Genomic DNA, 48511 nt, shown 5'->3' on the forward strand with positions numbered 1-48511 from the left:
TGCCGCTCCGTCGTGGTGGCGCCGCCCCGCAAGGTTCGGCCGTAGAATGCGGAAGATAGGTAGCGTCGGCCGGCTTGGCCAGTGCGTGGGTCGCCATTTGCGTCAGGACAGCAGGATCACGGCAAAGATCACGATGATCAGCACGAGCGACGCCGCCAGGATATAGCGCACGCGCCCGGTGGTGGAGGCGGCGCGCGCCTCGTTGGTGTCCAGATGGATGCGATCGTTGCTGTCTGCCATGATCCTGTAACCCCGAATGACCGTTTTGGGTCCGTACCGAACGTCCGAACCCGCCACGTTGTTGCGTCTCGGATCAGGCCGGCACCGTGCTCTGGTCGAAGAACAGCGCCTGGCTGATCGCGGCCTTCACGGTGGAGCGCTGGAACGGCTTGGTGATGAGGAAGGTCGGCTCCGGCCGCTCGCCGGTCAGCAACCGCTCCGGGAAGGCGGTGATGAAGATCACCGGCACGTTGAACTCGGCCAGGATGTCCTTGACCGCGTCGATGCCGGAACTGTCGTCGGCCAGCTGGATGTCGGCCAGCACCAGCCCGGGACGATCCTCCATCGCCAGCGCCACCGCCTCGTCGCGGGTCACCGCGACGCCGGTCACCTCGTGCCCCAGGTCGCGCACGATCGATTCGATGTCCATCGCGATGATCGGCTCGTCCTCGATGATCAGGACGCGCGCGCGGGTCTGCTTCTCGATCTCGGCCAGCGCCTCGGCCACCAGCGCATCGACCTCGGCGGCGTCCACCTCGATCAGATAGGCCGCGTCCTCGGGCGTGAAGCCCTCCATCGCGGTCAGCAGCAGCGCCTGGCGCGACAACGGCGTCATCCGCGACAGCCGCGCGCGCGCCACCGCCTCCTGGTCCTCGGCCGGCTCGTCCTGCGGCGCTTCGTCGTAATTGGTCGAATTCCAGATCGCCTGGAAGGTGCGGTACAGCCCCAGCCGCGGGTCGACGTCGCGCGGAAATTCCTCCGGCGCGGCCACGATCGCCTCCAGCGTGGCCCGGACGTAGCGGTCGCCCTGCGCCTGGCTGCCCGTCAGCGCACGGCCGTAGCGGCGCAGGAACGGAAGATGCGGCGCGAGTTGTTGTCCGAGCGACATGTGTAGAAAGCCCTCCCTGCGATCCCCGGCGCAGCCGCGCGGGATCGCCAAACCATCATGAACGTGGACCAATGCGCGGCCGTGGCAAGGTGCCTCCCCCCGGTCGGCGATTTTCGTCGCACGATGCGGGAACCAACGAAGTTGTATTTGGTTTCATCGGCGAAGCGCGCCATGGCGTGCAAGGCAGCACTGGAGGTCCCCCCATCGTGTTCCGCCCGGCCCGATCGGTCACCCCGATCGGTCATCGGCCGGGCCATCTCGGGCAGGATCGTCTCGGGGGGAAAGCGTTGACGTCGGACAAGAAAGCGCCGGACAAGCCGAAAAAGGCCGCCGTCGCACAGTCGAAGAACCGGGATATGGGATCGGCGCTGCGCTCCGTGTATCAGAAGACCGTGGAGGAAGCGGTTCCCGACGACCTGCTCTCGCTGCTCGGCAAGCTCGACTGACGACAGGTGGCCGCTACCCCGGTCCCTGACGCCCCCGCCTCCCCCGCGGTGCGTCCGGGGATGTTCGCGCGCTGGCCGACCGGCGCGAAGCTTTTCCTGATCCTCAGCATCGCGCTGCTGCCGCTGGCGCTGATCGCGATCTTCGCCACGCTGCGCGTCACCCAGATCGCCGACACCGAATTGCGCTCCCACCTGCGCGTCGCGGCGGCGGAATCCACCCGTGCGATCGCGATCGAGCTGGTCGGCGACATGACCGCGCTGCGCGTCGCCGTCGATGCGCTCAACGTCGACAAGGGCGACGCGCCCAGCTGCGCGCGCGCGCAGGGCGTGTTCGCGCAGCAATCCGCCGCGGGCACCAGCTTCGTCATCGTCGATCGCCGCGGCAAGCCGATCTGCGGCGAACCCTTTCCCGGTGCCGCCGCCTTCGCGCGCCAGTCGGAGAGCGGCGCAATCAGCGCCCGCATCGTCGACGATCGCGGGCTGATGCTGCGCATCTCGGACCGCAGCAACCGCGTCGCCGCGGCGGCCTGGTTCCCCGCCGCCTTCCTGGGCACGATCAGTCGCCCGAGCGGGTTCGCGCCCGATTACGGCAGCGCGCTGACGCTGGGGGACGAGCGGCTGACGCTCGACACGCTGGATCGCGAGAGCGCGCTGGAGCGGCGCGAGAGCGTGCGCAACGACCTGGGCATCGGCGGGCTGATGCTGGAGATGCAGGTGCGCAGCGCGCCGATCGGCTCGCCGCTGCTGATCGCGCTCGCGCTACCGCTGCTGATGTGGGCGGCGGCGTCCGCGATCAGCTGGTTCGTGGTCGACCGGCTGCTGATCGCGCCGCTGCGCGCGCTGCGGGGCAGCATCGCGGCCTATTCGCCCGGCGATCAGCCCGATCCGGCGATGCTGCGTGCGCTGCCCGCGCAGGAGATTCGCGAGCTGGGCGACACGTTTCGCGCGCTCAGCCGCACCGTTGCGATCCACGAGGCGGGGCTGGCCGAGGGGCTGGTGCGCCAGACGAAGCTGACGCGCGAGGTGCATCACCGCGTCAAGAACAACCTGCAGGTGATCGCCAGCCTCATCAACTTCCATGCCCGCGGCGCGAAGAGCGCGGAGGCGACACAGGCCTATGCCTCGATCCAGCGCCGCGTCGACGCGCTCGCGGTCGTCCATCGCTATCATTATGCGGAGATGGAGGAGAATCGCGGGGTCGCATTGCGCGCGGTGCTCGGCGAACTCGCCTCCAGCATCCGCGCCACCGCGCCGGAGGGCGCGCGCGTCGCGATCGTCCTCGACATCGATCCCTATCACGTGACGCAGGACGTCGCGGTCGCGGTCGCCTTCCTGGTGACCGAGCTGATCGAACTGGCGATGACCTGCGCGCCGGAGGTGCAGGTGCGCATGTCGCTCAAGCCGGGCGGCGACGACACCCGTGCCGTGCTGCGGCTGTCGTCGCGCGCGCTGGTCGACGACGACCCGCTGCGCGACCGGCTTCAGCACCGCTACGGCCGCGTGATCGAGGGGCTGAGCCGCCAGCTGCGCGCCACGTTGCAGCACGATCCGCTGACCGGCGCCTATGAAATCGCGATCGCGGTGACCGGCGTCGAATAATTTCGCACCCCTCTCAAAAATATCGGCAATCGCCGGAACCCACCGACCATCGCCTCGTTATCAAGCCCGGATAGCGAACTTATGCCCCCCCGCTCTCGCTATCCAACAACACAGGCCCGGAAGCATCACCCTCCCCCCCCCGGTGACGCTTCCGGGCCTATACTTTTTGCGCCGCCGCGCTTCTTCTTCCTTGCTGTCGGCCATTCCATTGACGGAACGATTTGGCCGCACCGGCATTGTGATCCCGTCCTTTTCAGGGAGTGAACACGATGCGTAAGGTTGTGACGATCGCGGTGCTGGCGGGTGCCGTACTGGTGTCGGCGTGCAACACCGTGGCGGGCGCGGGCAAGGACGTGTCCTCCGCCGGCCGCGCGGTGACCAACACTGCGGAAGACGTGAAGAAGTAAGGTTTACCTTCCGGATGGAAGATGAGAGCGGCTCGCGACATGCGGGCCGCCCTTTTCATTGGCGCGGCGACGCGATCCCTTCGCAACGCTCGCCGCAACGACGACGGTTACTCGACCGCCGCCTCGGCTTCCTTCGCACGGCGGCGTTCGGTAAACCAGATGCCGATGATCGCCATCTCGTACAGGATCGTCAGCGGGATCGCGAGCAACAGCTGCGATCCGACATCCGGCGGGGTCAGCACCGCGGCGATCGCGAAGGCGCCGACGATCGCATAGCGCCGCGCCCCGATCAGCTGCTTGCGCGTCACGATCCCCGCACGCTCCAGCAGCATCAGCAGCACCGGCAGCAGGAACGCCGCGCCGAAGCCGAACAGGAATTGCATCACGAAGCTGAGATAATTGCCGATCGCGGGCAGCGCCTGCTGCTGCACGCCGCCGACCATCCCGGAATAGCCGAGCAGGAAATGCAGCGCCATCGGGATGGCGACATAATAGGCCATCGCCGCACCGGTCAGGAACAGCACCGGCGTCGCCAGCAGGAACGGCAGCAGCGCGCGCTTTTCCTTGCGGTACAGGCCCGGGGCGACGAACTGCCACAGCTGGTTGGCGATGACCGGAAAGGCCAGCATCATCGCGGAGAAGAACGCGACCTTGATCTGGACGAAGAAGGCCTCGAACAGCTGGGTGTAGATGACCGTCTTCTGCCCCGCCGCCAGCAGCGGCTGGACCAGAAAAGCGAAGATGGTTTCCGCGAAATACCAGCAGATGCCGAACGCCAGCGCGACCGCGGCGATGCAATACAGCAGCCGCCGGCGCAGCTCCAGCAGGTGATCGAGCAGCGGCGCGCGGCTGTCGTCCAGCTCGTCGACGACATCGTTCATGCCGGCGCCCTCACGATGCGGCCTTGTCGGACGGGAGCGGCGCCGTGGGATGCTCGGCAGGTGCCACCACCGGCTTCTCCACCATCACCGGGCGATCCGCCTCGGGCGCGGGTTCCGGCACATGCGGCTGGTCGAGCGCGGCGCCCGGGGCGTCATGCGCCGCATCGGGGGCGACCAGCGCCGGGGTATCGGGGGCGGACGGGACGAAGGGATGCTCGCGCATGATGCGCTCGTTCTCCGCCTTCCACTTCTTCTCCATTTCCTCCAGCTCGGCCTCGCGCACCATTTCGTCGAAGCCGGCGCGGAACTGCCGCCCGACCGCGCGCGCGCGTCCCACCCAATAGCCGACGACGCGCATCGCCTTGGGCAGGTCCTTGGGGCCGATCACCACCAGCGCGACGAACGCGACCAGCAGCAGCTCGGACGGAGCGATATCGAACATTCAGCGCGCGCCGGTGTGGATGGGCGGGATCAGCGACGATCCTCGCGCACGCGATCGGCATCGCGATCGCGGTCGAACGCCGGCTCGGCCGAGGATTGCGCCTCGATCCGCGGACGCGGGCGCGCGGACGTGTCTTCGTCCTCCTCCGCCATGCCCTTCTTGAAGTTCTTCACGCCCTTGGCGACGTCACCCATCAGGCTGGAGAAGCGACCGCCGCCCAGCAACAGGATCGCGACCACCGCGAGGATGAGGATATGCGGAAGGCTGAAGCTGCCCATGACACGAAAACTCCTGGTGTACGTCGTATCTAGGGTTCCGGCCCACGCGTGGCAACGGCCCCCTCGCGGCCCGCGGCGGCCTTACCGACGGAGCGCGGCGGATGGCAGCGCTTCGTGACGGGCGGATGACGCCGGTCGGTGTCATCGACGCCCACATTCCTTCCGTCACCCCGGACGTGATCCGGGGTGACGACATCTCACGCGGCATCCTCCTCATCCTCGACGGCCAGCGCCAGCTGCTCGAACGCGAGGTCGACCGGATCCAGCAGCCCCGCGGCGCGCAGATCCTCGATCCCCGGCAGGTCGCGGCGGCTGCCCAGACCGAAATGCGTCAGGAACTCCGGCGTGGTGGCGAAGGTCAGTGGGCGACCCGGCACCTCACGCCGTCCCGCCGGGCGCACCCAGCCCGCCTCCATCAGCACATCGAGCGTTCCCTTGGCGGTCTGCACGCCGCGGATCGCCTCGATCTCGGCGCGCGTCACGGGTTCGTGATAGGCGATGATCGCCAGCGTCTCGATCCCCGCGCGGCTCAGCCGGCGCACCTCCTCGCGGTCGCGGCGCAGCACATGCGCCAGGTCGGGCGCGGTCTGGAAATGCCAGCGCCCGCCGCGCTCGACCAGCTCCACCCCGCGCCCGGCATAATCCGCCGCCAGTTGCGCCAGCGCTGCGCGCACGTCGCCCTCGACATAGCTGCGGATCGCTTCCGCGGTCATCGGCTCGGTCGCGGCGAACAGCACCGCCTCCACCGCACGCACCGTCTCCCGGCTCATGCTGCCGGCACCCGCAAATACAAAGGTGCGAATGGCGCCTCCTGCCGGATCTCCACCCGCCCCTGCCGCGCCAGCTCCAGCGCCGCGAGAAAGGACGACGCCAGCGCCGACCGCCGCAGCGCCGCGCTCGCCATCTCGGGCAGGAACGCCTCGATCGCGCGCCAGTCGATCGCGCTGCCGACCAGCGCGGAGACGCGCGCGATCGCGGCGTCCAGCGTCATCACCTCGCGATCCTGCACCACATGCATCACCGGGCGCGACCGCGCGCTGACGCGGCCATAAGCGGCGATCAGGTCGAAGATGCCCGCGGTGTACGTCGCGGTCCGGACAGTGCGCAGCCCAGGCGCGGCGCCGTGGCGGAACACGTCGCGCCCGTCGCGATCGCGCGCCATCAACCGCGCGCCCGCCTCGCGCATCGCGTCCAGCCGCTCCAGCCGCAGCTGTAGCCGCACCGCCATTTCCTCCGGGTCCGGCTCCACCTCCGGATCGCGCGGCAGCAGCAGCGCCGATTTCAGATACGCCAGCCATGCCGCCATCACGAGATAGTCCGCCGCCAGGTCGAGCTGGATCACCCGCGCACGATCGACGTAGCGCAGATATTGCTCCACCAGCGCCAGGATCGAGATGTCGCGCAAGTCCACCTTCTGCGCGCGCGCCAGCGACAGCAGCAGGTCGAGCGGCCCCTCCCACCCGTCCAGGTCGAGCGTCAGCTGCTCGGGCGGATCGGTGACGGGGACGGCCATGACGCCATGCTGCCACAGCGGCGGCGCGAGGGACAGGTGATGTTCGCGCGAAGACGCGAAGACGCAAAGAGGTCACGCGCGCGACGGCGCGACCGGAAGACAATGAACCGTCAGTGATGGGCGAGCCCTGGCCTGTCCCACCACCTCTCTGCGCCTCCGCGTCTCTGCGCGAAAACCATTCTCGACATCGACAGGCGCCGCGGTGGATGGGTTCGCGCAGAGACGCGGAGGCGCAGAGAGGGCGTGTCCGAGGCAGTGCCGCGGCCGTCATGCCCCGCTCATCGTCTTCCGCTATCGCCGTCCTGCGCGCGGCATCGTCGCGCCTTCACGCGAGCCTCACACCAGCGCCAGCAACCGATCCCGCTTGTCGAGCAGTTCCGCCATGTCCCCCGCCGGCGGCGTCAGCGTCGCCATCGCGCGGTCCAGCCGTGCGCGCGACACGCCGGCGATGTCGTCCAGCCGCGCGACGATCTCCTCCATCTCCGGCATCCGCGCCCAGCAGTCGAGCACCACGTCGCATCCCGCCGCGATCGCGCCCGCCGCCTTGTCGCCCGCGCTGCCCGACAGCGCCTTCATGTCGATATCGTCGGTCATCAGCAGCCCGTCGAAGCCGATCGCGCCGCGGATCACCTGCTCGATCACCACCGGCGACAGCGTCGCGGGGCGCTCGCGGTCCCATGCCTCGAACACGATATGGCTGGTCATCCCCATCGGCGCATGCGCCAGCGTGCGGAACGGCGCGAGATCGTCCTCCAATTCCTCCGCCGAGGCGGTGACCGTCGGCAGATGGTGGTGCGAGTCCACCACCGCGCGGCCATGCCCGGGGATGTGCTTGACGACGCCGACCACGCCGCCCGCGGCCAGCCCCTCCAGCGTCGCGCGCCCCATCGCGGCGACGCGCATCGGCTCCCTGCCGAACGCGCGGATGCTGATCGCATCGGTCGTGTCGTCGCGCGCCACGTCCAGGATCGGGTGACAGTCGACCGTGATCCCCACCTCGGCCAGCATCAGCCCCAGCGCGTGGCCGTTGGCGCGCGCCGCCTCGATCCCCGACATCGGTGCCAGTTCGTACAATCGGTCGAAGTCCGGCCCGGCGGGGAACGCCGGCCATTCCGGCGGCCCCAGCCGCGCCACGCGCGCCCCCTCCTGATCGACCAGAATGGCGACGTCGTCGCGCCCCTCCAGCTCGCGCAGCGAGTCGGTCAGCGCGCGCACCTGCGCCCGCGTCTGCACGTTGCGGCCGAACAGGATGTACCCCGCGGGCTTCGCCGCGCGAAAGAAGGCGCGCTCGTCGGGGGTGAGGGCGGGGCCGGACAGGCCGAAGATGACGGGTTTCATGCCGCCGCTTCTAGGCGCGATCCACCGCGCATGGGAATGCCCCGCGCGGCATGGACCATAGCCCGCGGGAACCCCGCCCGCCCCCATCGGTTGGATACGGGAACGTAACGAGGCTTTCGCATGATTCCTTCCGCGCCGCGCCGTGCCGCTCTCTCCGTCATCGCGGGGTTGATCGCCGCGCCGGTCGCCGCGCAGGACGTCGCCGGCCCCGCCGATCCGCAACCCGCGCCGCGCGCCACGAAGGCGGTGCCGACCGCGCGGGGCGGGCTGGACGTGGTCGGCCGCGACAAGGACGACCGCCCGCGCCGCTTCCGCGTCGCGCTGGGCGTTCAGGGCGGTCCCGGCTTTCCCGGCAACGACGCCTTCCGGCTCGGCCCGCTCATCAGCGTGGCGAAGGCGCGCGGCGACGATCCCTTTCCCTATGGCGGCGTCGGCGATGGCCCCAGCCTGACCTTGCTGCGCAGCGGCCGGTTCGAGGCGGGGCCGATGCTGCGGCTGGAGGGCATTCGCCGCGCCGACGATCTGGGCGGCGGGCTGCCGCGGGTGGCGCGCTCGTTCGAACCGGGCGTGTTCGCGCAATTCTGGCCGAGCGACGCGATCCGGCTGCGCGGCGACGTGCGCAAGGGCGTCAGCGGGCACGAAGGCTGGGTCAGCACGCTCGCCGCCGATTATGTCGCGCGCGATGGCGATGCATGGCTCGTGTCGATCGGGCCGCGCGTCATGCTGTCGGATGCGCGCTACCAGCGCGCGTGGTTCGGGGTGACGCCGGACACCGCCGCGCGCACCGGGCTGGCGGTGTTCTCGCCGGGCAGCGGGGTGCATTCCGCCGGCCTCACCAGCCGCGTCATCTATCAGTTCACGCCGCGCTGGGGCGTGCTGGTCAACGGCAGCTACGCCAGGCTGGTCGGCGATGCGGGCGATTCACCCGTGACTCGCGTCCGCGGATCGCGCGACCAGCTCGCCGCCGGGCTGGGGTTGAGCTACACCTTCCGCGTCGGCGGGGGGCGGTAGGCAGGTCCATCGGTCGTCATCCCAGCGAAGGCTGGGATCTTCCGCCTGGTTGGACATCGCCTGTTACGGGGAGGCCCCAGCCTTCGCTGGGGCGACGTTCCATGAAAATGCGGTCCAGGCACCTCAACTCGTAACGAAACAGCTCTCGCCCGCCACCTTCAGCCGCCCGCAGATGTCCGACGCCGCGCCCGCGCTGCCCGCATTGACGCGCAGGCGATACACCGTGCGCCCGTTGACCGTCGCCGGCTGCACCACCTTGCCCAGCGTCGCGACATAGCCGAAGCGCTTGGCGATCGCGCTCCACGCCGCGGTCGCCGCCGCCTCGCTCGGGAAGGCGCCGAGCTGCACCAGCGCGCCGCCGGATGCCGCACCCGGCACCGCCGCCACCGGTGCGGTCACCGGCTTCTGCGCACGCAGCGGCGCGGCCGCGACCGGCACCTTGGCACTCGCGGTCGGCGCGCCCTTCGCGGTCGCGGCGGGGCTGGGGACGCTACGTGGCTGGCGCGTGATCGGCGCCTCGGGCACCGCGCGCAGGTCGATCGCGCCGCTGGTGTTGCTGCCCGCGCTCGCGGCGATCGCCGAATCGCCCTCGCCCTCGACCTTCAACCCGCCGGGATCGTCGGGACGCACCTTATAGTCGCCCTCCTGCGCCGCGATCAGCGTCCCCTCGCCGTTCGCACCGCGCGGGGCCTGCATCCGGTACAGCCCGAAGATGATCGCCCCCAGCACCACCAGCCCGACCAGCACCATCGCGACGACGCGCCCGACCGAGGGGCCATCCTCCTCGTCCGGCTCGATCGTGTCGAGCCACGGCAGCCGATCCTCGTCGCGCGCCGCGCCCGTCGGGTCCGAGGGTGTCATCTCAATGCATCTCCGTGACCGCCTCCACGCCCATGATGGAGAGTCCGTTCCGGATAATCCGCCCGATCGCCGCCGCCAAGGACAGTCGTGCCGCCGTGATCGCCGGATCGTCCGAAATCAGGAAACGCCGGTCGGGCCGGTCGTTGCCCACGTTCCACGCCGCATGGAAGGCGGCGGCGAGGTCGTAGAGATAGAAAGCGATGCGATGCGGCTCGCGTGCCGCCGCCGCCGTTTCCACCACGCGCGGGAATTGCGCCGCCAGCTTCACCAGCGCCAGCTCCTCCGCGTCCAGCCGCGACAGGTCCGCGCCCTCCGCCGTCACGCCCGCCTCGCCCGCGCGCCGGTGGAGCGAATGGACCCGCGCGTGCGCATATTGCACGTAGAACACCGGGTTCTCCTTCGACGCCTCCACCACCTTGGCGAAGTCGAAGTCCATCTGCGCGTCCGCACGCCGCGTCAGCATCGTGAAGCGCACCACGTCCTTGCCGACCTCGCGCACGACATCGGCCAGCGTCACGAAATTGCCCGAGCGCTTCGACATCTTCACCGGCTCGCCACCGCGCAGCAGGCGGACCATCTGCACCAGCTTGACGTCGAACCGCGTCTTGCCCTCGGTCAGCGCGGCGACCGCGGCCTGGATGCGCTTCACCGTCCCGGCATGATCCGCGCCCCAGATGTCGATCAGCTGGTCGGCGCTCTCCGCCTTCTGGAAGTGATACGCCATGTCGGCGCCGAAATAGGTCCAGCTGCCGTTCGACTTGCGGATCGGGCGATCCTGATCGTCGCCGAACTGCGTCGAGCGGAACAGCGGCAGCTCGACCGGCTCCCAATCCTCGGGCGTCTCGCCCTTGGGCGCTTCCAGCACGCCGTCGTAGATCAGGTCGCGCGCGCGCAGCACCGCCTCCGCCGCCTCCGGCTTGCCGGCGGCCTGCAATTCCGCCTCGGACGAGAACAGGTCGTGATGGATCCCCAGCAGCGCGAGGTCCGCCTTGATCAGCGCCAGCATCGCCGCCACCGCGCGGGTGCGGAACAGCGCCAGCCACTCGCCCTCGGGTGCCGCGGCGTAACGATCGCCGAATTCCTGCGCCAGCGCCTGCCCGACCGGGATCAGGTAATCGCCCGGATACAGCCCCTCGGGGATCGCGCCGACATCCTCGCCCAACGCCTCGCGATAGCGCAGGTGCGCCGAGCGCGCGAGCACGTCGACCTGTCCGCCGGCGTCGTTGACATAATATTCGCGCGTCACGTCATGCCCGGCGAACTCCAGCAGGCTGCACAAGGCATCGCCCACCACCGCGCCGCGGCAATGCCCCATGTGCATCGGCCCGGTCGGGTTGGCGGAGACATATTCGACGTTGACGCGCACGCCCTGCCCCACGGTCGAGCGGCCGTAGGCATCGCCGTCGGCGTGGATCGCCTCGATCTCGCGCCGCCACACGTCGTCATGCAGCCGCAGGTTGATGAACCCCGGCCCCGCGACGCTCACCTCCGCCACTTCGTCCAGCACACGCAATTCGCCCGCCAGCGCCTCGGCCAGCTGGCGCGGGTTGGTGCCCGCGGGCTTGGCGAGCACCATCGCGGCATTGGTGGCGAGGTCGCCGTGCGTGGCATCGCGCGGCGGCTCCACCGTCACGTTGCGGCGATCCACCCCGGCAGGCAGCGTGCCCGCCGTGGTCAGCGCGTCCAGCGCGGTGTCGACATGGGCGGCGAAACGAGTGAAGAGCGTCATAGCGCGCGCGCCTTAGCGGAAGGCGCGCCGCGGCGCAAAATGCCCGATCCGCAATACGTGGTTGCAGGAACTGCAAGCGCGATTGCGCGGCGATCAGTTGCTTGCTGCACCGCATCATTTATGTTGCAGCGCAGTAGAGCGGCGCCGCCGCGATCCAATCTTGTCGGGGGATTTCACATGCGCAAGTTCACGATGTTCGCCGCTGCCGCCGCTGCCGCGCTGATCTCCACCATGGGGATGGCCGCCGAGACCAACGAGCAGACCTTCACGCGTGACGGTCACACCTATGTCTATACCACCACGGCGCGCGCCGATGGCCGCACCGTGATCGAGGGCCGCGAGATCGGCTCCGCGCAGCGCTTCCGCCTGCTGGTGAAGAACGGCCGCGTCACCGGCCAAGCCAATGGCTATCCGGTGTCGTTCCGCGCCAACGACACGGGCGTCGCGGTCGCCGCCGCCAACTGATCTCTCCGCAGCCGCGGATCGAAGGGGGTGGGACCGGCGTCCCGCCCCCTTTTCGTTTGCGCCCCTAAGGCCATTCGCATCACAACCGTTCGTGCTGAGGAGAGGCTGAGCTTGTCGAAGCCTCGTCTCGAAGCACATGCCCCCTTCGAGACGCCGTTTCGACAAGCTCAACGGCTCCTCAGGGCGAACGGGCTGGGAGTTGCCGGGCCTAAAACCCCTCCGGCAGCGCGATCGGCCCGACCACCTCGCGATACCGCGCCACGGCATAGCGATCGGTCATCCCGGCGATGAAGTCGGCGATATGCCGGCTCACTCCCGGCTCCTCCACCGGCAGCCGCGCGCGCCATTCCTCCGGCAGCAACGCCGGGTCGGCGCGATAGGCCGCGAACAGCCCCGCGACGACATGATGCGCCGCCGCCGCCGCCTCCAACTGGCGCGGATGGTGGTAGAGGTTGGCGTACATGAACCGCTTCAGCTCGCGCTCGGCCGTCGCCATCGCGGGCGAGAAGGCGATCAGCGGGCGCCCGGCGGCGCGCACGTCCTCGACGCTCGTCACCCCGGCATCCGCGATCCGGCGGCGCGATTCGGCGATCAGGTCGTTGACCATCGTCCCGATCTGGCTGCGGATCAGCTCCCCGGTCAGCCGTTCGCGCGGCAGGTCGGCGAAGCGCGTCGCCAGCCGCCCCCAGCCCTCCGCCACCAGCGGCACCGCCTCGATCTGCTCCAGCGTCAGCAGCCCGGCGCGCAGTCCGTCGTCGATGTCGTGATTGTCATAGGCGATATCGTCCGCCAGCGCGGCGACCTGCGCCTCCAGCGAGGCGTGCGTGGTCAGTTCCAGTCCCGCCTCGCGGTCCGCCTCCGCCAGCGCCCAGGCGGGCGCCGCGATCGGACCGTTATGCTTGGCCAACCCCTCCAACGTCTCCCACGTCAGGTTCAGCCCCGGCCAGCGCGGATAGGGTCGCTCGATCCGCATCAGCGTGCGCAGCGTATGGCCGTTATGATCGAACCCGCCCTGCCCCGCGGTCGCCTTTTGCAACGCATCCTCGCCCGCATGGCCGAACGGCGGATGCCCGATGTCATGCGCCAGGCACAGTGCCTCGGTCAGATCCTCGTTCAGTTCCAGCGTCCGCGCGATCGTCCGCCCGATCTGCGCCACCTCCAGGCTGTGGGTCAGCCGGACGCGGAAATGGTCGCCGTCGGGCGCCAGGAACACCTGCGTCTTGTGGCGCAGCCGGCGGAAGCTGATCGAGTGGATGATGCGGTCGCGATCGCGCTGGAAACAGTCGCGCGGGCCGCGGTCGCCCGATTCCTCGGCATGGCAACGGCCGCGGCTGCGCGCCGGATGCGCGGCCCAGGGAGCAAGCTCGGCCAAGCGCTTACTTCGCGTCCAGCCGCGTCATCTTCTGCCCGGCGGTGCTGGTGAAGGTGAAGGCCGACACCCCCTGCTTCGCCAGCGTGTTGACGAAGGCGCGCGCCTCCGCCTCGGTCTTGAACGGGCCGGTGACGACGCGATTGGTGGCGCGCAGCGGCGTCGCATAGGCGCGCCGGCCCGCCAGCGCCGGCGTCTTGCCCTGCACCGATTTCCACGCCTTGCCCAGATCGCCCTCGTTCGCGCCGCCCGCGACCTGCACCCAGATCCGCTCCGGCTCGGCACGCGCCGCCTTCTTCTCCGCGGCCGCCTTCTCCGCCGCTTCCTTCTTGGCGGCGAGATCTTTCGCCTTCTTCTCCGCCGCTTCCCTGGCGCGGCGGTCGGTCAGCGCCTTCTCGGCCGCGGCCTTGCGCGCGGCGAGCCGCTGGCGCCGTTCCTCGTCCGCCGCCGCATTGCGCTCGGCCACGCGGGCCGCCTCGTCCAGCGCCGCCGCCGATCCCGGCGCGGCGGGGGCCGCGACCACCGGCACCGCGCGCGGCATCGGCGCGACCTCCAGTTCGGCCGCGGGCACGGAGATGCCGGCGATGATCCGCGCCAGGATCGTATCCTCGCCCTGCCGCACCGTCGTCGGCTGCGCCGGCAGCGCCGCGGCGGCGGCGATCTGCGCGGGCGGCGTGGATGCCGCCACCCCGACCGGTGCCGCCGGTTCGCGCGCGACGACGGCCGTGGGCGCCGATGCCACCACGGTCGGGGCCGCCGTCGCCGGCTGTGTCGGCCGCGGTGCCGAAGCGAGCGTCGTCGGCGTGGTCACAGTCGGCCGCGGCACGGCCGGTGCGGGTGCGACGGTCGGCGTCGGGCCGGGCTGCGGCGCCGGCGTGTAGGTCGAGGGCGCCGTCGCGGGAACGGGTGCGCTCGTCACCGGCATCGTCCGGGCGGCAACCGCCGGGGTCGCCATCGCCAGCTGGGTCGAACGCGGCGCGGGGGTGGGTGCCACCGCCGCCGTCTGCGGCGAGGTGCCACGCGTGGACCGCGACGCCTGCCGCTGCGCGCGTTCGGCCTCGCGATCCAGCCGGCGCTGCTCGCTACGGGAGAGCCGTTGCGCGGGCTGCGCGACCGGCACCGGCCTGGCGGCGGCCACCTCGACGCGACGCGGCGCGGTGGGATCGGGGCCGAGCACCGGCAGCACCGGCGTCATGCGCGCATCCGCGATCCGCGACGGCGTCGGCGCCACCTCGCCGAAATGTACCGCAAAGGCGCGATCGGTCGCACCCAGCGTCGGCAATCGCTGAAAGAAGGCGGCCAGACCGCCCGCCATCCCCGCCGGCATCATGCTGGTCGCGATCCTGTTCGCGCCCGCCACGTCGCCGTTCATCGCCAGGATGAACGCGCGCGCGCGCCACGCGCCGCGATCGGACTTGCGCAGCAGCGCATCGATCTGCTCCAGCGCCTCGGTCTGCTGCCCGGAAATCCCCAGCGACAGCGCATAGCGGCGCCGCACCTCGTCGACGTCGTCCGCGCTGCCGCCGCTTTGCGACAGCGCCAGTCGATAGTCGCGCTGCGCGCGCTCCTGCTCGCCGATCAGGTCATAGGCCAGGCCGCGGTCGCCGGCATAGCGCGCCATCGGCGCGCCATAGCGCTGCGCCTGATCGAAATAGCGCAGCGCCTCGCCCGGCCGCTCGCCATTGACCAGGATCTGCGCGATGCCCGCCTTCACCCGGCCGTTGGCGGGGTCGATCGCCTCGGCGCGCTTGTACAGCGCCGCCGCCGCGGTCGCATCGCCCAGCCGGAACGACAGCTCGCCTGCCTCGATCAGCGCCGACAGGTCGCGCGGCGAGGCGCCCAGCCGCCGCACGACATCGGCCAGCCGGTCCGCATCGGGGTTGGCGACCGGCACCATCGGATAGGTCTGCGCCGCGGATATACCGGGCAGCGCGACGACGGACAGCGCCGCCATCACGCACCGCCAGTGCGCCACGGCACCCCTCGACCCGCCCTTCAGCACGCTCACTCGCCTCCTCAGCACATCATCCGCGGCCCGGACCCGAGCAGCGCCCCGTGTAGAGCCGCCGCCCGCCGAACCGGCAATGATGCCGCGCCACCGCTGCGACAGGACGGCGCGCACCGACGACGAACGTCGATGCGCGCTGCCCCGTCTCACGATACGGGTGCTTACTGGTTGTTCTGCCGATGCAGGAAGCGCGGCAGGTCGGAGGGGTCGCGCGGCTCCTCCTCGGTGCGGCCACCGGCGCCGCGGGTCGCATTCTGCATCCGCTCGAACAACGTGCCCCCCAGCTTCACGCGCGGCTGCGGCGGCGCCTCGTCCGCTTCCGCTCCGGGTGACAGGAAGCGGCGACGGCCTGCGTCGGCGGCGGGCTCGGGCGCGGGCGGCGCGGCGGGGGCCGGCGGTTCCGGCACGATCGCGTCGGCACCCAGTACCAGCTCGTCCTCGACCGCCACGCTCGCGGGCGACACCGCCGCGGCCGGCGGAGTCGTGCCCGCGGGCGGCACGCCCTCGTTCATCGCACCCGCGGCGGCGCCGCTCGGCTGCGGCGCGGCGGGCGCGGGCTGATAGGCGGTCGGCGCGGGCACCGGTGCCGCCGGAGCAGGTGCCGCCACCGGCGCGGCGGGCTCGGCGCGACGCGGCGCGTTGAAGCTGAACGTGCGCGGCGGCTCGGCCGGGGTCGTGGCGGTCGGCGTGCTCGCCTGCGCGACACTCTCTATCCCGGTGGCGACCACCGAGACGCGGATCTTACCCTCCAGCTCGGGATTGAACGCCGAACCCCAGATGATGTTGGCATCGGGGTCGACCAGCTCGCGGATATGGTTCGCGGCCTCGTCCACCTCCAGCAGGCGCATGTCGTCGCCGCCGGTGATCGAGACGATGACGCCCTTGGCGCCCTGCATCGACACGCCGTCCAGCAGCGGGTTGGCGATCGCCTTCTGCGCCGCGATCAGCGCGCGGTCGTCGCCTTCCGCCTCGCCCGTGCCCATCATCGCCTTGCCCATCTCCTGCATCACGGAGCGGACGTCGGCGAAGTCCAGGTTGATGAGGCCGGGCATGACCATCAGGTCGGTGATGCCGCGCACGCCCTGCTGCAACACCTCGTCCGCCATCTCAAACGCCTGCTTGAACGTGGTGTTCGCATTGGCGACCAGGAACAGATTCTGGTTCGGGATCACGATCAGCGTGTCGACGAACTTCTGCAGCTCCTCGATCCCCGCCTCGGCCGACTTCGACCGGCGGTTGCCTTCGAAGCTGAACGGCTTGGTCACCACGCCCACGGTCAGGATGCCCATGTCGCGCGCCGCCTTGGCGATCACCGGCGCCGCACCCGTGCCGGTGCCGCCGCCCATGCCCGCGGCGATGAAGCACATGTGGCTCCCCTCCAGCAGGCGCGACAGTTCCTCGATCGTCTCCTCCGCGGCGGCGCGGCCGATCTCCGGCCGGCTGCCCGCGCCCAGACCTTGCGTGATCTTCGCGCCCAGCTGGATCTTCTGCTCGGCGTCCGACTGCTTCAGCGCCTGCGCGTCGGTGTTCGCCACCAGGAAGTTCACGCCCTGCACGTCCGCGCGCATCATGTTCGCGATCGCGTTGCCGCCGGCACCGCCCACGCCCACCACGGTGATGCGCGGGGTCAGGTCGTCCAGCTCGGGCGTGATGAATTCGATGCTCATCGCACAATTACTCCGTCCGCCCACGCCGTTACGTTACCTGGCGCGGGGCCATTCACCACGATGTGCAACATGCGCGCGCCGGGCGAAAGAGAAAACGCCGCGAAACGCCCTGTTGCTGCGTCAATAATTCGCCTTCGCCGCCTGCACCAGCTTCCAGAAGCCGCGCAGGCCGCGCTGACGGTGGACCATCTGCTGCGCAGGGACCAGCCCGCGCAGGTCGATCGGATCGCTCGCCGCGAAGAAGGCGAGCCCGGCCAGCGTCGCGAACCCCGGGCCGGAATGCGCCTCCGGCAGCCCGGTCAGCCCGCGTGGCCGCCCGACGCGGACCGACCGGCCCAGCGCCTGCTGCGCATAGTCCGCGATCCCCTTCAGCTCGGCACCGCCGCCGGTCAGCACCACCTGCCGCCCGACCGGCCCTTCGAATCGCAACTCCTTGAGCGCACTCTGGATTTCGGTCGTCAGATGCTCCAGCCGCTGGCGGATCACCGCGATCAACGCCGCCTTGGTGATCTGCAACGCCTCCGAATCCTCGTCCTCGGTACGCTCGCGGATCGTCACCATCTCGTGATTGTCGCGCGGTGAGGCATTGGCGCTGCCGTGGAAGCATTTGATCCGCTCCGACTGCAACCGCGTCGTCCCGAACGCGCTGGCGATATCGTCGGTGATGTCCGCCGCGCCGACCGGGATCGACTTCAGCCCGACCAGCATCGATCCCGCGAACAGCGACACGTTGGTGATCCCCGCGCCGATCTCCACCAGCGCCACGCCCAGGTCGCGCTCCTCCTCGGTCAGGCAGGCCAGACCCGTGGCGACCGGCGAGGCGATGATCGATTTCACCTCCAGATGCGCCGACCGCACGCACAGGTCCAAGTTGCGCACCGGCGATCCGTCCGCGGCGATGACATGGATATGGACCCCCAGCCGGTCGGCATGCAGCCCCAGCGGCTTCTTGACGCCCGTCAGTCCGTCCAGCGTGTAGAGCGCGGGCTGCGCGTGGAGCACCATGCGCCCCTGCGGGTCGATCGACTGGCGCCCCTCCTGCAACAAGGCGTCGATATCGGCCTGCTCGATCCGTGCGCCGCCCAGTTCCGCCTCGATGAACGCCTCGTCGCTGACCAGCCCGCCGCTGGAAAAGCCCGCCCAGACGTTCTCGATGTTCAGCCCGGCGATCCGCTCGGCCTGCTCCACCGCCTCGCGCACCGCCACTTCGGTTGCCGCCATGTCGGCGATATAGCCGCGCTTGACGCCGCGGCTCTCGCGCTGGCCGGTGCCCAGCACCACCAGCTCGCCGCCATCGCCCTTCTGCGCGATCATCGCCGATACCTTGGACGATCCGATGTCCAGTGCGGTAATCAGTCCCTCGGGTGCCGCCTTCGCCATGTCCTGCCCCTCTTACACATCCTCACCGCGCAGGGTTTCCCCGCCCTGCGTCGTGGAGGTTTTTCCCTGGTCGTTGCCGGTGGCCGGCGCATCGTCGCTCTTGCCGTCGTCGGCCAGCGACTGGTTCGCCTCCGACCCGGGCTTGCGCACCACCAGCTTGGTCGGATCGCGCATGTCGAAGCGGACCCAGCCCTTGCCCAGCAGCGAGCGCGCGCCGTCCAGTTGCGCGAACTTCACCAGCGCCTGCGCCGCGCCGTCCTGCGGCAGCGCCAGCGTCTCGCCGGTATCGAACGTCAGGTCCCAGCGCCGGTTGCCGATCCACGACGCGGCGCGGATGCGCGGGCGCAGCGCGGGCGCAGCGGCCAGCAGCGCCTGATACCCCGCCTCCTGCTGGTCCGCGCCCGGCCCGATCACCAGCGGCAGGTCGGGCATCGCGGACGGATCGACCGGCGCCAGCAACCGCCCGCTCGCATCGATCAGCGTCAGCTGGCCATTGTCCTGCCACACCGCCGCCGGCTCGCGCTCGGTGATATGGATCAGCAGCCGGTCGGGCAGCCGCCGCGCGACATAGGCGTCCGCGATCCAGCCATAGGCCAGCAACCGTTCGCGCACTCGCGCCAGGTCGACGCGCAGCATCGCGCGGCTCGGCTGGTCCTCCAGCGCGACCGCATAGACCGTCTCGCGATCCATCCGCTTCAGCCCGGTGATATCGACCTGCTCGACGCGCAGCCCAGCACGCGCCCCGGCTTCCGCCACGCCATTGCCGATCGCCTGCGGCACGCCCATCAGGTCGGCGACGAACAGCGCCAGCGCCGCGCCCCCCGCCAGCAGCGTCCAGGTGACCGCCTTGCGCAGCCCCTCCTCGCTGACCGGCATCCGCGCCAGCAGCCGGTCGCCGATCGACGGCTTCGCCACGCGGCGGCGCCCGGTGCTGTTGGTGCGGCGCTGGGGCGGCGCGCCACGGCGGATCGTCCGCGTCATCGCGGCGCGTCCCGTAACGCGGCGTCGACGATCGCCTGCACCAGCTGCGGATAGCTCATCCCGGTATGCCGTGCCTGTTCCGGCACCAGGCTCAGCGGCGTCATTCCCGGCTGGGTGTTGACCTCCAGCACGAACAGCCCGTCCGCGCCGCGCTCGTCGTCCCAGCGGAAGTCGGTGCGGCTGCACCCGCGGCATCCCAGCACGCGATGCGCCTGCACCGCCAGCGCCCGGCACGCCTCGGCGATCTCGTCGGGGATCGGCGCGGGGAACAGATGGTCGGTCATGCCGTCGGTATATTTGGCGTCGTAATCGTACCAGCCCGACTTGGGGCGCAGCTCGGTCACGCCCAGCGCACGCGGCCCGTCCGCCTCCTCCAGCACCGCCGTGGTCAGCTCGCGCCCGCGGACATAGGGTTCGGCCAGCAGCTCGGCGAATTCCTGCCACGGCCCCGCGGTGTCGCGTCCGATCGGCTGGCCGTAATTGCCCCCCTCGGTGACGATCGCGACACCGACCGAGGAACCTTCGTTGACCGGCTTCAGCACATAGGGCCGCGGCAGCGGGTCACCCGCGAACACTTCTTCGCTGGCGACGATGCGCCCGCCCGGCATCGGCACGTCCGCGGGGACCAGCACCTGCTTGGTCAACACCTTGTCGATCGCGACAACGGAGGTGGCCAGCCCGGAATGGGTGTAGCGCACACCCATCAGGTCCATCAGCCCCTGCACGCTGCCGTCCTCGCCCGGCGTGCCGTGCAGCGCGTTGAAGACCAGGTCCGGCGCCGCCTCGACCAGCCGCGCCGCGACGTCGCGCCCCATGTCGAGACGCGTGACGCGATGACCGAGCGACTCCAGTGCGTCGGCGATACCCGAACCGGAGGAAAGCGACACCTCCCGCTCCGCGGACCACCCGCCCATCAGGACGACGATATGCAACGTCATGCTCCCTCTCCCCCACGGGGAGAGGGCCGGGGTGAGGGGTCGGAGCCTCGCAGAGAGGTAGCTCTCGGTGAGACACCGGCCCCTCCCCCAACCCCCTCCCCGGAGGGGCGGGGGCTATGAAAACCCACCCGCTGAATCTCCCACTCCAATTCCACCCCGCTCGCCGCCTTCACCCGCGCACGCACTTCCTCGCCCAGCGCCTCGATATCGGCGCTGGTCGCCGCGCCCGTGTTGAGCAGGAAGTTCGTATGCTTCTCGCTCACCTGCGCGCCGCCGATCGTCAGACCCCGGCACCCGGCCTGATCCACCAGCTGCCACGCCTTGTGCCCGTCGGGGTTCTTGAACGTCGACCCGCCGGTCTTCGACCGCAGCGGCTGCGACGCCTCGCGCGCCGCCGCGATGCGGTCCATCTCCGCCTGGATCGCCGCGGCGTCGCCGGGCACGCCCCGGAACGTGGCCGCGATCACGATCGCGCCGTCCGGCAGCGTCGAATGCCGATAGCTGTAGCCCAGTTCGTCGCGCGCCAGCGTCCGCCGCTCGCCCGACCGCAGCACCACCTCCGCCTCGACCAGCACGTCGGCGGTCTCGCGGCCATAGGCGCCGCCGTTCATCCGCACGAACCCGCCGACCGTCCCGGGGATCGAGCGCAGGAACTCGCACCCGGCGATCCCCACATCGCGCGCGGTCGACGACACCAGGATACCACTCGCCCCGCCGCCACAGCGCAGCGTCGTCGCATCGACGACGGCCGCGGTCGCGAACGGCTTGCCGAGCCGCACCACGACGCCCGCCACGCCCCCGTCGCGCACGATCAGGTTCGATCCCAGCCCGAGCGCCATCACCGGAACGCCCGGATCGAGATCGCGCAGGAACGCGGCCAGATCGTCCGCATCCGCCGGTTCGAACAGCCATTGCGCGGCGCCGCCGGACTTGAACCACACCAACGGCGCGAGGGGGGCGTCGGGCGTGAGGCGACCACGGACGCTACAAAGCCCCTCCCTTTCAGGGGAGGGGTTGGGGTGGGGCAGTGAAGAGCGTCCCGGGCTGCCTCCGGCGGACGGCCCCACCCCCGGCCCCTCCCCTGAAGGGGAGGGGAGATGAGAATGCCCCATCACCGCCGCGCCTCGATCGCCGCGGCCAGCCCGGCGGCCCATTTCGTGATATCGCCCGCTCCCAGACAGATCACCTGATCCCCGGCGCGCACCTCGCCTGCCAGCGCGTCGGCCAGCGCATCCGCGTCCGACACCACCTCGGCCTGGCGATGCCCACGATCGCGCAGCCCCGCCACCAGCGCCTCGGCATCCACGCCCGGCACCGGCGTCTCGCCAGCGGCATAGACTGGCGTCACATAGACGAGGTCGGCATCGTTGAACGCGCCGCGGAAGTCCTCCATCAGATTGCCCAGCCGCGAATAGCGATGCGGCTGCACCACCGCGATCACGCGCCCCTGCGCCGACTCCCGCGCCGCCGCCAGCACCGCGCGGATCTCGACCGGGTGATGCCCGTAATCGTCGATGATCGTGGCTCCCGCCACCTCGCCCACCTTGGTGAAACGCCGCTTGACGCCGCTGAACCGCTCGAACCCGCGCTGGATCGTCGCATCGTCGATCCCCAGCTCCAGCGCCACGCCGATCGCCGCCAGCGCGTTCTGCACGTTGTGCCGCCCCGGCATCGGCAAGTCGACGCCCTCGATCGAGCGCACCGACCCGTTACGATCGCGGATCAGCGCCTCGAACCGGTTGCCCCCCGGATAGGGCGTCACGTTCACCCCGCGCACGTCCGCCGACGCCGCGAAGCCATAGGTCACGATGCGCCGGTCGCGCACCCGCGGGATCAGCGCCTGCACCTCGGGATGATCGAGGCACAGCAGCGCCGCGCCATAGAAGGGCACGTTCTCGACGAACTCGACATAGGCATCCTTCGCCTTCTCGAAGCTGCCATAGTGATCGAGGTGCTCGGGATCGATGTTGGTGACGACCGCGATCGTGCCGTCCAGCCGCAGGAAGCTGCCGTCGCTCTCGTCCGCCTCCACCACCATCCAGTCGGACGCGCCCAGCCGCGCGTTGGAGCCATAGCTGTTGATGATCCCGCCGTTGATAACGGTCGGGTCGACCCCGCCCGCGTCCAGCAGCGCGGCGACCATCGAGGTCGTCGTCGTCTTGCCGTGCGTCCCCGCCACCGCGACGGTGGACTTCAGCCGCATCAGTTCGGCCAGCATCTCCGCGCGCCGCACCACCGGCACACGGTTACGCAGCGCCTCCTCCACCTCCGGGTTGCCGCGCTTCACCGCGGTGGAGGTGACCACCACCGCCACGCCCTGCACATTGGCGGCGTCATGCCCGATCGACACCGGGATGCCGCGCGTGCGCAGCCCCTCGACGACATAGCCCTCGGCCACGTCGCTGCCCTGCACCTTATAGCCCAGATTGTGCATCACCTCGGCGATGCCCGACATGCCGATCCCGCCGATGCCGACGAAATGGATCGTCCCGATGTCGGTGGCCACACCCTTCACGCAAACGCCTCCCGCGGCTTGATGACGCCAACATGGACCTCGGCCTTGGGCGCGTCGAGGCTCTCGACCAGATCGGCCAGATCGCTCGCCGCATTGGGCGCGCCGCACGACCGCGCGCGCCCCGCCGCATTCTGCAACGCCTCGGGATCGAGCCCCAGCTTCTGCATCTGCTTGGCGAGCTCGCCCGGCGTGAAGGCGCCCTGCGGAATGGTCCGCGCGCCGCCCGCCTTGGTGATCTCGCGCGCGTTCGCAGTCTGGTGGTCGTCGGTCGCGCCCGGCAGCGGGACGAGGATCGCCGGCCGCCCCGCCGCGGTCAGTTCCGCGATCGTCGACGCGCCCGCGCGCGCGATCACCAGATGCGCCCAGCCGAGTTGCTCGGGCAGGTCGGGCAGGTACGTCGCGAGGTCGGCGGCGATATCCAGCTTGGCATAGGTCGCCCGCGCCGCATCGATATCCTCGATCCGCGCCTGATGCGTCACCTGCAACCGGCGTCGGAACGCGACCGGCAGCATCGCAAGCCCCTCGGGCACCACCTTGCTCAGCACGCTGGCACCCTGGCTGCCGCCAGTGACCAGCACGCGGAAGATGCCGTCCTCCTCCAGCGCCGGGTACGGCTTCGCGCGCAACGCCAGCACGCTGTCGCGCACCGGGTTGCCGATCAGATGGACCTTGTTCTCGTAGCGCGGGTTCAGCCGCTCGGTCGCGGCATAGCTGGTGGCGATCGCATCCACCTTGCGCGCGACGAGGCGATTGACGCGCCCCAGCACCGCATTCTGCTCATGCACCGCGGTGCGGATGCCGGCCGCGAACGCCGCCGACAGCGCGGGGTATGCCGGATAGCCGCCGAAGCCGATCACCGCCGCGGGCTTGAACGTGCGATACAGTTCCGCCGCCATCTGGCGCCCCTGCATCATCAGCCGCGCCGCCTTGATCCAGCCGACCGGCCCGCCCGCGAACCGCCCGGCGGGGATGACATGCGTCTGCACGCCCTCGAACAGGCCGGGGAAGCGCACCCCGCGCGCATCGCTGACCAGCGCGACGCGATGCCCGCGCCGCGTCAGCTCCTCCGCCAGCGCGGCGGCGGGGACCATGTGCCCGCCGGTCCCCCCGGCGGCCAGGACGAAGTGGCGCGTTCGTGTCATTCGGCGTTGTTCCAGCGGCTGAGATACGGGCTGCGCAACAGGAACGGGTTGCGCCGGGTAAAGGCAAGGAGAAGCCCCATCCCGATCGACAGCGCGATCATCGACGACCCGCCATAGCTGATGAACGGCAGCGTCATCCCCTTCGACGGTGCGAGGCCGGTGTTGACCGCCATCGACACCAGCGCCTGCGCGCCGAACTGCACCGCGAGGCCGGAGGCGGCGAGCAATTTGAACGGATCCTGCTCGTCCAGCAGCTTCACGAACACGCGCACCACCAGCGCCAGAAAGACGAACCCGATCACCATGCACGCCAGCAGCCCGAATTCCTCCCCGATGACGGAGAAGATATAGTCGGTATGCGCCTCGGGCAGCCCGAACTTGACCGTCCCCGCGCCCGGCCCGGTGCCGAACCACCCGCCCGCGGTCAGCGTGCGGTGCGCGGCATCGGTCTGGAAATGGTCCGCCGCGCCCTCGCCCTCGACACCGGGGAACAGGAAGGCGTCGATCCGCTCGCGCGCGGTGCTGTAGAAGATATAGGCCGCCACCAATCCCGCCGGCACCAGCGCCAAGAAGCCCAGGATCACCCGCGTCGGCGTCCCCGCGATCGTCACCAGCGCCAGCCAGATCACGCAGAAGATCACCGTCTGCCCGAAATCGGGTTGCAGCATCAGCAGCACCGCGATCAATCCGGTCAGCCCCGCGGTGATCGCGGTCACCGGCAGCGACTCGTCGCGCGTCTTGAACGACAGCAGCCACGCGACCGTCACGACGAAGAACGGCTTGAGGAACTCCGACGGCTGGAACTGCGCGAAGCCGAACCCCACCCAGCGTCGCGCGCCATTGACCACCACGCCCAGGAACGGCGTCACCATCAGCAGCGCGATGCACACCGCCGCGCCGATCAGCGACATGCGCCGCGCCAGCGTCACCGGCAGCATCGACACGCCGAACAGCACCGGCAGCGACACCGCGACCCAGATCGTCTGGCGCCAGAAATAATGCAGCGGGGCGAATTTCACATGCTCGCCTGAATAGCGCACCGCCGTCGCGGGCGAGCCTGCCGCCACCGCCAGCAGCCCGATCGCAATCAGGAACAAGGCCAGCAGCAGCAGCACGCGGTCGATATCCCAGAACCACGTCCCCAGCGGTGACGGATCGCCACGCCCGCCGCGGCCCTTCAGCCGCCCGCGGTCGAGTGTCGTGCGCGTGTCGGTCATGCCAGCGCCTCCACCGCCGCGCGGAACGCGGCACCCCGATGCTCGTAATCGCGGAACTGGTCGAACGAGGCAGCGGCGGGCGACAGCAGCACCACCTCGCCCCTCCCGGCCTCCTGGCCCGCGATCTTCACCGCGCGCTCCAGCGTCTCGGCCTCCGCAACGGGCACATGCGCGCGCAGCACCTCGGCGAAGCGCGGCCCCGCCTCGCCGATCGTGTAGGCGCGCACCACGTTGCCGATATGCGGCAGGCAGGCGTCGAGATCGTCACCCTTGGCACGCCCGCCGACGATCCAGTGGATCCGCGGGAAGGCGGCGAGCGCGGGCGCGGCGCTTTCGGGATTGGTCGCCTTGCTGTCGTCGATCCACGCCACCCCGCCCAGCGTCGCCACCCGCTCCATCCGGTGCGGCAGGCCGGAGAAGGTCTCCAGCGCGCGGTCGATCGCGTCGGCGGGCAGCCCCAGCGCCTCCGCCACGTTGATCGCCGCCAGCGCGTTCTGCGCATTGTGCGGCCCTTGCAGCGACGGCCAGCGCGACTGGTCCATGCACACGCCCGGTGCGATCTTGATCACCGTCGCGCCGCGCGTGCGCGACAAGTCGCGCGCGATCGCCGCGGAGGGCGCGTCGCCGATACCAAGGATCGCGCAATGATCGGGCGACTGCATCGCGAACAGCCGCGCCTTGGACGCGGCATAATCCTCGAACCCCGCATAGCGGTCGAGATGGTCGGGCGTGATGTTCAGCAGCACCGCCACTTCGCAATCCAGCGACTGCGTCAGATCGATCTGATAGCTCGACAGCTCCAGCACATAGACCCCGCCCTCCGGCAGCGGCTCCTGCGCCAGAATGGGAAGGCCGATATTGCCCCCCATCCGCGCCGGAATGCCGGCGGTCTCCAGCATGTGATGGACCAGCGCGGTGGTGGTCGACTTGCCGTTGGTGCCGGTGATGCCGACGACGCGATGCGCGGGCAACCCGGCCCGCGCCTGCGCGAACAGTTCGATATCGCCGATGATCGGCACGCCGGCCGCGCGCGCCTTCGCGGCCAACGGATGCCGGTTGAGCGGCACGCCGGGCGACACGACCAGCGCATCGAACTGGCTGAGGTCCAGCGACTCCAGATCGACAACCTCTAGCCCTCTCCCCTCCGGGGAGAGGGTTGGGTGAGGGGAAGATATCTCATCGAGAGCAACCTCTCTGCGAGGCTCCGACCCCTCACCCAAACCCTCTCCCCGCTGGGGAGAGGGCTTAAGCGCGTCGCGCCGCTCGGAAGCGCTATCCCACGCCGTCACCCGCGCGTCCGCGGCCAGCAACGCACGCACCGTCGCCGCGCCGGAACGCGCCAGCCCCAGCACCGCGTACCGCTTCCCCGCCCAGGCGCGCGCGACGATCACCGCAATTTCAACGTCGAAAGACCGGCCAGCGCCAGCACCAGCGCGATGATCCAGAAGCGGATCACCACCGTCGGCTCGCTCCACCCCAGTTGCTCGAAATGGTGATGGATCGGCGCCATGCGGAAGATGCGCTTGCCGGTGCGCTTGTACCAGAACACCTGGATGATGACCGACAGCGCCTCGACCACGAACAGCCCGCCGATGATCCCCAGCACGATCTCGTGATGCGCGACCACCGCGATCGTCCCCAGCGCGCCGCCCAGCGCCAGCGATCCGGTATCCCCCATGAACACCGCCGCCGGGGGCGCATTATACCACAGGAACGCCAGTCCCGCGCCGATCACCGCCCCGCAGAAGATCGCCAGATCGCCCGCCCGCGCGACATGCGGGATGCCCAGGTAGTCGGCGAACTTCACGTTGCCCGCCAGATAGACGATGATCATGAACGCGACCGAGGCGATGATGACCGGCATCGTCGCCAGCCCGTCCAGCCCGTCGGTCAGGTTCACCGCATTGCCGAACGCCACGATCGTGAACGCCGCGAACAGCGGATAGGCGTAGCTGAGATCGATGAAATAGCGGTTGGTGAACGGCAGATAAAGCGCGGTGCCGTTCTCCTGCATGATGATCCACGCCGCCACCGCCGCGATCGCGAATTCCAGCAGCAGCCGCACCCGGCCCGAGACGCCCGCGGTGCTCGCCTTCCTCACTTTGTCGTAATCGTCGAGGAACCCGATCGCGCCGAAGCCGAGCGTGACGAACAGGCACGCCCAGACGAACGGGTTGCGCAGGTCCATCCAGATCAGGATCGAGCACGTCAGCGACGTCAGGATCATCAACCCGCCCATCGTCGGCGTGCCGCGCTTGGCCAGGTGCGTCTGCGGCCCGTCGGCGCGGATCGGCTGCCCCTTGCCCTGCCGCACGCGCAGCCAGCCGATGAACTTCGGCCCGATGATCAGGCCGATGAACAGCGCGGTCGCCACCGACGCCCCGGCGCGGAACGACAGGTAGCGGATCAGGTTCAGCGCGCCGGGAAACCCCAGCTGTTCGGCGATCCAGAATAACACTCAGCTCATCCCGCCAGAGAGGCCGGCCACCAGCCGCGCCAGCCCCACCCCGTTCGATCCCTTTACGAGAACCACGTCACCCGGGCGGATCAGGCCGCGTGCCCGATCCAGCGCCTGCGCGGCGTCGGGCACATGGACGAAATCGACGCGCCCCTCAAGCGCCCGCGCCAGCGGCGCCATCGCTTCACCGACGAGGACGGCCGTTTCGACGCGCGCCGCCGCGATCGGGTCCGCGAGTCCCGCGTGATAGCCCGCCGATCGCTCGCCCAGCTCGCGCATCTCGCCCAGTACCGCGACATGGCGGCCGGGCGCCTGCCCCAGCACCGCCAGCGTCGCGCGCATCGACGCGGGATTGGCGTTGTAGCTTTCGTCGATCACGGTCGCGCTGCCGCTCTCGACATCGATCGTCACCCGCGCGCCGCGCCCCGGCAACCCGCCCAGTTCCGCCAGCGCCAGCCCCGCCAGCGCCAGATCGCCGTCGACCGCCTGCACCGCCGCCAGCACCGCCAGCGCGTTCGACACCCAATGCGCGCCGGGCAGCGCCACCGTCATGCTCAATTCGCGCTCGCCCAGCCGGGCGGTGACGAAGGTGCCGCCCGAGGGCGCGCGCGCCTGCTCGATCGCATGGACGTCGGCACCCTTGTCGAGGCCGAAGGTCACGATCTTCGCGGCATAGGGCTGCGCCGCCGCGATCAACCGGTCGCGATGCGGGCTGTCATAGGGCACGATCGCGGTCCCGCCCGGCTCCAGCCCGCGGAAGATCTCGCCCTTGGCGTCCGCGATCGCGCTTTCGTCGGGGAAGAATTCGGTATGCGCGGGCGCGATCGCGGTCACGATCGCGACATGCGGGCGCACCAAAGTGGTCAGGTGCGCCAGCTCGCCGGGATGGTTCATCCCCATCTCCAGCACCGCGACATCGGTACTGGCGGGCATCCGCGCGAGGCTCAGCGGCACGCCGGTATGGTTGTTGTAGCTCTTGACCGAACGATGCGCGCGCACCGCGGGCGAGCGGTTGAGCGCGGCGTACAGCGCCTCCTTGGTCGAGGTCTTGCCGACCGATCCGGTGACCCCGATCACCTTCCCCGCAACCCGCGCGCGCGCCGCACGGGCGAGATCCTCCAGCGCCTTGAAGGTGTCGTCGACCCGCACGCCCGGGTGCGCGACCTCCTGCGACACGATCGCCCCCGCCGCGCCTTGCGCGAACGCCTGGTCGAGGAAGCGATGCCCGTCGGTGCTTTCGCCGGTCAGCGCGACGAACAGGTCCCCGCCGCCGACCTCGCGCGAATCGAACGCGACGCCATCGACGACGAAGTCGGCCGACGCGACGCCGCCGGTCGCGGCCCGCGATCTCGGCGGCGGTCCACAGGCTCACAGGCTCCTCCCCGCTCGCGGGGAGGGGGACCGCGCGCGCAGCGCGTGGTGGAGGGGGGCTTCCACGGGCGACGCGCTCGTGGCGTACCCCCTCCACCATGCCTGCGGCATGGTCCCCCTCCCCGTGCCGGGGAGGATCGCCGACCGCGCCATCACGCCGCCACCTCACGCGCCACGGTCACGTCGTCGAACGGCAGCACCAGGTCGCCCACGATCTGCCCCTGCTCATGCCCCTTGCCCGCGATCAGCACGATGTCGCCGCTGCGCGCTTCCGCCACCGCCGCCGCGATCGCCGCGCGCCGGTCGCCGATCTCGCGCGCCTCGGGTGCGCCCTCCAGCACGTCGCGCCGGATCGCCGCCGGATCCTCGGAGCGGGGATTGTCGTCGGTCACGATCACCATGTCGGCAAACGCCGCCGCGGCCTGCCCCATCGGCGCGCGCTTGCCGGTATCGCGGTCGCCGCCCGCGCCGAAGACGAGGATCAGCCTGCCCTCCACATGCGGGCGCAGCGCCGCGCACGCCGCCTCCAGCGCATCGGGCGTATGCGCATAATCGACATAGACCGGCGCGCCCGACGCCGCGATCGCGGCCCGCTCCAGCCGCCCGCGCACCGGCTGCAACCGCGCCAGCCCGGCGATCGTCGCCGCCACCTCGCCCCCGGTCGCGATCACCAGCCCGGCGGCGACCAGCGCGTTCGCCGCCTGATAGGCACCGATCAACGGCAGCGTGACGCGATGGTCCTCGCCGCCTGCGCGGATCGTCAGCCCCTGCCCCAGCAGCGTCGGATCGCGCGCGACCAGCCGCAGGTCGTCGCCATGCTCGCCCACGCTGACGATGCGGTTGCCGCGCTCGCGCGCCAGGTCGATCACGCGCTCCGACTGCGGATCGTCGCGCCACACCACCGCGACGCCGTCGGCGTCCAGCACCTGCGCGAACAGTCGCAGCTTGGCGGTGAAATAGGCGGCCATGTCGCCATGATAGTCGAGGTGATCGCGGCTCAGGTTGGTGAACGCCGCCGCGCGCACCGCCAGCCCCTCGGTCCGGAACTGGCTCAATCCATGGCTCGACGCCTCGAACGCCAGATGCGTCACGCCCTCGCGCGCCAGCCCGGCGACGTTGGACAGGAACGTCACCACGTCCGGCGTAGTCAGCCCGGTCGTCACCCGCTCGTCCGCGGTCGTCACGCCCAGCGTCCCGATCGAGGCGGCGTGATGCCCCGCCATCCGCCACAGCTGGCGCGTCATCTCGACCGTGGAGGTCTTGCCGTTGGTCCCCGTCACCGCCACCGCCACCGGCGGGAACGGCGCGAAATAGCGCGCCGCCAGCCGCGCCAGGCATTCGCGCGGATTGTGGTCGGCGATATGCACCGCGCCTTCGACCCGCGCCTCGGGCCGCGCCACGATCGCCACCGCGCCCGCCTCGATCGCGGCCGGGATGAAATCCTCGCCGTTCACCCGCGCGCCCTCGAACGCGCCGAAGATCGTGCCCGGCGCCACCTTGCGATGGTCGATCGCGAAGCCGGTCACCGCGGCATCGCCACCCCCGGGAAAGAGCTGCTCCAGCCTCATGCCGCCGTCACTGCCCGCCGCTCTTGGGCGCGCGGTCGGGGTCGTCCCACAGCGTCGGGACGATGTCGGACACGTCGATGTCGCGGTTGTCGTCGGGCATCACCCCCAGCGTGGCACCGACCCGCGCGATCGTCCGCCCGACGACGGGCGCGGCGTTCCAGGCGGCGGTCTTCCACCCATAGGTTTCCTTCGTGCCGAGCGGCGAGTCGAGCATGGCCAGTACGACATAGCGCGGCGCGTCCATCGGGAAAGCCGCCGCGAACGTCGCGACGTTGCGCGACCGGTCGTACCCGCCCGCCACCGCGGCTTCCGCGGTGCCGGTCTTGCCGCCGACGCGATAACCCGGCGCATCGCCCTTGCGCCCGGTGCCGCGCAGCACGATCAGCCGCAGCATCTGGCGCATCCGCGCGCTGGTCGCCTCGCTGATGACGCGCCGCCCCGCCGCCGCATGTCCCGGCTGCACCTTCAGCAGCGTGGCAGGGCGCCAGGTGCCGCCGTTGACCAGCGCGGCATAGGCGTTGGCCAGATGCAGCGGCGTCACCGCGATGCCATGGCCGTAGGCGGTGGTCATCGTCGTGGTGCGCGCCCAATAGGTCGGCCACAGCGGGCGCCCCTTCTCGCGCAGTTCGATGTCGGGGCGGGTGTCGAACCCCAGCTTGCGGAACATCGCCTGCATCCGCTGCGGCCCGACCTCGTCGGCGACGCGCGCGGTCGCGACGTTGGAGGAATAGATCAGCGTCTCCGCCATGTTCAGCCAGCGCTTGGGATCGCCGCGCTCGTCATGGATCGTGAAGCGCCCGACCTGCAACGGATGCGTCGCGTCGAAGCGCCGCTCCATCGAGGTGACCACGTTATTGTCGATCGCCGCCGCCATCGTGATCGGCTTGAACGTCGATCCCAGCTCGAACACGCTCTGCGTCGTGATGTTGCGCAGCTGCTCGCTGCCCGCCATGCCGACGCGATTGGGGTTGAACGTCGGCAGCGACACCATCGCGAGCACCTCGCCGGTGTGGACGTCCAGCACGATGCCGCCGCCGCCGCGCGCGGAGAAGGTCGTCATCGCGCGACCCAGCTCGCTCTCCATCGCCGCCTGCACGCGCGAATCGATCGACAGCGCGACCGGCTGCCCGGTCGTCGCGGCCCGCGACAGCCGGTCGTCCAGCGCACGCTCGATCCCGCTCATGCCGTGATTGCCGCTGATGAAGCCCAGCACATGCGCGGCCATCGTCGATTGCGGATACAGCCGCTGCGTCTCGCGCTCGAACACGATGCCCGGCTCGCCGATCGCATTGACCGCCTCGACCAGCGCGGGGGACGCGCGGCGGTTGAGATAGGTGAAGCTGACGGGCTTGGTGATCTGCGCATAGAACCACGCCTGATCGCCCTTGTCGGGCATCAGGTCGGCCAGCTTCTGCGCGATCTCGCCGGGATCGCCGATCAGCTTCTTGGGATGGACGCCGATCGTCCAGGCGTCGATCGTGCGCGCCAGTGGCGATCCGTTGCGATCGACGATGTCGCCGCGCGGCGCGGTCATCGCGGTCTGGCCGCCGCGATCGTCGCCCTCGGTGATGCCCAGCTGCGCCAGCCGCAGCTGCACCACGCCCACCCCGGCGGTGAACAGCAGCATCACGACCATCAGCCGCAGGTGCTGCGTCGCCAGCACCTGCTGGCGCTGCTCACCCGTGCGGGTGGTGCGCAAGGGTCGGGCGACGAGCGTCGTCACCGCAGGCGGTTCCGTTCCTGGCGGGCGCCGCTCAGCAGGTCACCGATCGTCGAATCGCTCAGCAGCGACTTGTCGAGCATCGCCACGGCCTTGATCGCGCGCGGCTGAGGGGCGGCGGCGGTCGCCACCGCCGGGGTCAGGCGAACGGGGACGGCCGCGGCAGGCTTGGCGGCAGCGACCTTGACCATGCCCGGGGTGGAGACGGCGGCGACCGCGACCGGCGCGGCGACGGAAGCAGCGGCGGCGGGGGCGATCGGCGCGGCGGCGGGGTTGTGCGCGGGAACGATCAGCTGCGCGGTCTGCACCGCAGCGGTCCCGGCGGCGGCCGGACCGATCTGGCGCGGCGACAGCGCGGCGAGCGTCGCCTCGTTCGACACGAACTGCCCCGCGGTCGGCACGCTCAGCGCCAGCGTATCGCCGTTCCACCGCTCCAGCTGCGCCAGATTGGCGCGGACGTCGAACTCGGTCTCCAGCGCGCGGATGTCGCGCTGCGCGCGCACGATGTCGCGATCGACCTGGTCCAGCCGCTTGCGCTCCGCCGCGACCTGCGACGAGACGAGGTAGAAACCGATCGCCACCAGGGCACAGCTGGCCAGCCAGCCCAGTCCCTTCATCCGATACATCGCCGCCATCGTTACGCCTCCAGATACCAGGGTGCCGCCGCCGTCCGCCGCGCGGTACGAAGTGTCGCGGAGCGCGCGCGCGGGTTCGCCGCCAGCTCCGCCTCGCCCGCGCGGATCCCGCGCGAGGTGATCTCGAACGTCGGCGCGCGCGTGGGTGCCGCGGCCGCGGGCAAATGCCGCGATCCCGCCGGTGCCGCGCCCGAACGGTCGCGCAGGAACCGCTTGACGATGCGATCCTCCAGCGAATGGAACGTCACCACCGCCAGCCGCCCGCCCGGCTTCAGCACGCGCTCCGCCGCCGCCAGCCCGCGCTCCAGCTCGTCCAGCTCGCCGTTGACGTGGATGCGCACCGCCTGGAACGCGCGCGTCGCGGGATCCTTCTTCTCGTGCGGGCGATGCCCCAGCGCCTTGCGCACCACGTTTGCGAATTGCGCCGTCGTGGTCAGCGGGCGCGCCGCCACCACCGCGCGCGCCACGCGGCGCGACTTGGGCTCGTCGCCGTAACGATAGAGGACGTCGGCGATCGCCTCCTCGTCCGCCTCGTTCAGGAAGTCGGCGGCGGACGGCCCGTCCTGGCTCATCCGCATGTCGAGCGGCCCGTCCGCCTGGAACGAGAAGCCGCGCGCCGCCTGGTCGAGCTGCATCGACGACACGCCGATGTCCATCGTCACGCCATCGACCGGCACCGCGTCCAGCGCCGCCAGTTCCTCCGCCATCGAGCCGAAGGTCGCGGGCACCAGCGTCAGCCGCTCCTCCGCCGCGTCCAGCGCGCGCGCGGCGCCAATCGCGTCGGGATCGCGATCGAACGCGATCACCCGCGCGCCCGATGCCAGCAGCGCGCGCGTATAGCCCGCCGCGCCCAGCGTCGCATCGACATGCCGCTCGCCGGGGGCCGGGGCGAGCGCGTCGACGACCTCGGTCAGCAGGACCGGGATGTGCGGAGCATCGTTCACGATCGAGGTCATAGGGCTATCCCCTTGTCCTCGCACGCGAACTCGACATATTCCTTCAGGAACGGATCGATGTCGGGCGTCTCCAGCAGGATCGCCGGCGACCAGATCGTGATCCAGTCGAACGAGCCCAGGAACACCGCCGCGCCGCCGATCTTGGCATAGCGGCGCTCGAACGTCGGCATGATGAACCGGCCCGACCCGTCGAACGGCAGCGGCTCCGCCCCGCCCGCGCGGTCGAGGATATTATAGTCGTGCGCGGCGCCCGCGGCGGTGTTGGCGGCGTTCATCGCCTCCAGCTTCGCCTTCCAGTGCGGCACGAAGCCGGGATCGTAGGCGATCAGGCAGCGGTGCTTGGGATGCGGCGCGATGATGACGGTGCCGCCATCCTTGCCGTCGTCGCGCGGCGCGTTCTTCGCGAGGGAAGCGCGAAGGGTGTTGGGAATCGCGACGCGGCCCTTGTCGTCGACAAGACCAAGCCCCTTTCCCTGATAGTCCACCCTGTCCGCCACGCCCACCTCGCACGCCCACTGTCGCAGGCAGGGCACAAGACCATCCGTTCGGCGCCCGGCCTTCGCCCGGTCGCCGTCGTTCGCATGTCGGCAAACAACGTTGGTCCTGCCCCCAATGTCGTTGAGCAGGATGTATCAGGGTTAATTGGGGATGAGAAGGGATTTTCGGGGACAGTCGGGGATTGTCCTCAAAATTGCGCTTCTTGGCGGTTCTACGAGGGCGGCGGGCGCTCCGCACGGGCGCGAAAAGCGCCGCGCCGGCCCGCGAATCGACGCTCGCGGGCGGCGAAATCCGGCATTTTCCCGATCGTCCCCGGATTTCCCCGAACGCCCGCCCCACGCCGCCCTGTCATGCCCGACTTGATCCGGCATCCAGGGTTCCGCAAAAGCTGAAGCCGCCGTGTTCGCGGCTGGATAGACCCCGGGTTCAAGCCCGGGGTGACGGAAGCAACACCGCCCTCACTTCGCCGCCGGCGTCGCCCCCGCCGCCGGGGTGTTGGCGGCCGCGGGGGTCACGCCCAGTTCGGCCAGCGGCTCGTTGCTGGGCGTCGGCGTCGGCGCCGCGCCGGGGGCGGCGAGATTGCCGATCGCGGCGACGTTGCCCGCGCCCTTGACCGGCGCCTCGCGGTTGACGGTGGAGAAGATCGCGCTCGCCAGCCCGATCAGCAGCACGACCGCGGCCAGCCCGCTCATGCCGACGCGAACGCGCTGGCGCATCTGCTCGGCATGGGCGCGTTCGCCCGCCGCCTTGTCGTGTCGTGGCACCTTCATCTCGTCGTGCGATCCTATCCGATCGCCGCGATCGTGTCGATTGCGCCTCAACGCGCCGGTCGGACCAGCCCTTTCGCCGCCAGCCAGGCGGGATCGTAGAGCGTCGACAGATAGCGGAAGCCGGTGTCGCACAGGATCGTCGCGATGCGCTTGCCCGGCCCCAGGTGCCGCGCCAGCCGCACCGCGCCCGCGACGTTGATGCCCGACGACAGCCCCAGGCACAGCCCCTCCTCGACCAGCAGCCGGTCGATCCAGTCGAGCCCCTCCTGATCGGGGATGCGGAACTGCGTGTCGACCGGTGCGCCCTCCAGATTGGCGGTGATCCGCCCCTGTCCGATCCCCTCCGCGACCGACGACCCTTCCGACTTCAGCTCGCCATGCGCATAATAGGCATACAGCGCCGCGCCATGCGGGTCGCTGAGCGCGATGCAGACATTCTCGTCCTTCGCCTTCAGCCCCAGCCCGACGCCCGCGAATGTCCCCCCGGTGCCGACCGCGCAGGTGAAGCCGTCGACGCGCCCCTCCATCTGCGCCCAGATCTCCTCCGCGGTGGTGACCACATGCGCGCGGCGGTTGGCGATATTGTCGAACTGGTTGGCCCAGATCGCCCCCGGCGTCTCCTCCGCGATCCGGCGCGAGGTGTGGACGAAATGGCACGGCGAGGAATAGGGCGCCGCCGGCACCGTCACCAGCTCCGCGCCCAGCGCGCGCAGCGTGTCCATCTTCTCCTTGGACTGGGTGTCGGGCATCACGATGATCGTGCGGTAGCCCTTGGCGTTGGCGACCAGCGCCAGCCCGATCCCGGTGTTGCCCGCCGTCCCCTCGACGATCGTGCCGCCGGGCGCCAGCAGCCCCTTCTCCTCGGCATCCTCGACGATGAACAGTGCGGCGCGATCCTTTACGCTAGCGCCAGGGTTGGCGAACTCGCACTTGCCGAAGATGTCGCAGCCGGTCGCCTCGCTCGGCCCCTTCAGCCGGACGAGCGGGGTATTGCCGATCAGGGCAAGCGTATCGGGGGTGGTATGCATCGCGCCTAGATGCGCAGCGGCATGGCCCGCGGCAAGGGAGCATTGCTTTCACCGCACCTTGCCCCACTTGCCACCGCTTTCCCGCGCCGACGGGCTTGACGGATTTTTCCGCATACGCGAAGCGGTGGACGCCATGAAGAACCTCGCAATCCTCCCCCTCGCCGCCTCTCTGCTCGCTGTCGCAGCATGCAATTCGCAGCCGGACAAGCCGCAGGTGATCGATACCAACCCCGATCCGATGGCCTCGCAGCTGGCGAACGCCGCGCCGGTCGAGCTGCCGCCCGCGATCAAGGCGGACAAGACGATGCGCTGCAAGGACGGCAGCCTCGTGTACGTCACCTTCTTCCAGGGCGACAAGCAGGCCGTGGTCCGCACCGAGAAGGACGGCGCCGCCACCACGCTGAAGGGTCCGGAGGCGGGCAAGCCGCTGATCGCCGAGGGCGGCTGGTCGATGACCGGCTCGACCAGCGAAGTGATGGTGACCCGTCCGGGCAAGGCCGCGGTGTCCTGCCACTCGTAATCGTCGACGTTTCCAAGCCCCTCCCCTGAAGGGGAGGGGCTTCTTCTATCCCGCCATCCTCCGCCGCGCGCCCAGCGCATAGACCGTGCACCCGGTCCAGATCAGCGCGAAGGTCACCAGATGGACCGGGCGCAGCGGCTCGCGGAAGATCAGCACCGCCTCCAGGAACTGCAGCGTCGGGGCGATATATTGCAGCAGCCCCAGCGTGGCATAGCGCAGCCGCCGCGCCGCCGCGGCGAACATCAGCAGCGGCGCGGCGGTGATCGCACCGGCCATCACCAGCAGCACGTCCACCCCGCGATCCTGCCCGAACGCCCCGCTGCCGTCCGCCTGCGCGGTCAGGATCAGCATCGTCGCGGGCACCAGCAGCAGCGCGGTCTCCACCGTCAACCCGCCCAGCGCATCGATCGCGGCCACCTTGCGGATCAGGCCATAGACGCCGAAGCTGAACGCCAGCGTCAGCGGGATCCACGCCGCCCCGCCGCCGGACACCAGCCCGTCCGCCCCCAAAGCCACGACCCCCGCGGCGGCGATCGCGACCGCGATCCCCTGAAGCCGGGTGATCCGCTCGCCCAGCACGATCATCCCCAGCGCGACATTGACCAGCGGGTTGATGAAATAGCCCAGGCTCGCCTCCAGCACATGCCCGTTCTGCACCGACCAGATATACACCAGCCAGTTGACCGCGATCAGCGTCGCCGATGCCGTCAGCAGCGCCAGCGTCCGTCCCCGCGCCGCCACCCGGATCGCGCCGACGCGCCGCACCGCGACGACGATCGCCGCCAGCAGCAGCACCGACCAGACGACGCGATGCGCCAGCACCTGCAACGCCGGCACGCCGTGCAGGAGGCGCAGGTACAGCGGCAGCAATCCCCAGATGGTATAGGCGCCGATGCCGAGGATCAGGCCGTTGCGGGTGTGCGCGTCGGTGGTCATGCCGGATGCGTTGGCCGGTCGAGGGGCGCGGTGCAAGGCTGGTGGCTCACCCTCACCCTTCCGGCGCTTCGCGCCTCCCTCCCTCTCCTATTGGGAGAGGGAAGAGGCCTGCCCGGCGCAGCCGGGTGGGAAGGGTGAGGGCGACGGTAGAGGCCGGGTGGATCGGCGCCCCCTACTTCCTCCCGCCCGGTGCGACGAAGCGGATCGCCTGCCCACCACCCGGCGCGAGCGCCAGCGTCAGCGTGTCCCCCCGACGCACGCGGCGTTCCTCGATCGCGATCGCGTGGCGCTGTTCGGTGCGATAATCCGCGCCATCGCCGTCGCGATAGACCTGCGCGATGTACGTCTTGCCGGCGTCGAGGAAGTCCAGCGGCACCGTCAGCGTGCGGGCCGTCTCGTCGGTGATGCTGCCCAGATACCAGTCGTTCGAGGCGCGATCCTTGCGTGCGACCGTCACATAATCCCCCACCGCGCCGTTCAGCACGCGCGTGTCGGCCCAGTCGACCGGCACGTCGCGGATGAACTTGAACGCCGCCCTATGCTTCGCGTAATTCTCCGGCGTGTCGGCGGCCATCTGCACCGGCGAATAGATCACGACATACAGTGCCAGTTGCTTCGCCTCGGTCGACAGGATCGCGCTGCCGCCCTCCCCGGTCAGGCTCAGCACGCCCGGCGTGAAGTCCATCGGCCCGCCCAGCCATTGCGTGAAGAACATATTGGCTTCGTGCTCGGGCGGGTTCTTCCCCGCCCAGCTGTTATATTCCATGCCGCGGCCGCCCTCGCGGCTCAGCCAGTTGGGGAAGGTGCGGCGCAGCCCCGTGTCCTTGACCGGCTCATGGCTGTCGATGCCGATCCGATACTTCGCCGCGGTCTCCACCACGCGCGCATAATGGTTCACCATCCACTGGCCCTCGTGCCACTCGCGCCGCTTCGTGCCGTCGGCATCGACGCGCTCGATCTGTCCCGCATCGGCGACATAGCCGGTCTTGATCGCCGGAATGCCGTGGTCGCGCGCATAGGCGAACGCGCGGTCGAGCTGCGCATCGTAATGGCTGACCGACCCGCCCGTCTCGTTATGCCCGATCAGATACACGCGCTTCGCCTTCGCGTAGCGCGCCAGCGCCGCGGCATCGAAGTCGGGCGTGGGCCGGTCGAACTGCATCGCGGTGCCGTCGCCCATCCAGTCGCCGTCCCAGCCGACGTTCCACCCCTCCACCAGCACCCCGGGGATGCGATTGGCGGCGGCGAAGTCGATATAGCGCTTGACGTTGGCGGTGGTGGCGCCGTGCTTCGCGCCGGTCGCCCAGCTCCACTCGCCCTTGATCATGTTCCACCACACACCGACGAACTTGCCCGGCTTCAGCCAGGATACGTCGCCCAGCTTGTTGGGCTCGTTCAGGTTCAGAATGTTGTGGTTCATGTACAGACCGGCGGCATCGTCGGCGATCGCGATCGTCCGCCACGGCGTCGCGAACGGCGCGTCGCGCGACACCTTGGGCGCGCCGGCGCCGGGCGTCAGCACCGCCTTCAGCGTCGTCGTGCCCGCCACCTGCGCCAGGTTCATCGCCGAGAAATCGACCAGCGCCGCCTCGTGGATCGAGACATGCGTGCCGCTCGCCAGTTTCGCGGTGAAGACGGTCTGCGCGGTGCCGACCGCGCTGATGGGGGTACGGCTGTAGAGATATTCCTCGCGGTTCGCCTCATATGCCGGCTTCCACCAGGCGGTGCCGTCCTCCGCCAGCGCAAACTGCGTCAGCTCCTCCGCGATATTGGCGTGGTGCAGGTTCGGCTGGTCGGGGAAGGAATAGCGGAACCCGACGCCATCGTCGAAGAGGCGGAAGGTGACGACCATCTCGCGCCCCGGCGCCTTCTTCTCCTTCAGCCGCACGACCAGCTCGTTGTGGTGGTCGCGGATCGTGGCCCATTCGCCGAACGGCTGCGTCCATGTGCTGTCGCTCGCGCCGGTGGAGGTGCCCGCCAGCATCAGGTCGCGCTCGATCTTCGGCGCGTCGGTGAACTGGAAACCGAGCGCGCTGGGGGCGATCACCGGCGTGCCGCGGCGCGCGACGGCGTAGGTCGCGCGCCCGTCGCGGTCCAGCGCCACCGTGACGACGATCGATCCGTCGGGCGAGGTGCCGCGCGCGATCGTCGTGAGGACGGCGACCTGCGCCTGCGCCGCGGGAATGACGGCGGGAGAAAGGAGCGCGGTGGCGGCGGCCAGTGCGGTCAGCAGCGTCTTCATCGTCACTCTCCCCCTCGCGCGATCAGCGCGCCATAGGCGCCGAAGCCGTCGTCCTGCATGTCGTGCTCCAGCAGCGGCACCAGCCCCGCGGGGCGCACCCATGCCACCGGCGCAGCGGTCAGGTTGACCGCGACCAGCAGCCGCTCGCCCTCGTGGACGCGCTCGAACGCGATCACCCCCGCGGGCGCCGCCACGAAGCGCATCGTGCCCACCCGCAGCGCCGGCTGCGCGCGCCGCAGCGCCAGCACGCGCCGCGTCCAGTGCAGCAGCGAGGCGGGGTCGCCCTCCTGCACCGCGACCGCCATCGCGGCATGATCCGCGCCGAACGGCAGCCATGTGTCCGGACCATCGGTGAAGCCGTGCCCCGGCGCCTCCGCGGTCCACGGCATCGGCGTGCGCACCCCGTCGCGCCCCAGCGTCAGCGGCCAGTTGGCGATCGCCTCCGGGTCCTGCAACTTCTCGAACGGCACCGCGACCTGCGTCAGCCCCAGTTCCTCGCCCTGATAGAGGAAGATGTTGCCGCGCAGCCCCGCCAGCAGCACCATCTTGGCGCGCGCGAAGGCGTCGCGATGCTCCGCCGCCGCCCAGCGCGACACCGCACGCGGCGCGTCATGGTTCTCGAACGCCCAGCTCGGCCACCCCTCCCCCGCCGCACCCGGCCAGCGCGACAGCGCGGTGCGCACCAGTTCCGGCGTCAGCGCATCGGCATAGAGGAAGTCGAAGCCATAAGCGGTGTCGAGCCGCCCCGGCGCGGTATAGTCCTTGCGCACGCCGTCGCTGTCGCCGCCGCCGATCTCCGCCACGGTGAAGCGCGCGTCATAGTCGTCGGTCAGCGCGCGGATACGCTCCACGAACGGCAGCATCTCGGGCTGGTTCAGGCTGTGGAGCTGCTGCTGGAAATCATATGAGCGCGTCCGCACGCGGTCGCCCGCGGGCGCGGGCGGATTGTCGCGCAGCGCCGCATCCCCCATCGCATGGTTGATCGCATCCAGCCGGAAGCCGTCGACCCCGCGGTCGAGCCAGAACCGCCCCACCGCCAGCAGCGCCTCCTGCACCGCCGGGTGGCGCACGTTGAGCTGCGGCTGCTCTTTCAGGAAGGTGTGGAGATAATATTGCCCACGCCGCGCGTCCCACGTCCACGCCGCGCCGCCGAACACCGACTGCCAGTTGTTGGGCGGCGTCCCGTCCGGCTTCGCATCGCGCCAGACGTACCAGTCGGCGCGCTCGCCCGTCCTGTCGGCGCGGCTCTGCACGAACCAGTCGTGCCGGTCGGAGGTATGCGACCACACCTGGTCGACGATCACCTTCAGCCCCAGCGCATGCGCGCGCGCCACCAGCGCGTCGAAATCGGCCAGCGTGCCGAAGATCGGGTCGATGTCGCGGTAATCGGCGACGTCATAGCCGAAGTCGGCCATCGGCGAGGTGTAGAAGGGCGAGATCCAGATCGCGTCCGCACCCAGCCGCGCGACATGGTCCAGCCGCGCGGTGATCCCCGCCAGATCGCCGATGCCGTCGCGGTTCGAATCGGCGAAGCTGCGCGGATAGATCTGATAGACCGTCGCCCCCGCCACCACGGCTGCCCCATCACTCATCCTCCCGCTATTCGTTCACCGTATCGTCCCCACCTCCCGCTGTCGCGCGGTGACATACGTATTCACACGACGTCGCACGCGCCGTAAGATCTCGCCGTTCGCCCTGAGGAGCCGTTGAGCGAAGTCGAAACGGCGTCTCGAAGGGCATGTGCTTCGAGACGAGGCTTCGACAAGCTCAGCCTCTCCTCAGCACGAACGGATGATGGCCGAAACGTCGATGGTGCTACGACCGTCGCAGGAGGGGGCGATGGCACAGCAAGGCAGGATCACGTCGTTCGACATCGCCGAGCGCGCGGGCGTGTCGCAGCCGACCGTCTCGCGCGCCTTGCGCGGCGACCCCACCGTCAGCCTCGCCACCCGCGCGCGGATCCAGGAGATCGCGCGCGCGCTCAACTATTCGGTCGATCGCGCCGCCTCCTCGCTGCGCCGGGGCGAGGCGCGGACGCTGGCGCTGCTGTTCTTCGAGGATCCGCTGCCCGACGGTTCCGGGATCAACCCCTTCTTCCTCGCCATGCTGGGATCGATCCTGCGCACCTGCTCGACGCGCGGCTACGACCTGCTCAGCTCGTTCCAGCAACTGTCGTCCGACTGGCACATGGACTTCGCCGACAGCCGCAAGGCGGACGGGCTGATCCTGCTCGGCCATGGCGACTGGTCGCAGCATCGCGCGCGGCTGGCGCAGCTGGTGGCGCAGGGCACGCGCTTCGTGCGCTGGGGATCGGTGGAGGAGCGCGATCGCCTCGGCACCGTGCTGGGGTGCGACAATCGCGCCGGGGGGCCGCGCCGCGGGCGAGCATCTGATCGCGCGCGGCTGCCGCCGCATCGCCTTCGTCGGGGTGGCGGACGACAGCTTCCCCGAGTTCCGCGACCGCTGCCGCGGGCTGCACGACGCGATGCGCGCGGGCGGCGTCGCGATCGACCCCGCGCTGCATGTCCCTGCGCTGTCGCTGGAGGCCGCGGGGCGCGACGCGGTGCGCACGCTGATCGCGCGCGGCGCGGCGCTCGACGCGATCTTCGCCGCGTCCGACATGATCGCGCTCGGCGCCCTGCGCGCGGTGGAGGAAGCGGGGCTGCGCGTCCCCGACGATGTCGCCGTGATCGGGTTCGACGACATCCCCGCCGCCGCGCTCACCCGCCCCGCGCTGACCACCGTGGCACAGGATTATCCCCGCGCCGGCGCGCTGCTGGTCGATACGCTGGTGCGCGCGATCGCCGGCGAGGAGACGGCGGACCACACCCTCCCCGCCCGGCTTCTGGTCCGCGCCTCCGCGTGACTCACCAATTGTAGCGCAACGTCCCCACCACGGTGCGCGACGCCCCGAAATAGCAGCTGTTGTTGAAGAAGCAGCTGGCGATATGCCGCTTGTCGAACAGATTGGCCGCATTCACCGTAAAGCTGAGCCCATCGTAGCGCGCGTCCACCGCACCGAAGTCATACCCCAGCACCGCATCCGCCAGCACGAAGCCCGGCGACTGGAAGCGGCGCGTCACCAATGTGCGGTTTTGCGTGATCTGCGCCGTCCCGTCCGATTCGCCGACGTAGCGCACGCCGCCGCCGATGTTGAACCCGCCCAGCGCGCCCTGCGCCACCTGCTTCAGGTCATAGGCGACGAAGCTCGACGCGCTCCACTTCGGGATGCCCAGTGGTCGCGTGCCGGTGACGCCGGCCAGCTGGTCGCCCGTCCCGGTCGCCGGATTGCCGCGCACGGTCAGCGCATCGGTGTAGCTCGCCGCCACCGTCAGCGACAGGCCGGGGGCGAGATCGCCACGCCCGTCGAACTCGATGCCCCGCACCTTCACCTCGCCCGCCTGGATCGAGAAGCCGGTATTGACCGGATCCGGCACGGTCGCATTCTGCCGCCGCAGGTCGAAGGCGGAGAGCGTGAACAGCGCATTGGCGCCGCGCGGCTGGAACTTCAGCCCCGCCTCATACTGGCGCCCCGTTACCGGCACGAACGGCGTGCCGGCGAAGGTGGTCCCGGTCTGCGGCTCGAAGCTCTCGGAATAGCTGACGAAGGGCGAGAAGCCGATCCTGGTCTCATAAAGTGCGCCGACGCGCCCGGTGAACGCCGTCTGCTTCAGCGTGGAGATCGCGCCGCTGATGCGGTTGCGCGTCAGCTGGGTGTACCAGTCATAGCGCCCGCTCGCGATCAGGTTCAGCCCGCCGATCGCGATCTGGTCCTGCGCATAGGCGCCGACCTGATCGATCTTGCGGAAACTGCGCGTCACGCCCGGAAAGCGCAGCAGGTCGCTGGTCGGCAAATTCTGGCCATAGACGGGGTTGTACAGGCTCAGGTCGGGGATGCTCGGCGTCGCCGCCGCGCCGATCGCGAACGCCTGGTCGTTGCTGCCGCGATTGTTCTGCCAGTCGAGCCCGGCGAGCAGCGTATGCGTGACCGGCCCCGTGGCAAACTCCGCCGCCATCCGGTTGTCGAGCGTGATCGTGCGGAACGCCTCGTCCGCGCCGCCGCCGCCCCGCGTGATCCGGGTCAGGTTGGTGTTGCCGTTCGCGTCCAGGTTGGTGTTGGCGTTGAACGACAGATAGATCTGCCGATAGTGCAGGTCGATATCCAGATAACGCGCGTTGGTGGTCCAGGTCAGCGCATCGCTCAACTGATGCCGGAACAGGATCGTCGCCGATTTCTGCGTGCGGTCGAACGCCTCATACCCCGGCTCGGACACGTTGAGATCGACCGGCAGCGCCCCCGCCGGGCTGGGCAAGGCGGAGCCATAGACTGGCACCCCGCTGTACGACGCCGCTTCGGGATCGCGCTGATAGTTCAGGATCAGCGTCACGCTGGTGCGGTCGTCCGGCGCGAACGTCAGCATCGGGCGCGCATAATAGCGCCGGTTGCGGGTCAGCGCGATGAACCCGTCGGACCGCTCCGCACCCGCGATCACGCGGAACAGGAACTTGCCCTCCTTGTCGAGCGGCTGGTTGAGGTCGATCGAGGAGCGCAGCAGGTCGAAATTGCCCGCCGCCAGCTCGATCCGCCCGCCCGCCTCGCGATACGGCACCTTGCTGGTCAGGTTGACCAGCCCACCCGGGGTGGAATTGCCGTAGAGGACCGACGCCGGCCCCTTGATGATGTCGACGCGGTCGACCAGGTGGAAGTCCACCTGCGGGCTGGCATAGACACCGCCCAGCAGCCGCATCCCGTCCATATAGATGCCCGGCGTGAAGCCGCGGATGTACAATTGGTCGTAACGCGTCGCCACGTTGCCGCGCTGGTTGGGCGCGACACCCGCGACATAGCCCAGCGCCTGATTGATCGACTGGACGTTGCGGCGCAGCAGCTCCGCCTCGTCGAGCACCGTCACCGCCTGCGGCAGCGCGATCAGCGGCGTCGGCGTCTTCGCGCCCGCCTCGCCGGTGCGCCGCTCGCGCACGCCGTTGACGATCACGTCGTCATTCTCGCGCACCTGGCCCCCGTCCGTGTCGGCGGCGACATCGGCGGCGGCCGGCGCCTCGGCCCGGGCCGGCATGGCGGTGCTCGCCAGCAGCATGGCGGCGCAGACGCCGGGCAGCACGAAGGAGCGGCGATCCCGCATGATGAATTTCCCTTTTGTTATTGATAGTGACTCGCAGATGCTGCTAGAAGCGATAAACGAGATCGGCAAGGGGGTTGGTTCGAAATGTTGATGCAGCGGATCGATCCCCGATCCCCGGGTCGCCCGTTGGCGCGGCGCGTGCGGCCGGCGGCGCTGGCGATGGCGGCGCGCTGCGCCACCGCGCTGGTCGGCGGCTATGCCGCGGCGGCGGTGCTGGCGACGCTGCTCGCGCGGCTGCTGCCGATCGCGCGGGTCGAGGCGACGCTGTGGGGGATGATCCTGTCGTTCCTCTTCTATGCCGTGATCGCCTTGTGGTGCTTCGTCGAGCCGCGGCTGTGGCGCGCGGCGGCGCTGGTATGGGGCGTCGCCCTGCCGGGCGCGCTGCTGCTGTGGTGGCTGGGGGTGCGGGCATGAGCGCGACCCTGCCCGCGCGCTCGCTGCGCCAGGCGATGGCCTGGATCCACGGCTGGCTGGGGCTGGTCGCGGGCTGGATCCTGTTCGCGATGTTCCTGACCGGCACCGCCAGCTATTTCCGACCGGAGATCACGCGCTGGATGCAGCCGGAACTGGGCGCCAACCGCACCGCCGCCGCCGATGCCGCCGCCGCCGCGGTGGCCGGGCTGGAGCGGCAGGGGCATGGCGGCGACCTGCAATGGTTCATCTATCTGCCCGACGCGCGCACCGCGATCACGCGCGTGTTCGCGATACCGCAGCCGACGGCGACAGCGACCGCGGGCGCCGCGAAGACGCGCAGCCCCGAACTGGAGCTGGATCCCGCCACCGGCGCGCCGATCGCCGCGCGCGAGACGCGCGGCGGCGAGCATTTCTATCGCTTCCATTTCCAGTTGCAGCTGCCGCATCCCTGGGGCCGCTGGCTGGCCGGGCTGTGCGCGATGTTCATGCTGGCGGCGATCATCTCGGGCGTGGTCACGCACAAGCGCATCTTCGCCGACTTCTTCACGCTGCGCTGGAACAAGGGGCAGCGCAGCTGGCTCGACGCGCATAACGTCAGCGCGGTGCTGGCGCTGCCGTTCCATGCCGTCATCACCTATACCGGGCTGATGACGCTGGTCGTCATGTACATGCCGTGGCCGATCGCGGCCAATTACGCCAAGCCGATCGACTTCAGCTACGACGTCTATGGCGCCGCGCCCGAGCAGGAGGCGGCGGGGCGGCCCGTGCCGCTGGTGCCGATCGCGCCGCTGATGCGTGATGCGGAACGGCGGCTCGGCGGCGAGGCATCGCGCGTGGTCATCCGCAATCCCGGCGATGCCGCCGCCACCGTCACCGTGGCGCGCACCGGCGCCCGCGCGATCAACGCACGCGCACCGACCGTCACCTATGCGGGCGCGACCGGGCGCGTCATCGCCGCCTCGCCCGCCGGCGGCGTGGCGACCTCGACGATCGGCGTGATGCTGGGGCTGCACATGGCGCAATTCGCCGGACCCGCGCTGCGCTGGCTGCTGTTCCTGCTGGGCGCGACCGGCGCGGCGATGGTCGGCACCGGCCTGCTGCTGTGGACCGCGGCGCGGCGCCGCCCCAATGCCGCGCCCTTCTTTGGGCTGCGGCTGGTGGAACGGCTCAACATCGCCACGATCGCCGGGCTGCCGGTCGGGATGGCGGCCTATCTGCTCGCCAATCGCGCCATCCCCGCGGGCTGGGAAGGCCGCGCCGACATGGAGGTGTCCGCGATGTTCTGGACCTGGGGCGTGGTGGCGGTCGCGCAACTGCTCCTGCCTGCGGCGCGCGCATGGCGTGCCGCCTTCGCGCTCGGTGCGCTCGCCTTCGCCGCGATCCCGCTGGCCGATCTGGCGACCAACCCGCGCGGTATCGCGGCGCGCTGTTCCTCGCGGTCGACGCGGCGAGCCTCGCCATCGCCGCGCTGCTGGGGGTTCGCGGCCTGGCGCGCCGGCGTGCCGCGCAAGGCGCCGGCGGGGCGCGCCCGTATGGCACACGCGCGGTGGTACATGCCTGAGGCGCTGCTCCCCGCCGCCGTCGCGCTGCTGCTGTTCGCCGCCGCGAGCCATCGCTTCCGCCGCGAATCGGGGGTCGTCACCCCTTTCCAGGTCCGTGCCACGCGAATCGCCGCGATCCTGTCGCTGCTGATCTCCTGGTGGACGTGCGGCGAGGGCCTGCCCGGGGAGCGCGTCGTGCGCTTCGTCATCGCTGTTTCGGTCGCCGCCGTGCCGATAGTGCTGGCGCTATCGATTGCAGCAACGACAATCCTCGCGCCGATACGCGTCCTGTCGTCCCGGCGCACACGCTGATCGTCGCGCCACCGCCTCCTCTCGGCGCGGCCGCGAAAAAGTGCGTCATAATGAAGGATACAATCCCGTCGCCGATCGTTGCGCGCGTCGCATCATTAACGTCATTTTATGCAATCGAGCGCTCAAGTGACCCATTTTGGGCGTGAAGCGAACCGGAGAGTTCGTTTTTTCCGCTTAATATCGTGTTGATGATGTTGTATTGGTGCAGTGCACAACGAAAGGGGTATCATGGCTACCGTGTCATCGATCGCGATGGACGACACGCTCGACCGTCCGGGCCATACCCCCGCCACGTCCGCGCTGCCGGCATTCATGTGGGACCAGCGGATCACCCGCGGGCTCGACGTGATCGTCGCGCTGGTGGCGATCCTCTTCTTCGCGCCGCTGATGATCGCGATCGCGCTGTGCACCTATGCCGCCAACCCCGGCCCGATCTTCTTCGCGCAGCCGCGCATCGGCCGCGGCGGGCGCCTGTTCCGCTGCCTGAAGTTCCGCACCATGGCGACCGATGCGGAGGCGCGGCTACAGGAACTGCTGCGCACCGACCCCGTCGCGCGCGCGGGAATGGGAGCTGGACCACAAGCTGCGCAACGATCCGCGCATCGTCGGCATCGGCGGCTTCCTGCGCAAGAGCAGCCTCGATGAGCTGCCGCAGCTGTTCAACGTGCTGAAGGGCGAGATGAGCCTGGTCGGCCCGCGCCCGATCGTCGAGGCGGAGGCGCGCCGCTATGGCCGCTACATCCGCCATTATTGCAGCGTCCGTCCCGGCATCACCGGGCTGTGGCAGGTCAGCGGCCGCAACGACACTTCCTATCGCCGCCGCGTGGCGATGGACGTCGCTTACTCGCGCAGCCGCAACGCCGCGATGGACATCCGCATCCTCGCGATCACGGTGCCCAGCGTGCTGATGGCCAAGGGCTCCTACTGACCCCATCCTGCTCATTGCGGTCGATCATGACACCCCGGCGCCTCCGCTCCGGGGTGTTTCTTTGTCCGCGCCCTGCGCTGCCGGAACCCGCACCCGCCCGCGCCATTTAGGCTAAATGGCAGCAACAACACGACGAATCGGCGTTCTCACCTTCCACCGCTGCATCAATTATGGA

At 70.1% G+C, this 48511-nt stretch carries 43 protein-coding genes and 3 pseudogenes; 11 read left to right on the forward strand and 35 right to left on the reverse strand.

The genetic code is table 11. The features are described 5' to 3' along the window. Positions 1-102: 102 nt before the first annotated feature. On the reverse strand, positions 103-240 hold the full coding sequence (locus tag PGN14_RS16420) for a hypothetical protein (RefSeq protein ID WP_335300660.1): 138 nt from the start codon (positions 238-240) through the stop codon (positions 103-105). 73 nt (positions 241-313) lie between these two features. Further along, positions 314-1108: a response regulator gene (locus tag PGN14_RS16425; RefSeq protein WP_335300661.1), complete on the reverse strand. Its 795-nt coding sequence runs from the start codon at positions 1106-1108 to the stop codon at positions 314-316. Positions 1109-1179: 71 nt separating this feature from the next. On the opposite strand from PGN14_RS16425, the gene PGN14_RS16430 reads away from it, so the two are divergent. The 3 genes from PGN14_RS16430 (at position 1180) to PGN14_RS16440 (ending at position 3560) form a co-directional block, all read left to right on the forward strand. Next, positions 1180-1554, forward strand: coding sequence for a NepR family anti-sigma factor (locus tag PGN14_RS16430; protein ID WP_335300662.1), 375 nt, complete (start codon positions 1180-1182; stop codon positions 1552-1554). Between the two features lie 60 nt (positions 1555-1614). Next, positions 1615-3153, forward strand: coding sequence for a sensor histidine kinase (locus PGN14_RS16435; protein ID WP_443019546.1), 1539 nt, complete (start codon positions 1615-1617; stop codon positions 3151-3153). 269 nt (positions 3154-3422) lie between these two features. Beyond that, positions 3423-3560, forward strand: a complete 138-nt coding sequence (locus PGN14_RS16440) for an entericidin A/B family lipoprotein (RefSeq protein WP_335300664.1) — start codon at positions 3423-3425, stop codon at positions 3558-3560. Positions 3561-3667: 107 nt separating this feature from the next. Here PGN14_RS16440 and tatC read toward each other — a convergent pair whose 3' ends face one another. The 6 genes from tatC to PGN14_RS16470 form a co-directional block, all read right to left on the reverse strand. After that, positions 3668-4441, reverse strand: coding sequence for a twin-arginine translocase subunit TatC (gene tatC, locus PGN14_RS16445; RefSeq protein WP_335300665.1), 774 nt, complete (start codon positions 4439-4441; stop codon positions 3668-3670). A gap of 10 nt (positions 4442-4451) precedes the next feature. Continuing rightward, positions 4452-4883: a Sec-independent protein translocase protein TatB gene (gene tatB / locus PGN14_RS16450; protein ID WP_335300666.1), complete on the reverse strand. Its 432-nt coding sequence runs from the start codon at positions 4881-4883 to the stop codon at positions 4452-4454. A gap of 29 nt (positions 4884-4912) precedes the next feature. Beyond that, positions 4913-5161, reverse strand: a complete 249-nt coding sequence (locus PGN14_RS16455; protein WP_335300667.1) for a twin-arginine translocase TatA/TatE family subunit — start codon at positions 5159-5161, stop codon at positions 4913-4915. Positions 5162-5358: 197 nt separating this feature from the next. Further along, on the reverse strand, positions 5359-5931 hold the full coding sequence (scpB, locus tag PGN14_RS16460) for an SMC-Scp complex subunit ScpB (RefSeq protein ID WP_335300668.1): 573 nt from the start codon (positions 5929-5931) through the stop codon (positions 5359-5361). After that, positions 5928-6674: a segregation and condensation protein A gene (locus PGN14_RS16465; RefSeq protein ID WP_335300669.1), complete on the reverse strand. Its 747-nt coding sequence runs from the start codon at positions 6672-6674 to the stop codon at positions 5928-5930. Before PGN14_RS16465 ends, scpB begins: the two co-directional genes overlap by 4 nt. Before the next feature lie 336 nt (positions 6675-7010). Continuing rightward, positions 7011-8012: a glycoside hydrolase family 3 N-terminal domain-containing protein gene (locus PGN14_RS16470; protein ID WP_335300670.1), complete on the reverse strand. Its 1002-nt coding sequence runs from the start codon at positions 8010-8012 to the stop codon at positions 7011-7013. Positions 8013-8132: 120 nt separating this feature from the next. On the opposite strand from PGN14_RS16470, the gene PGN14_RS16475 reads away from it, so the two are divergent. Beyond that, positions 8133-9023, forward strand: coding sequence for a MipA/OmpV family protein (locus tag PGN14_RS16475; RefSeq protein ID WP_335300671.1), 891 nt, complete (start codon positions 8133-8135; stop codon positions 9021-9023). 123 nt (positions 9024-9146) lie between these two features. On the opposite strand, the gene PGN14_RS16480 is transcribed toward PGN14_RS16475, so the two are convergent. Both PGN14_RS16480 and argS read right to left on the reverse strand, forming a co-directional pair. Continuing rightward, entirely contained in the window at positions 9147-9884 is a 738-nt protein-coding gene (locus tag PGN14_RS16480; protein WP_335300672.1) for an SPOR domain-containing protein, read from the reverse strand. A gap of 1 nt (position 9885) precedes the next feature. After that, positions 9886-11613 carry an arginine--tRNA ligase gene (argS, locus tag PGN14_RS16485; protein WP_335300673.1) on the reverse strand — a complete coding sequence of 576 codons (1728 nt, stop codon included), beginning with the start codon at positions 11611-11613 and terminating at the stop codon, positions 9886-9888. Between the two features lie 177 nt (positions 11614-11790). Here argS and PGN14_RS16490 point away from each other — a divergent pair, with 177 nt between their 5' ends. Continuing rightward, entirely contained in the window at positions 11791-12078 is a 288-nt protein-coding gene (locus PGN14_RS16490) for a hypothetical protein (RefSeq protein WP_335300674.1), read from the forward strand. Positions 12079-12286: 208 nt separating this feature from the next. On the opposite strand, the gene PGN14_RS16495 is transcribed toward PGN14_RS16490, so the two are convergent. From PGN14_RS16495 to PGN14_RS16590, 20 genes and pseudogenes are all read right to left on the reverse strand, one after another. Next, entirely contained in the window at positions 12287-13450 is a 1164-nt protein-coding gene (locus PGN14_RS16495) for a deoxyguanosinetriphosphate triphosphohydrolase (RefSeq protein WP_335300675.1), read from the reverse strand. Positions 13451-13454: 4 nt separating this feature from the next. After that, complete coding sequence (locus PGN14_RS16500) at positions 13455-15401, reverse strand: SPOR domain-containing protein (protein ID WP_335300676.1); 1947 nt, start codon at positions 15399-15401, stop codon at positions 13455-13457. A gap of 215 nt (positions 15402-15616) precedes the next feature. After that, on the reverse strand, positions 15617-17122 hold the full coding sequence (gene ftsZ / locus PGN14_RS16505) for a cell division protein FtsZ (RefSeq protein WP_335300677.1): 1506 nt from the start codon (positions 17120-17122) through the stop codon (positions 15617-15619). 120 nt (positions 17123-17242) lie between these two features. Then, positions 17243-18502, reverse strand: coding sequence for a cell division protein FtsA (gene ftsA / locus PGN14_RS16510; protein WP_335300678.1), 1260 nt, complete (start codon positions 18500-18502; stop codon positions 17243-17245). A gap of 12 nt (positions 18503-18514) precedes the next feature. Then, a complete protein-coding gene (locus PGN14_RS16515; RefSeq protein ID WP_335300679.1) occupies positions 18515-19483 on the reverse strand; it encodes a cell division protein FtsQ/DivIB in 969 nt (322 codons plus the stop codon). After that, positions 19480-20421: a D-alanine--D-alanine ligase gene (locus PGN14_RS16520; RefSeq protein ID WP_335300680.1), complete on the reverse strand. Its 942-nt coding sequence runs from the start codon at positions 20419-20421 to the stop codon at positions 19480-19482. The genes PGN14_RS16515 and PGN14_RS16520 overlap by 4 nt, the downstream gene beginning before the upstream one ends. After that, the gene (gene murB, locus PGN14_RS16525; RefSeq protein WP_335300701.1) at positions 20418-21449 is read right to left on the reverse strand and encodes a UDP-N-acetylmuramate dehydrogenase; all 1032 of its coding nucleotides are present in this window, start codon (positions 21447-21449) and stop codon (positions 20418-20420) included. The genes PGN14_RS16520 and murB overlap by 4 nt, the downstream gene beginning before the upstream one ends. An 83-nt stretch (positions 21450-21532) precedes the next feature. Further along, on the reverse strand, positions 21533-22936 hold the full coding sequence (murC, locus tag PGN14_RS16530) for a UDP-N-acetylmuramate--L-alanine ligase (RefSeq protein WP_335300681.1): 1404 nt from the start codon (positions 22934-22936) through the stop codon (positions 21533-21535). After that, complete coding sequence (gene murG / locus PGN14_RS16535; protein WP_335300682.1) at positions 22933-24078, reverse strand: undecaprenyldiphospho-muramoylpentapeptide beta-N-acetylglucosaminyltransferase; 1146 nt, start codon at positions 24076-24078, stop codon at positions 22933-22935. Before murG ends, murC begins: the two co-directional genes overlap by 4 nt. Continuing rightward, positions 24075-25295, reverse strand: coding sequence for an FtsW/RodA/SpoVE family cell cycle protein (locus tag PGN14_RS16540; RefSeq protein ID WP_335300683.1), 1221 nt, complete (start codon positions 25293-25295; stop codon positions 24075-24077). The genes murG and PGN14_RS16540 overlap by 4 nt, the downstream gene beginning before the upstream one ends. Next, complete coding sequence (gene murD, locus PGN14_RS16545) at positions 25292-26686, reverse strand: UDP-N-acetylmuramoyl-L-alanine--D-glutamate ligase (protein ID WP_335300684.1); 1395 nt, start codon at positions 26684-26686, stop codon at positions 25292-25294. The genes PGN14_RS16540 and murD overlap by 4 nt, the downstream gene beginning before the upstream one ends. Continuing rightward, the gene (gene mraY, locus PGN14_RS16550; protein WP_335300685.1) at positions 26683-27753 is read right to left on the reverse strand and encodes a phospho-N-acetylmuramoyl-pentapeptide-transferase; all 1071 of its coding nucleotides are present in this window, start codon (positions 27751-27753) and stop codon (positions 26683-26685) included. The genes murD and mraY overlap by 4 nt, the downstream gene beginning before the upstream one ends. Beyond that, positions 27754-29125, reverse strand: a pseudogene (locus tag PGN14_RS16555) (UDP-N-acetylmuramoyl-tripeptide--D-alanyl-D-alanine ligase). A 151-nt stretch (positions 29126-29276) separates the two neighbouring features. Next, on the reverse strand, positions 29277-30692 hold the full coding sequence (locus PGN14_RS16560) for a UDP-N-acetylmuramoyl-L-alanyl-D-glutamate--2,6-diaminopimelate ligase (protein WP_335300686.1): 1416 nt from the start codon (positions 30690-30692) through the stop codon (positions 29277-29279). Positions 30693-30699: 7 nt separating this feature from the next. After that, positions 30700-32415: a peptidoglycan D,D-transpeptidase FtsI family protein gene (locus PGN14_RS16565; protein ID WP_335300687.1), complete on the reverse strand. Its 1716-nt coding sequence runs from the start codon at positions 32413-32415 to the stop codon at positions 30700-30702. Then, complete coding sequence (locus PGN14_RS16570; RefSeq protein WP_335300688.1) at positions 32412-33047, reverse strand: hypothetical protein; 636 nt, start codon at positions 33045-33047, stop codon at positions 32412-32414. The genes PGN14_RS16565 and PGN14_RS16570 overlap by 4 nt, the downstream gene beginning before the upstream one ends. A gap of 2 nt (positions 33048-33049) precedes the next feature. Continuing rightward, positions 33050-34003, reverse strand: coding sequence for a 16S rRNA (cytosine(1402)-N(4))-methyltransferase RsmH (rsmH, locus tag PGN14_RS16575; RefSeq protein ID WP_335300689.1), 954 nt, complete (start codon positions 34001-34003; stop codon positions 33050-33052). Then, on the reverse strand, positions 34000-34500 hold the full coding sequence (locus PGN14_RS16580) for a division/cell wall cluster transcriptional repressor MraZ (protein WP_335300690.1): 501 nt from the start codon (positions 34498-34500) through the stop codon (positions 34000-34002). The genes rsmH and PGN14_RS16580 overlap by 4 nt, the downstream gene beginning before the upstream one ends. A 459-nt stretch (positions 34501-34959) precedes the next feature. Beyond that, the gene (locus tag PGN14_RS16585; RefSeq protein WP_335300691.1) at positions 34960-35265 is read right to left on the reverse strand and encodes a hypothetical protein; all 306 of its coding nucleotides are present in this window, start codon (positions 35263-35265) and stop codon (positions 34960-34962) included. Positions 35266-35318: 53 nt separating this feature from the next. After that, positions 35319-36299, reverse strand: coding sequence for a cysteine synthase A (locus tag PGN14_RS16590; RefSeq protein WP_335300692.1), 981 nt, complete (start codon positions 36297-36299; stop codon positions 35319-35321). A gap of 133 nt (positions 36300-36432) precedes the next feature. Here PGN14_RS16590 and PGN14_RS16595 point away from each other — a divergent pair, with 133 nt between their 5' ends. Beyond that, positions 36433-36819 carry a hypothetical protein gene (locus PGN14_RS16595; protein ID WP_335300693.1) on the forward strand — a complete coding sequence of 129 codons (387 nt, stop codon included), beginning with the start codon at positions 36433-36435 and terminating at the stop codon, positions 36817-36819. Between the two features lie 45 nt (positions 36820-36864). Here PGN14_RS16595 and rarD read toward each other — a convergent pair whose 3' ends face one another. The 4 genes and pseudogenes from rarD to PGN14_RS16615 all read right to left on the reverse strand — a co-directional run bounded on the left by rarD (position 36865) and on the right by PGN14_RS16615 (position 41982). Then, positions 36865-37755 (reverse strand): EamA family transporter RarD, encoded by an 891-nt coding sequence (gene rarD / locus PGN14_RS16600; protein ID WP_335300694.1) that lies wholly within the window; start codon positions 37753-37755, stop codon positions 36865-36867. Positions 37756-37927: 172 nt separating this feature from the next. After that, entirely contained in the window at positions 37928-39997 is a 2070-nt protein-coding gene (locus PGN14_RS16605) for a glycoside hydrolase family 97 protein (protein ID WP_335300695.1), read from the reverse strand. 2 nt (positions 39998-39999) lie between these two features. Beyond that, positions 40000-41582: pseudogene (locus PGN14_RS16610) on the reverse strand (alpha-glucosidase family protein). 193 nt (positions 41583-41775) lie between these two features. Then, positions 41776-41982, reverse strand: coding sequence for a hypothetical protein (locus PGN14_RS16615; RefSeq protein WP_335300703.1), 207 nt, complete (start codon positions 41980-41982; stop codon positions 41776-41778). Here PGN14_RS16615 and PGN14_RS16620 point away from each other — a divergent pair. Continuing rightward, a pseudogene (locus tag PGN14_RS16620) lies at positions 41888-42863 on the forward strand (LacI family DNA-binding transcriptional regulator). The gene PGN14_RS16615 and the pseudogene PGN14_RS16620 overlap by 95 nt on opposite strands. A 1-nt stretch (position 42864) precedes the next feature. On the opposite strand, the gene PGN14_RS16625 reads toward PGN14_RS16620, so the two are convergent. Beyond that, positions 42865-45141 carry a TonB-dependent siderophore receptor gene (locus PGN14_RS16625; protein ID WP_335300697.1) on the reverse strand — a complete coding sequence of 759 codons (2277 nt, stop codon included), beginning with the start codon at positions 45139-45141 and terminating at the stop codon, positions 42865-42867. Positions 45142-45231: 90 nt separating this feature from the next. Between PGN14_RS16625 and PGN14_RS16630 the strand changes: the two genes are divergently transcribed. The 4 genes from PGN14_RS16630 (at position 45232) to PGN14_RS16645 (ending at position 48336) form a co-directional block, all read left to right on the forward strand. Beyond that, positions 45232-45555 (forward strand): iron transporter, encoded by a 324-nt coding sequence (locus tag PGN14_RS16630; protein WP_335300698.1) that lies wholly within the window; start codon positions 45232-45234, stop codon positions 45553-45555. Continuing rightward, complete coding sequence (locus tag PGN14_RS16635; RefSeq protein ID WP_335300699.1) at positions 45552-47408, forward strand: PepSY-associated TM helix domain-containing protein; 1857 nt, start codon at positions 45552-45554, stop codon at positions 47406-47408. The genes PGN14_RS16630 and PGN14_RS16635 overlap by 4 nt, the downstream gene beginning before the upstream one ends. A 228-nt stretch (positions 47409-47636) precedes the next feature. Continuing rightward, entirely contained in the window at positions 47637-48053 is a 417-nt protein-coding gene (locus PGN14_RS16640; RefSeq protein ID WP_335300700.1) for a sugar transferase, read from the forward strand. Next, the gene (locus tag PGN14_RS16645; protein WP_335300702.1) at positions 48031-48336 is read left to right on the forward strand and encodes a sugar transferase; all 306 of its coding nucleotides are present in this window, start codon (positions 48031-48033) and stop codon (positions 48334-48336) included. The genes PGN14_RS16640 and PGN14_RS16645 overlap by 23 nt, the downstream gene beginning before the upstream one ends. The last annotated feature ends 175 nt before the right edge of the window (positions 48337-48511 follow it).

Origin of the sequence: Sphingomonas adhaesiva, assembly GCF_036946305.1 — a bacterium.
In the GTDB taxonomy this organism is placed as follows: Bacteria; Pseudomonadota; Alphaproteobacteria; order Sphingomonadales; family Sphingomonadaceae; genus Sphingomonas; species Sphingomonas adhaesiva_B.

Excerpts from the sequence above, each read along its gene's own strand:
- PGN14_RS16440 (WP_335300664.1), top strand. The coding sequence starts at position 3,423 with ATGCGTAAGGTTGTGACGATCGCGGTGCTGGCGGGTGCCGTACTGGTG.
- PGN14_RS16520 (WP_335300680.1), bottom strand. The coding sequence starts at position 20,421 with ATGACGTTGCATATCGTCGTCCTGATGGGCGGGTGGTCCGCGGAGCGG.
- PGN14_RS16500 (WP_335300676.1), bottom strand. The coding sequence starts at position 15,401 with ATGGCGGCGCTGTCCGTCGTCGCGCTGCCCGGTATATCCGCGGCGCAG.
- PGN14_RS16640 (WP_335300700.1), top strand. The coding sequence starts at position 47,637 with ATGGCTACCGTGTCATCGATCGCGATGGACGACACGCTCGACCGTCCG.
- PGN14_RS16630 (WP_335300698.1), top strand. The coding sequence starts at position 45,232 with ATGCAGCGGATCGATCCCCGATCCCCGGGTCGCCCGTTGGCGCGGCGC.
- PGN14_RS16595 (WP_335300693.1), top strand. The coding sequence starts at position 36,433 with ATGAAGAACCTCGCAATCCTCCCCCTCGCCGCCTCTCTGCTCGCTGTC.
- PGN14_RS16570 (WP_335300688.1), bottom strand. The coding sequence starts at position 33,047 with ATGGCGGCGATGTATCGGATGAAGGGACTGGGCTGGCTGGCCAGCTGT.
- ftsA (WP_335300678.1), bottom strand. The coding sequence starts at position 18,502 with ATGGCGAAGGCGGCACCCGAGGGACTGATTACCGCACTGGACATCGGA.
- PGN14_RS16420 (WP_335300660.1), bottom strand. The coding sequence starts at position 240 with ATGGCAGACAGCAACGATCGCATCCATCTGGACACCAACGAGGCGCGC.
- PGN14_RS16480 (WP_335300672.1), bottom strand. The coding sequence starts at position 9,884 with ATGACACCCTCGGACCCGACGGGCGCGGCGCGCGACGAGGATCGGCTG.
- PGN14_RS16465 (WP_335300669.1), bottom strand. The coding sequence starts at position 6,674 with ATGGCCGTCCCCGTCACCGATCCGCCCGAGCAGCTGACGCTCGACCTG.
- PGN14_RS16590 (WP_335300692.1), bottom strand. The coding sequence starts at position 36,299 with ATGCATACCACCCCCGATACGCTTGCCCTGATCGGCAATACCCCGCTC.
- murG (WP_335300682.1), bottom strand. The coding sequence starts at position 24,078 with ATGACACGAACGCGCCACTTCGTCCTGGCCGCCGGGGGGACCGGCGGG.
- PGN14_RS16425 (WP_335300661.1), bottom strand. The coding sequence starts at position 1,108 with ATGTCGCTCGGACAACAACTCGCGCCGCATCTTCCGTTCCTGCGCCGC.
- tatC (WP_335300665.1), bottom strand. The coding sequence starts at position 4,441 with ATGAACGATGTCGTCGACGAGCTGGACGACAGCCGCGCGCCGCTGCTC.
- rsmH (WP_335300689.1), bottom strand. The coding sequence starts at position 34,003 with ATGACCTCGATCGTGAACGATGCTCCGCACATCCCGGTCCTGCTGACC.
- PGN14_RS16560 (WP_335300686.1), bottom strand. The coding sequence starts at position 30,692 with ATGAGGCTGGAGCAGCTCTTTCCCGGGGGTGGCGATGCCGCGGTGACC.
- PGN14_RS16475 (WP_335300671.1), top strand. The coding sequence starts at position 8,133 with ATGATTCCTTCCGCGCCGCGCCGTGCCGCTCTCTCCGTCATCGCGGGG.
- ftsZ (WP_335300677.1), bottom strand. The coding sequence starts at position 17,122 with ATGAGCATCGAATTCATCACGCCCGAGCTGGACGACCTGACCCCGCGC.
- PGN14_RS16635 (WP_335300699.1), top strand. The coding sequence starts at position 45,552 with ATGAGCGCGACCCTGCCCGCGCGCTCGCTGCGCCAGGCGATGGCCTGG.
- PGN14_RS16605 (WP_335300695.1), bottom strand. The coding sequence starts at position 39,997 with ATGAAGACGCTGCTGACCGCACTGGCCGCCGCCACCGCGCTCCTTTCT.
- PGN14_RS16455 (WP_335300667.1), bottom strand. The coding sequence starts at position 5,161 with ATGGGCAGCTTCAGCCTTCCGCATATCCTCATCCTCGCGGTGGTCGCG.
- PGN14_RS16430 (WP_335300662.1), top strand. The coding sequence starts at position 1,180 with ATGCGCGGCCGTGGCAAGGTGCCTCCCCCCGGTCGGCGATTTTCGTCG.
- PGN14_RS16625 (WP_335300697.1), bottom strand. The coding sequence starts at position 45,141 with ATGCGGGATCGCCGCTCCTTCGTGCTGCCCGGCGTCTGCGCCGCCATG.
- rarD (WP_335300694.1), bottom strand. The coding sequence starts at position 37,755 with ATGACCACCGACGCGCACACCCGCAACGGCCTGATCCTCGGCATCGGC.
- PGN14_RS16490 (WP_335300674.1), top strand. The coding sequence starts at position 11,791 with ATGCGCAAGTTCACGATGTTCGCCGCTGCCGCCGCTGCCGCGCTGATC.
- argS (WP_335300673.1), bottom strand. The coding sequence starts at position 11,613 with ATGACGCTCTTCACTCGTTTCGCCGCCCATGTCGACACCGCGCTGGAC.
- tatB (WP_335300666.1), bottom strand. The coding sequence starts at position 4,883 with ATGTTCGATATCGCTCCGTCCGAGCTGCTGCTGGTCGCGTTCGTCGCG.
- PGN14_RS16435 (WP_443019546.1), top strand. The coding sequence starts at position 1,615 with ATGTTCGCGCGCTGGCCGACCGGCGCGAAGCTTTTCCTGATCCTCAGC.
- scpB (WP_335300668.1), bottom strand. The coding sequence starts at position 5,931 with ATGAGCCGGGAGACGGTGCGTGCGGTGGAGGCGGTGCTGTTCGCCGCG.
- PGN14_RS16540 (WP_335300683.1), bottom strand. The coding sequence starts at position 25,295 with ATGACCGACACGCGCACGACACTCGACCGCGGGCGGCTGAAGGGCCGC.
- PGN14_RS16515 (WP_335300679.1), bottom strand. The coding sequence starts at position 19,483 with ATGACGCGGACGATCCGCCGTGGCGCGCCGCCCCAGCGCCGCACCAAC.
- PGN14_RS16470 (WP_335300670.1), bottom strand. The coding sequence starts at position 8,012 with ATGAAACCCGTCATCTTCGGCCTGTCCGGCCCCGCCCTCACCCCCGAC.